Here is a 57671-nt window from a genome sequence, read left to right on the forward strand (position 1 = left end):
TTAAAACCCACTGCCCCAACTGGGCCGGCCCGTCGATTGGCCCGAGACCGCCCCCCCGCCGGGCTCCCGCCCTTTGTAGGACCGCGGCCCCCCCCGCCGTGACGAGCGGTGCGCGCGAGGGGTAGGGCTCCGGCGCGGCCGGGGCACGGGTCGCGCCGGAGCCAGGTGCCCGAGGACGACGGTGGGCGGCCGCGGGCGGTGCGGTTCTCGCCTCGTCGTCTTCGAACATGTGTTCGACCCTAGCGGTCCCTGCGCACCTCCACAAGGGGAAGCGCGCGACCACCGCGCCCCGTGTCCTGCGACGTCCACGAGCCCTCGACGAACCGGTCGACGGCGCCGCCCCGCGAGGCGGCCCACCCCCGGGGGCGCACCACGTTTCCCGTGCGCGGGGGATCCCGTTCCCCCGCCCGGGGGAGGCTCCGGACACCGCCCCGGCGGGAGCGTGGGAGCACACCCACCCACGACCGGAGGCAGCACGATGACCAGCCCGTCCACGTCCCCAGACCTCCCTCGGCCGGACGTCCCGCCCCGCGCCGAACCACCGCACACCCAGCCTCCGCACACCCACCCTCCGCGCACCGAGGCTCCGCCTGACCGCAGGCTCGCGGCCGCCGCGCTCACGGCGTCGGGCGCCACCGCGGCCATGCTCGGCTGGTTCGTCGCGCGGCCGGACCTCGACCCCCTGCTCCCGGACGGGCGCATGCTCGGCGCGGAGCTCGTCCCCGCGGCGTCGCTGGTCCTGGTGCTGCTCGCGTCGGCGCTGCTCGGCGTGGTGGTCGCCGCGGCCGCGCTCGCCGGCCCCACCGCCCGCGCGGCCGGTCGCCTCGTCGCGCCGGTCGGCGTCCTCGAGGTCGTCGTCTTCGGCCTCCTCGCGCAGGGGTCGGGCACGCTCCCCGCGGCCGGCTACCTCGTGTCGTTCGCCGTCCCCCTCCTCGCCCTGTGGGCGGGCGTCCAGGTGTTCCGCACCCGCCCGGCATGGCGGCTGCCGCTCGCCCTCGCCGCCGCGCTTGCCGTCGTCGGCGTCGTGGTCGGCCGCGACGCGTTCGCCACCTGGTGGGGCGAACTCTCGTCGGGGCTCGGTCGCGAGCCGTGGTCCGTGCCGTCCGTGCTGCTGCCCCTCGCGACCGCGGCGGCCTGGGCCGGGCTCGTCGCCGTGCGCGCCTGGCAGCGCGGCTCGCTGCGGACCGCCACCGCCTGGGTGACCCGGCACCGGACGCTGTTCACCGTCGTCGCGGCGCTCGGACCGCTCCCGTACGCCCTCGCGCGCCTCACCTGGCTGACCCCGTGGCCGCAGTTCGCGGGCCCCGCGGAGGACCTGACCCTCCCGGTCCGGATCCAGGGCCTGTCGCTCTCCTCCGGCGCCTGGCTCGGCATCGTCCTCACGCTCGGCCTGATCCTGCCGTGGGGCGAGCGGCTGCCGCGCTGGTTCGGCCGCCGCGCGGGACGTCCGGTGCCTCCCGCGGCCGCCATCGTGCCCGGCGGGATCGTCGCTGTCATGCTCTGCGGTGCGGCCGTCCCCATGATCGTGATGATGGGGTGGGCCGGGGCCCTGTACTTCCCCGCCTGGTTCTGGGGCCCCGCGCTCGCCCTCGCCGTCTGGGGGTACGCCGGACATCGGTACGGCGTCCTCGATCCCGACGTCGGGGTCAGCCCCGCAGCGCCTGCTCGGCCCGCTCCCGCATCTCGTCGCTGAGCCGCAGCTCGCCGTCGTCGTGGGCCACCAGGAGCGTCTTCGCAACGTCGGCGAGCTCGGCCGCGCCGTCCAGCCGGTTGTAGGCGCCGAACCAGTCGGCCACGGTGACGCCGTGCGCCGGCCGGCGCACGACCTCCACCTCGTCCCCGGCGCCCAGGTCGCCGTTCTCGACGACGCGGAGGTACGTGCCGGTCCGGTTCGCCTGCGTGAACCGGCGCACCCAGCGCGGCGGCGAGCCGAGGCGGCGGGCGAACGTCTGGCAGGGCGTGCGGGGCTGCGTCACCTCGAGGAGGGCCGAGCCCACCCGCCACCGCTCGCCGACGACGGCGCGGCTCACCTCGAGGCCGCGGGTACGCAGGTTCTCGCCGAACAGGCCGGGCGTGACGTCGTACCCCAGCTCGGCGGCCCACGCCTCGGCGTCCTCCTGGGAGTACGCGTACACCGCCTGGTCGAGTCCGCCGTGGTTGGCGCGGTCCGCCTGGACGTCGGCGTACAGCCCGTACGGGCGGGCCTTGACCCGCCCCTCGACGGGGCGCTTGTCGATGGCGGTGACGCCCACGGTCCCGGCGTCGGGCAGGAGGGCGTGGACGCGGCAGACGGCGAGGAGATCGGGCACGGGCCCATCGTCCCAGGCCGGACGGCGCACCTCACACCTCCGGTGGCGGGCTGGCGGGTCGTCGGTCACCTACCGTGGTCCTGTGAGCGAACGCACCGACCTTCCCCATGTCGTCGTCGTCGGCGGAGGGTTCGGTGGTCTCGCGGTGGTGAAGGCCCTCGCGAAGGCGCCCGTCCGGGTCACGCTGGTCGAGCGGCGCGTGTACAACACGTTCCAGCCGCTGCTGTACCAGGTCGCGACCGGCGGGCTGAACCCGGGCGACGTCACCTACTGGCTGCGCGGCCTGCGCCTCAAGCAGAAGAACCTGCGGGTGCTGCACGAGCACCTGGTGGGCGTCGACCACGACGCCCGCACCATCCGGCTCGCCAACGACGAGACGGTCTCCTTCGACTACCTCGTGCTCGCCAACGGCGTCACCGTGAACTTCTTCGACACGCCCGGCGCCAAGGAGAACGCGCTCGGCATGTACTCGCGGTCGCAGGCGCTGCGCATCCGCGACCAGCTCTTCATCCGGCTGGAGCGATCGGCGTTCACCCCCGACACCGACGACGGCCTGCGCGTCGTCGTGGTGGGCGGCGGCGCCACCGGGGTCGAGGTCGCGGGCGCGCTCGCCGAGCTGCGCACCGCCGGTCTCGCGCCGGCCTACCCCGAGATCCACGGCGACGCGTTCGAGATCACCGTCGTGCAGCGCGGCACCGAGCTGCTCAAGTCGTTCCACCCGAGCCTGCGCGAGTACGCCGCGAAGGAGCTGGGGCACCGCGGGGTGAAGCTGCACCTGGGGGCCGGCGTCGCGGAGGTGCGGCCGGACGCCGTCGTGCTCACCGACGGCACGCGCATCCGCGCCGACCTCACCGTGTGGTCCGCGGGCGTGGGTCCGCACCCCGAGGTGGACGACTGGGACCTGCCGCGCCGCAAGGGAGGCCGCATCGCCGTCGGCCCGGACCTGCAGGTCGAGGAGCGGCCGGGCGTCTTCGCGATCGGCGACATCGCCGAGACGCCGGACTGGCTGCCGCAGCTCGCCCAGCCCGCCATCCAGGGCGGCCAGCAGGTGGCCCGCAACATCCTCGCGCTGCTCGAGGACAGGGCCACCGAGCCGCTGAGCTACCACGACAAGGGCACGATGGCGGTCATCGGGCGCCGGGCGGCGATCGCCGAGCTCACCCTGCCCGTGACGTCGAGGATGCTGCGGCTCACGGGCGGGTTCGCGTGGCTGGTGTGGCTGTTCGTGCACATCATGTCGCTCGTCGGGCCCCGCAACCGCGTCACGACGCTCGCCGGCCTGGTGACCCGGTACGGCTTCCCGTTCCACCGCCGCCCGATCCCGATCGTCGGCGACGTGCCCACCATCCGGCCGTCGAAGCCGGACGCAGGCCCGACGGAGCCGTCGAAGCCGGACGCAGGCCCGACGGAGCCGTCGGGGCCTACGGAGCCGAGCGCGCCCGGCGCGTGACGGCGTAGACCGCGAGGATCACGACGACCAGCCCAGCCGTGGCGGCGAGCTGGGCGCGCGCGGCCGGGTCGGACAGCATGAGCCCGGCGAGGGCGACGAGCCCGGCCAGCGTGACCCACGTGAGGTACGGGAACGCCCACATCCGCAGCCGCAGGGGCTCGCCGGCGCGGGCGGCGTCGGCCTCGAGCCGCGGGCGCAGGCGCAGCTGCGAGACGGTGATGAGCAGCCACACGACGAACAGCGCGGAGCCGACGGCGTTGAGCAGGATCGTGAGGATCTGCGCGGGCAGCAGCCAGTTGAGCAGCACGGCGACGACGCCGAAGAACACCGACACGAGCACGGCCACCCACGGCACCTCCCGCCGGGACACGCTGGTCGTGGCGGCGGGCGCGTCGCGGCGCTGGCCGAGGGAGAAGAGCATCCGCGAGGTGCCGTAGACGTTCGCGTTGAACGCGCTGAGCAGCGCCAGCACCACCACGACCTCCATGAGCCGCGCGCCGCCCTCGAACCCGGCGAGCTGCAGCACGGAGACGAACGGTGAGGCGAGGGCCGCGGCGTCGTCCCAGGGGATCAGCGCGACGATGATCGCGACCGAGCCCACGTAGAACAGCAGGATGCGCCACACGATGGTGCGGGTGGCGCGGGCGACGGCGGTGCGCGGGTCGCGGGCCTCGGCCGCGGCGATCGCCACGATCTCGATGCCGCCGAACGCGAAGACGACGGTGAGCAGGCCCGCGGCGATCCCCGCCCAGCCGGCGGGGGCGAAGCCGCCGTGCTCGGCCCAGTGACCCAGCACGCTGCCCGTCACGGGGATGACGCCGACCACGACGAGCACGCCCACGACGAGGAACGCGAGGATCGCGGCCACCTTGATCGCCGCGAACCAGAACTCCGACTCGCCGAACTGCCGCACACCCACGAGGTTGATGCCGCCCAGCACCACCACGACCGCGGCCGCCACGGCCCACTGCGGCACGTCGGGCCACCAGCCGCTGACGATGCCCGCGACGCCCGTCACCTCGACGCCCAGCACCATGATCAGCGTGAACCAGTACAGCCAGCCGAGCAGGAACCCGGCCCAGCGCCCGAGCGCCGCCTCCGCGTAGACGGAGAACGAGCCCGACGCGGGCAGCGCGGAGGCCATCTCCGCGAGCATCCGCATCACGAGGACGACGAGCGCACCCGCGATGGCATAACTGACCAGGACGGCCGGGCCCGCCGTCGCGACGCCGACGCCCGAGCCCAGGAACAGGCCCGCCCCGATCGCGGAGCCGAGGCCCATCATCGTCAGGTGGCGGGTGCGCAGGCCGTGCGCGAGCTGGGTGCCCGAGGCCGTGCCGGGCTGCTCGTCCGCCGTCGTGCCGGGGTCCGTGGGGGTGCTCACGGCCGACCACGCTAACCCGCCGCCGCGAGTTGTCAGGACCGGGACCACGAATACCCGCACGTGGCCCTGACAACTCCCGGGCTTCAGACAGTCGTCAGGGCCAGGGCCACGAGAACGTGAACCTGGCCCTGACAGCTCGCGGAGCAGCGCTACTTGGTCGCGACGTCCCGGCGTCGGAAGCCGACGAACGCGAGCACCAGCAGCACGACGGCGACGGCGCACAGCCCGCCGACGTGGCCCCAGTCGACGTCGCCGGAGAGCGAGTCCGGCACCCACCAGAACGGCGAGATCTTCTGCGCCCACTCGGGGATGTGGAACAGGCCTGCGAACAGCGCGACGACGATCGACCACTCGAGCAGCACCCACGAGAGCGTGGCCGCCCGCGGGGCCCACGCGAACACCACCGCCGCGAACCCGACGAACACCGCGAGCGCCGGCAGGTACAGCAGGCCGGCGCCGAGGATGTCGGTGAAGGACGGCGAGTCCAGCCCGGTGAACACCGCCCCTGCCGCACCCGCGGCGACGCCCACGACGAGGACGACCACTGTGGCGGCCGAGCTGATGGCGAGCGTGGCGCCGAGCCATCGACCCCGCGTGACCGGCGTCGCGAGCACGTACTCGGCGCGGCCGGCGTCCTCCTCCGCCTTGGCACGCAGCATCGCGACGATGCCGTAGACGGCGGCGCCGAGGGCGGCGTAGAGCACGATGATGCGCAGGAACCCGGCGACGGGGTCGCCCGCACCGAGGACGGACGCGTAGACCGGGTTGTCCTGGAGGGTCTTGGTCAGCTCGGGCACCTGGGACGCGACGGTGCCCATCGCGAGCCACATGATCCCCAGCCCCAGGGCGGTCCACAGCAGCGCCATCCGCTGCTGCACCCAGGCGAGCGCGGTGGGCGAGCGCAGGCTGTCCAGGGCGTCGGCGCGTCCGGGGCGGTCGGGCACGAGCCCGGCCCCGAAGTCGCGCCGAGACGCGAGGGACGACGCCGCGAGCAGGAGCAGGACGATCACGACCACGCCGATGGCCGCCGGCCACCACCGCAGGTCGACGAACGCGCGCATCTGCTGCGCCCACCCGATGGGCGAGAGCCAGGACGCCCAAGAGCCGCCCTGCTCCTGCATGTTGCCGATGGTGCCCACGGTGAAGGTCGCGCCGAGCACGGCCATCGACAGGCCCGTGGACCCGCGCGAGTGCTCGGTGACCTGGGCGGCGACCAGCGCGACGGCGCCGTAGGTCAACGCCGCGACGGCGATGCCGACGGTCATGCCGAGCGCGTTCGTGACGTCGAGGTCGTTGGCGGCGAGCACGGCCGCGGACAGCACCGCGATGACGGCGTTGACGACCACCACGACGAACAGTGCCGCGACCACCGCGGCGTGCCGCCCGACCGCGGCGGCGCGCACCAGCTCGGACCGGCTGGACTCCTCCTCGGCGCGGGTGTGCCGCACCACCTGCAGGATGCTCATGACGGCGAGCGCGATCACCACCCAGAGGGTGAGCTCGTTCGCGAGCGCCGGACCGACCGTGTAGTGGTCCGTGCCGTAGCCGGGGCCCGTCATGGCGACCATCGCCGGCGACGACACCAGCGCGGCGCGGACGGCCTGCCCCTCGGCGTCGTCCAGCATGGTGGTGTACTCCGGCAGCGACCCGAGGTACAGCAGCGGGATGCCGAGGCTCCAGACCAGCAGGCGCACCCGGTCGCGACGCAGGATGAACCGCACCAGGCTCCACGTCCCGGTGAGCGTGGAGCCCCCGCGCACGGGTTCGGCCCGGCGCACCGGCGGGGCGGCGGTGACGGCGCTCATCGCGCACCCGCCTTGCTCCGGGCGCCGCTCTTGCTGGGGGCGCCGACCGGGACGCCGTCGGCCGCGAGCTCGTCGCCGTAGTGGCGCATGAAGAGCTCCTCCAGCGACGGCGGCTGCGCGGTGAACGAGTGCACGCCCAGCGCGCTGACGGCGGGCAGGACGCGCCCCATCTCGGCGTTGTCGACGTCGAAGGTGACGCGGGTGCCGACGCCGTTCTCGGTCGTGGCGAGGTCGTGCACGCCCGCCATCGTGGCGATCGCGGACGGGTCGCGGTCGACGACGGCGGTGACGGCCGAGCGCGTGAGGTGGCGCAGGTCGTCGAGCGTGCCGGACTCGACGTCGCGGCCGCCGCGGATGATCGTCACGGTGTCGCAGACCTTCTCGACCTCGGACAGGATGTGGCTGCTCAGCAGCACGGACGTGCCGGCTTCCTTGGCCTGCCGCACCTGCTCGGTGAACACAGCCTCCATGAGGGGGTCGAGGCCGGATGTCGGCTCGTCGAGCACCAGCAGGTCGACCTGCGAGACGAACGCCGCGACGAGCGCGACCTTCTGGCGGTTGCCCTTGGAGTAGGTGCGGGCCTTCTTGGTGGGGTCGAGCTCGAACCGCTCGAGCAGCTCGGCCTTGCGCTTCTTGTCGGGCTTGCCGCGCAGGCGGGCGAGGTAGTCGATGGCCTCGCCGCCGGTGAGGTTGGGCCACAGCGACACGTCGCCGGGGACGTACGCGAGACGCCGGTGGAGCGCGACGGCGTCCCGCCAGGGGTCGCCGCCGAGCATCCGGACGCTGCCCGAGTCGGAGCGCAGCAGGCCCAGCAGCACGCGGATCGTGGTGGACTTCCCGGCGCCGTTCGGGCCGAGGAAGCCGGCCACCTGGCCGTGCTCGACGGTCAGGTTCAGCCCGTCGAGGGCCTGGACGGAGCCGAAGGACTTGCGCAGGTCGTGGATCTCGACCGCGGGCGTGGCCGCGGTCCGGGCAGCCTGGGTGGCTGAAGCCGTGGTGGTCATGGTTCCTCTTCGTGGTCGTGGGGGGTTCCGTCGGCGGGGGGCTGCGCGCCCTCCGGCGGGTCCGGCACGTACAGGAGATAGTCGTCGAGCATGCGACGAGTGGTGAGGAAGCCCTCGGTGAAGAGCTCGAGCATCGGCAGGTACAGCTCGTTCATGAAGCGCCGCATCGCGGCGGTGACGTCCTCGGGGTCGTGCGGCGGGTCGAGCGTGACCGACAGGAGCATCGCGCCGAGGGCGGAGTAGACGAGGTAGCGCACCCGCGCGGCCTCGTCGCGGCTCGGCGTCACGACGCCGTCGCGCACCGCCTCGGCGGTGTACTCCTCGGCGTCGGCGATCATGTGCTCGGTGAACTCGCGGCCCACCGCGCCGCCGGCCTGCAACGAGCGCAGCACGTAGGCGACGAGCGGGGCGTACTGGTCCGCCGCGGAGAGCACCTGGAGCAGGTTGCCGCCGGCGGCCCGCCCGATGGAGTCGCGCTTGACGTCGCGGATCCAGGCGAGCACGTACTCGTCGCAGGCGAGGTGCAGCTTGTCCTTGGACCCGAAGTGGTGGATGACGAGCGCCGCGCTCACCCCCGCGTCCGCGGCGATCGCGCGCACGGACGCGCCGAACCCGGAGCGCGCGAAGCGGAGCATCGCGGCGTCGAGGATCCGGCCGCGCGTGGTGCCGTCGGGCACGGGCACGAGCGGCCCGCGGGCCTCTGCCGGGTCCGTCGTCGGCTCCTCGGGAGCGGCACGCCCTGAGGGGGCGGCATCTCCTGAGGAAACGGCATCCACTGAACGCATGTTCAACAGACTAAACACGTGTTCAACCAGTGCGCAAGATCCCTCGCGGGGGCCCGCACGGCAGGATCGACACGTGACCCAGCTCGCGCGCCGCCTCGGCACCGCCGACGCCGTCGTGATCGGCCTGTCCTCGATGATCGGGGCCGGCGTGTTCGCCGCGTTCTCCCCCGCCGCCGCGGCCGTGCTGCCCGCCGGGACGGGCGCCGCGCTGCTGCTCGCCCTCGCGGTCGCGGCGGTCGTCGCGTACGGGAACGCGACGTCGTCCGCGCAGCTCGCGGCCCAGTACCCGGCGTCCGGCGGCACCTACGTGTACGGCCGCGAGCGCCTGGGGCCGTGGTGGGGGTTCCTCGCCGGCTGGGGGTTCGTCATCGGGAAGACGGCGAGCTGCGCGGCGATGGCGCTGACGTTCGCCGCGTACGCCGCCCCGCCCGGGTGGGAGCGGCCCGTGGCGGCGCTCGCCGTCGTCGCGCTGGCGGCCGTGAACTACCGCGGAGTCACCCGCACCGCGCGGCTCGCCCGGTGGATCGTCGTCGTCGTGCTGCTCGCCCTGGCCGTGACGGTCGCCGTCGCGCTCGCCACCGGCTCCCCCGACGTCGCACGCCTCAGCGGCCGCGACGCCGGGACGGACGGCACGACGACCGCGGGCTGGTACGGGGTGCTGCAGGCTGCGGGCCTGCTGTTCTTCGCCTTCGCGGGGTACGCGCGCGTCGCGACGCTCGGCGAGGAGGTGCGCGACCCCGCCCGCAGCATCCCGCGCGCGATCGTCGGGGCGCTGGGCGGCGCCGTCGTGATCTACGCGGTCGTGGCGGTCATGCTGCTCACGGTGCTCGGCCTCGCGGGGACGGCGGCGGCCCCGGCGCCACTGGCCGCGGCGGTCGCCGGGACGCCGTGGGCGGGCGTCGTCGTGCAGGTCGGAGCGGCGGCCGCGTCGCTCGGCGCGCTGCTCGCCCTCGTCGCCGGCGTGGGCCGCACCGCGCTCGCGATGGCGCGCGAGGACGACCTGCCGCGGTCGCTCGCCGCCGTGCACCCCCAGTTCCGGGTGCCGCACCGGGCCGAGGTGGCCGTGGCCGTCGTCGTGGTCGCGCTGGTGCTCACGGTGGACCTGCGGGGCGCGATCGGGTTCTCGTCGTTCGGCGTGCTCGTGTACTACGCGGTGGCGAACCTCGCCGCGTGGACCCAGAGCGCGCCGCACCGCCGGTACCCGCGGGCCCTGCAGGTCGTCGGGCTGGCCGGGTGCGTGGTGCTGTGCGCGACGCTGCCCGTCGCCGCGGTGCTCACCGGCGCCGCCGTGCTCGCCGCCGGGCTCGCGCTGCGGTGGGCGCGGCTGCGGCGCGACGCGGCCTGACCCCGCGCGATCCACTCGGCGCCACGTGGCACGTGCCACGTGCCACGATGAGCCGGTGCGTCTGTGGTCCCTGGCCCCCGACTACCTCGACCGGCAGGGCCTGACGGCCTGCTGGCGCGAGGCGCTGCTCGCGCAGGCCGTGCTCGCGGGCCGCACGCGCGGCTACCGCAACCACAGCCAGCTGGTCCGCTTCCGCGCGACCCCGGACCCGCTCGCGGCCGTCGGCGCGTACCTCGCCGCCGTCGCCGACGAGGCCACCGACCGCGGGTACGCGTTCGACCGCGCCCGCATCCTCGAGGCGCCCCGAGCGGACCGGCCCGTCCCCACCCTGCCCGTGACCGAGGGGCAGCTCGCGTTCGAGCGCGCGCACCTGCTCGCCAAGCTGCGGGCGCGCACCCCGGAGCGGGCGGGAGCGCTGGCGGACGCCGACGCCGTCCGGACCCACCCGCTCTTCACGACCGTCCCCGGCGAGCGCGAGGAGTGGGAGCGCGGCTGAGCCGCACGACAACCTCAGAGCCAGCCCAGGGCGACGGCCATGAGCAGCTGCGTGACGAGGAACCCGGTGACGAGGTTGAGCCACAGGAATCGCCGCCATCCGGCGTGGGCCTCCTCGCAGCGGGGGTCGGGGAGGCTGCGGTAGGGCGCGATGCTCACGACGTACGGCGCGACCAGGACGGCGGCCCACGCGACGGGTGGGCCGCCCAGCAGGAGCACGACGCCGGCGGCGAGGTAGAGCGCCATCGCCCCGCGCACGGTGCGGGCGGCGCCCAGCCACGTGGCGACCGAGCCGATCCCGGCCGCCCGGTCCGCCTCGACGTCCTGCACGGCGCCGAACGCCTGCGACGCCATGCCCCAGAGGAAGAACCCGGCCAGGGCGGCGAGCACGGGCCCGGTGAGCGTGCCGCCCGCCAGCGCCAGCCCGAACACGGCGGGGCTCACGAAGTGCGTGCTCGACGTGGCCGAGTCGAGCACCGGCCGCTCCTTGAACCGCAGCCCCGGCGCGGAGTACGCGACGACGGCGAACACGCTCACCGCAAGGACCGCCGTGGACGCCACCGACCCGACCACGACCAGATAGACGAGGAACGGGACGTTGCTCAACACGGCGGCCCGCACGGTGAGGCGGTGCCAGCGGCGCGACAGCACGACGCCCTCGATGCCGCCCTTGCGGGGGTTGCGCAGGTCCGACTCGTAGTCCCACACGTCGTTCAGGCCGTACATCAGCAGGTTGTACGGGACGAGGAAGTAGAGGGTGCCGACCACGAGCTCCGACACCCCGACGCGCCCGGCGCCGCTGGCCATCAGGTACGCGGCCGCGAACGGGTAGGCCGTGTTCACCCAGCTCACGGGCCGCGACGAGCCCAGCACCTGGCGCCACGCCGCGGCCGCTCCGGACGCCGTCCCCGACGTCGCCCCGGTCTCCGTCCGCGTCATCACTCGCCCCTCTGTTCGGCGCGCGCCCCGGCACGCCCGCCGTCCCCGGCCAGCGCCCACAGCGCGGGCAGCAGCAGCGCCGCGACGACCGGCCAGGCGAGGTCCTCGACCGGCGTGAGCCACAGCCGCACGCCCAGCAGCGCCGTCTCGCCGTACCGGAACAGGTCGGCCGCGATCATCAGGCTGTCGAAGACGACCGTGAGCGCCACGAGCGCGGCCGCGGCGAGCGCCGTCGCCGCCCACCAGCGGGCGCCGAGGCCCCGCACCACGGTCGCGACGAGCGCGACGACGAGCGCCCCCACGACGGCGGCCACGGCGAGTCCGGCGTACGTCATCGCCCCACCCCCGGTCGGGCGAGGCCGCGCCGCACCAGCCCGTGCAACACGAGGGCGAGGTAGCAGAGGAACAGCACGAAGAAGAGCTCCTCGAGGGGCAGGTGCGGTGCGAGCTCGACGCCGACCGTCGTGCCCGCGCCGCCGCGGGAGTAGAAGCCGTGGGCGATGGCGACGGCGTCCCAGGCGAGGAAGAACACCGTCCCCGCGAGGAGCACCGCCGCGGCGCGCCCCGGGTGCGCGGACCAGAGCACGAGGCGCGCCCTGCGGTCGACGAGCGCAGTGCCCGCCAGGGCGCCGAGCAGCAGCCCGAGGTAGAGGAACGAGGTCCCAGTCAGGGCGATCACTCCCCGGGGTGGAGGGCCGGCCGGGTCACGGGGAGCGGGTCGGCACTCGTGTCCCCGCGGACCCGCTTGACGGCGAGCTCGGCGCTGATGAGGCACATGGGCAGCCCGACGCCCGGGATGGTGGAGCCGCCCGCGTGGAGCAGGCCCGCGACCTTCCGCGACCGGTTCCCCGCCCGGAACATCGCGCTCTGGCGCAGCGTGTGCGCGGGGCCGAGCATGCCGCCGGACCAGGACGAGAGGTCGGCGGCGAAGTCGCCCGGACCGACGGTGCGCCGCACCACGATCCGCTCGCGCAGGTCCGGCACCCCTGCCCAGGCCGCCACCCGGTCGATGGCGGCGTCCGCGACGGCCTCGACGGCGGCGTCGCCCGTGCCGTCCTCGCCGCCGCGCCCGAGCCCCGGGTCGGCGGGCACGGGGACGAGCAGGAACAGGTTCTCGTGCCCCGGCGGGGCCACGGAGGGGTCGGTGCGCGAAGGTGCGCAGACGTACACGGACGCCGGGTCGGGCACGCGCCCGGCGGCGATCGCGCCGAAGTTCTCCTCCCAGTCCGCGGCGAAGAACAGCGCGTGGTGCGGCAGCTGCGGCACCCGGCCGCGCACGCCGAGCATCACCAGGACGCCGCCGGGGCCGGGGTCGCGGCGCGACCACCAGCCCGGGGAGCGGTCTCGCAGGTCGGGCGGCAGCAGGTCGGACTCGACGTGGTGCAGGTCGGCGGCGGTGACGACGACGTCGGCCGGGGCATGTCTCGCCGTGCCGGCGGAGTCCTCCCACCGCACCCCCGTGACCGACGCCCGAGGACGGCGCGGGCCGGGGACGGGGAGTCCGGTCCGCACCACCCCCGGCGCGGCCCCGACGGCCGTGGTGGTGATCGCGGTCGCCCGGGCGCGGGTGCGCAGGGTGACCCCCGCGCCGACCGCGAGCGACGCGACCGCGTCGACCACGCGTGCGAACCCCCCCAGCGGGTAGCGCACGCCGCCGTCGAGATCGAGGGCGCTCATCAGGTGGTACATGCTCGGTGCCTTGCCGGGCGACGAGCCGAGGAAGACCGCGGGGTAGCCCAGCACCTGCCGCAGGCGCCGGTCCCGGAAGCTCGCCGACACCCGCCGCTCGAGCGACGTGCCGAGCAGGGGCACCAGCCGGTGCCACCGCGCCGCGACGTCGCGGTGCGCGAACGGCCGCCACGACGCGAACGTCGTGTACAGGAAGTGCCGCAGGGCCATGTCGTAGGTGTCGTGCGCGGAGTCGAGGTAGCGCTCCAGCCGCGCGCCCGCCCCGGGCTCGATCGCCTCGAACGCCGCCACGTTGGCCGCGCGGTCCGGCGAGACGTCGAGGGACCGGTCGTGCCCCTCGAAGAAGACGCGGTACGCCGGGTCGAGGCCGACGAGGTCGAGCTCGTCGTCCGCGGTGGTCCCCATGAGCCGGAACCAGTGGTCGAAGACCTCCGGCATGAGGTACCACGACGGCCCCGTGTCGAACCGGAAGCCGTCCCGCTCCCACGACCCTGCGCGGCCGCCCACGACGGCGTGCCGCTCCAGGACCTCCACCTCGTGACCGTCGCGCGCGAGCAGGCCCGCCGTCGCCAGCCCGGCGATCCCCGCCCCGACCACCACGACCCTCACCGCAGCACGTCCTTCACGAGGACCCCGGCCACCACCCTCGCCTTGACCGGGCCGGGGACCCGTACGCGCTCCCGCCGGATCGTGGCGGCCGGCATGGCCCCGAGCCGGCGGGACAGCTCCGCGAACAGGTCGTGCGCGACGCGCACGGCTCGGCGCGAGGTCCGAGGGAGCCTGTCGATCGCGACGGACGCGGCCGCGAGGTCGGCATCGACGTCGGCGAGCAGCCGGTCCCGCGCGGCGTCGTCGAAGGCGTCGACGTCGAGGCCCGGGAAGTAGGAGCGGCCCCGCTCGTCCACATCCTCCGCCAGGTCGCGCAGGAAGTTGACCTTCTGGAACGCCGCCCCGAGCCGGGCCGCGCCCGGGGCCAACCGGTCGTAGGCCGCGTCGTCCCCCGCGACGAACACCCGCAGGCACATCAGGCCCACCACCTCGGCCGAGCCGTGCACGTAGGCGGCGAAGCTCGCCTCGTCGTGGGCGGTGACGGTGAGGTCTGCCCGCATCGACGCGAAGAACGGCGCCACCAGGTCGTCGCCGATGCCGTACCGCCGCGCCGTCCGCGCGAACGCGTGCACCACGAGGTTGCTGCTGCGCCCGCACGCCGTCGCACGGGCGACCTCGCGCTCGAGGTCGTCGAGCAGCGCGGCGCGCGCCTCGGCGCCGAGGCCTGGGCGGACGTCGTCGACGATCTCGTCGGCGACGCGGACCAGCGCGTACACCGACCGCACCGGGTCGCGCACGGCGTCGCCCAGCAGGCGGCAGGCCCAGCCGAAGGACGAGGAGTACGCCCGGATGACGACGGCGGCGCTGCGCACCGCGACGGCGTCGTACAGGGCGTCGGCGGCGGGGACGGCAGGAACGGCCGGACCCGCGGCAGTGCCGGCGAGGACGGGGTCGCAGCCGGTCGCGGCGGGCCGGGGGGCGGCCGGGACGGCGCTCATGCCGCGCTCGGGGAGTCGTCGGGGACGGGTCCGGCCACGCGGGCGGCGAGCGCACCGAGGCCGAGGTCCTCGCCGAGGCCGACGGCGTCGCGCTCGAGGGCTCTCGCCAGCGCCTCGACGGCCGCGCGGGCGCCGCAGGCCTCGAGCAACGCCCGCGCGCGGTCCAGCTCGGGCTCCGTCGCGTCGGGGTGGCCCAGCACCGTGCTCAACTCCTCCCACGCCCACGTCCCGCGCGCGAGCGCCACGAGCGGGGTGCACTTGCCCTCGCGCAGGTCGGACGCGTTGCTCTTGCCGGTCTCCGCCGGATCGCCGAACACGCCGTCGAGGTCGTCCCGGAGCTGGAACGCGACGCCCAGGTCGCGCCCGAGGCGCCGGACGCCGTCGTCGAGGTCCTCGCGGCCCGCGAGGATCGCGGCCGCGCGCAGCGGGAGCTGGAAGCTGTACACGGCCGTCTTGCGCTCGGCCGTGATCAGCACCTCGTCGAGGTCGGCGCAGGAGGAGCCCAGGCTGAGGCGGACGTCCGCGAGCTCGCCGTCCGCCGTGAGGTGCATGGCCTCGTCCAGGACGTCGAGGAGGAGCTCGGTGGTCGCCGGCGCCGCCCCGCACAGCGCGACCGCCCGGACGGCGGCGGCGAGCGCCAGGTCGCCGGCGAGGATGCCGGCCGCCGCGCCGTAGTCGCGGGCATGCCCGGGGTCCACCCCGGACTCGAGGGCCTGAGCGGCGTGCGTGCCGGCCACGTTCGGGCGGCCCCGGCGGGTGTCGGCGCCGTCGATGACGTCGTCGTGCACGAGGAACGCGTGGTGGAGCAGCTCGACGGCGGCGCCGACACGCACCGCGACCTCCCGCGGCTCGGGCGGCGCCGCACCGGCGAGGGCGTCGTAGGCCTCCAGGAGGATCCGCGGCCGCAGCCGCTTGCCCCCGCGGCTCGTCCCCCGCAGCGCGCCCCACAGGAGGGTGCCGCCGCGGCGGTCGCCCGCGGCGAGCAGGCTCTCGACGGCTCCCTCGACGGTGCCATCCACGCCATCCACGCGATCGACGGCGTCGGGGGTCGGGTGCGGCACGGTCCACCTCCTGATCGGCAATATATCTAGCCTAGCAAGATACTAGCCATAGGAGGTAGTCGTATGATGGGCGCGTGACCGAGGCACCCGGGGACGGCTCGTCGTACTGGTACGGGACGCAGGACGCGGAGCCGCGCCGCCTGCTCGAAGCCCTGCGCGCCTTCCGGCGCTCCGACGAGTCGATGCGGCGCCGTGCCGGCCGCGACATGGGCATGAACCTCACCGACCTCCGCGCCCTCCAGCACGTCATCGCGTGCCAGCAGCGGGGCGACCCGGCCACGCCGCGCGGGATCGCGGAGTACCTCGCGATCTCCACCGCCTCCACGACCAAGCTGCTCGATCGGCTGGTCGCGTCGGGCCACCTCGAGCGGCACCCGCACCCGTCCGACCGCCGGTCGGTGGTCGTCGTCGCCTCCGCCGCGGCGCACGCCGAGGTGCGCGAGCGCCTCACCCATGTGCACGACCGCATGCTCGAGATCGCGCGGGCCGTCCCCGCGCACTGCCGCCCCGCCGTCCGGGGGTTCCTGCTCGCCATGGCGGCGGAGGCCGAGGCGGAGGCCGACGACGCGGCCGGCACCGTCGTCGGTGAGACGTCCGACTGAGCGACGTCCGACTGAGCGACGTCCGACTGAGCGACGTCCGACTGAGCGACGTCCGACTGAGCGGCGCCTCTCCTCAGTCGCGCGGGGCCCCGGCCGGGCGCACCCGCAGCACGACCGCCGCGCCGAGCACGACGCCGCCGCCGGGCTCGCGCCTGCGCCCCACGATGCGATCGCCCGCCGAATGTTGCTAGCCTGGCTAGCAACTTGTCGAAGGCCGGGTCCGCGCGTCCGGCCCGACACGCACGAGAGGCAGGTGGGCACATGCCGTCCGGACCGCCGTCCGACGCCCTCGTCCTGGTCACGGGGGCGACCGGCTACATCGGCGGGCGCCTCGTGCCCGAGCTCCTCGCCGCCGGGTACCGCGTCCGTGTGCTCGCCCGGCACCCCGATCGGCTCACCGCCCGCGAGTGGGCCGACGCCGTCGACGTCGTGACCGGCGACGCCGGCTCCCGCGACGACCTGCGCCGCGCCCTGGACGGCGTGGAGGTGGCGTACTACCTCATCCACGCCCTCGGAGCCGGGCCCGGGTTCGCCGACACCGACCGCCGCACCGCCGCCGGCTTCGCGTCCGCCGCCGCCGAGGCCGGGCTGCGCCGCGTCGTCTACCTGGGCGGGCTGTACCCCGACACCGACGACCTGTCGCCCCACCTGCGCTCCCGCCGGGAGGTCGAGGAGATCCTGCTCGCCGGCGAGGTGCCCACCGTCGTGCTGCGGGCCGCCGTGATCCTGGGCTCCGGGAGCGCGTCGTTCGAGATGATGCGCTACCTCACCGAGCGGCTGCCGGTGATGGTCGCGCCGCGGTGGATCGACAACCGCATCCAGCCCGTCGCCGTCCGCGACGTGCTGCGCTACCTGGTCGGGGCCGCGTCGATCCCCGCCGAGGTCAGCCGCGGGTTCGACATCGGCGGCCCCGACGTCCTCACCTACCGCCGCATGATGCAGCGCTACGCCGCCGTCGCCGGGCTGCGGCCGCGCGTGATCGGCGCCGTCCCCGTGCTGACGCCGCGGCTCGCGAGCCTGTGGGTCGGGCTCGTCACCCCGGTGCCGCCGGCGATCGCCCGCCCCCTCGTCGGGTCGCTGGTGCACGAGGTCGTGGCGCGCGACCACGACATCGTCGCGTACGTCCCCGACCCCCCGGGCGGGCTGATCGGCTTCGACGACGCGGTCGCCCTCGCGCTGGCCAGGATCCGCGACCTGGACGTGCGCACCAGCTGGAGCTCCGCGTCGACGCGGGGGGCGCCGTCCGACCCGCTCCCCGACGATCCGGACTGGGCCGGGGGCAGCCTGCTCGTCGACGACCGGGCGCGCGAGGTCGACACCACGCCCGAGTCGCTGTGGTCCGTGATCGAGGGGATCGGCGGGGCGCACGGCTGGTACTCGTGGCGCCTCGGCTGGGTGGCGCGGGGCCTGCTGGACCGGCTGTTCGGCGGGCCCGGCCTGCGGCGCGGGCGCCGACACCCGCACCGGCTCGAGCCCGGGGACGCGCTCGACTGGTGGCGCGTGGAGAAGGTGGTGCCCGGACGGCTGCTGCGCCTGCGGGCCGAGATGCGGCTGCCCGGCCTCGCCTGGCTGGAGCTCTCCGTCGAGGACGGTCCCGACGACCGGCCCGTGTTCCGCCAGCGCGCGATCTTCTCGCCCCGCGGCCTGCCCGGTCAGCTCTACTGGTGGGGCATCAGCCCGTTCCACGGCGTCGTGTTCGGCGGGATGCAGCGCAACATCGCCCGCGCCGCGCACGAGCACGCCGTGTCCGCCTGACGGCGCCCCGGGGCGGTCAGTGCCGGGCGCGACGCGCGCCGAGCGGGCCGCCGAAGACCATCGAGATGCCGATGACGTAGCCGACGTCGTACCAGTTGCCGTTGTTGTGCACCTCGTACACCGACACCGAGTCGGTGAACAGCGACACGACGAACGTGACCGGCAGGATCATGCCCTGCCACAGGCCCCACCAGAACCCGTACGGGCCCTGCCCACCGATCGTCGACGTGTCGACGCCCGGGTTCGGTCCCGCGGCGCACGCGCCGAGGAGCAGGAGCGCCACGCCCGCGACGACCACCGTCGTCACGACGCGCGCCCGCCGGTCGGTGGGCTGCTGCCGGTCCATGCGACCCACGATCGCACCGGCCCGACGGCGTCGCGCGGCGAGCGTCGGTGGGTCGCGGGAGGGTGGACGGCATGAGCGACGAGACGACGCCGACGAAGGTGGCGACCCTGGACGCCGTGGTGTTCGACACCCCGGACACGCGGGCGGCGGCCGAGTTCTGGCGCGAGCTGACCGGCGGCAAGGTGGCCGAGGGGTACGGCGGGGACTGGATCGACGTGCACACCCCCGACGGGTGGAAGCTCGCGTTCCAGCCCGCGCCCGACCTGGTGGCGCCTCAGTGGCCCGGGCAGGAGCACCCGCAGCAGCTGCACCTCGACCTGCGCGTGCCCGACGTCGCCGCCGCCGTGGAGCGCGCCGTCGGGCTCGGCGCCACGGTGCTGCGGGAGAACCCCGAGTGGACCACCCTCGCCGACCCGGCGGGGCACCCCTTCGACCTGTGCCACGCCGCCGACAACGACGGGCTCACCGTCATGGGCGTGACCTTCGACGTCCCCGACGCCTCCGCGGCCGCGGCGTTCTGGTCCGGCGTCCTCGGCGACCCGGTGGTGTACGACGCCGAGGGCATGGCGATGCTCGGCGGCACCAAGGCTCTGCTGTTCCAGCAGGTGGAGGGCTACCGGCCCCCGCACTGGCCCGACCCGGCGCACCCGCAGCAGCTGCACCTCGACCTCGTCGTGGGGCCCCGGACGCTGGACGACGCGGAGGCGGCGGCGCTCGCGGTCGGCGCCGAGCGCCTGCCCGGGGGCGAGGACACGTTCCGGGTGTTCGCCGACCCCGCCGGGCACCCGTTCTGCCTCTGCCGGTCCTGAGGCACCAGTCCTGACACACCGGTCCGCGGCACCGGCCCCGACCCGAGGCGCCGACCCGCCGGGCAGGCGCTTTCCACGAGGTGCCGGCGTCCCTAAGGTGATCGGCCATGCGACCCGACCGGCTGACCCGGCACGCCCGCGACCTCACGACACGCTCCCTGGACTGGATGGACGGCCGGTGGGACCCGGCCGTCGGCCTGCTCCGCGCGCCCGAGCCGGTGGGCGGCGAGCACGCGCCCGCCGGCCACCTGGTGCGCGAGACCACCTGGTACGCCCTCGGCCTCCTCGTGCGCGACGCCCCCGCACGGGACGGCGCCGAGGCGGACCTCGACCGCGCCCGGCACGCCCTCGGGCGGGTGCTGGACCACCAGCTCGACGCGCCGGGCTCCCCCTTCCACGGCACGTGGCGGCGCAGCCCGCACGAGCCGGAGCCCGGCCCCGGCTCGGTCGCGTGGCGCGACTACGACCCGAACTGGCGCGAGTTCGTCGGGACGACGCTCGTGGTCCTCGCGACCGAGTTCCCCGACGCCCTCGACGGCGGACTCCGACGGCGGCTCGACGAGGCGCTGCGGCGCGCCGTCGAGGGCACGCTCGCGCGCGGCGTCGACGCGCGCTACACGAACATCGCGCTCATGACGGCGTTCCTGCTGCAGGACGCCGCGGCCCGGCTTGACGAGCCGGCGTGGGAGGCGCCCGCGGTCGGGCTCGCGGGCCAGGTGCTGGACCGGTTCCGCGTCGACGGGGCGTTCGACGAGTACAACTCCCCCACGTACTACGGCATCGACCTGGTCGCGCTCGCGCTGTGGCGGCGGTACGCACGGCTGCCGCTGCTGCGCGCCGGGGGCGCCGAGCTGGAGGCCGCCCTCTGGCGGGACACCGCCGCGCACTACCACGCGGGCCTGCGCAACCTCGCCGGCCCCTACGACCGCAGCTACGGCATGGACCTGCGGCACTACGCCTCGGGGATCGGCCTGTGGGTGTGGGCCGCCGCGGGCCGCGACGCCGCGCCGTTCCCCGCCACCGACCGGCCGTTCCGGCACGCCTGGGACCTCGCCCTCGGGCCGCTCGTCGCGGTGCTCGGCGCCGAGGTCCCGGACGACGCCCAGGCGCACCTCGAGGGCTTCCGCGGCGAGCGCCAGGTCGAGCAGGTGGTCGCGCGCGACCCGCGTCGCGTCGCCACGTCGTGGGTGGGCGACCGGCTCCTCGTCGGCGGCCAGGACGTGGGCGGCGAGCGCGGGCACCTGGGCGACCAGTTCCACCCCGCCACGCTCCACTGGCGTGTCGGCGCGGAGGGGGGCGGGGAAGGGGCGGGGCACGACATCGGCTGGGCGCGGCTGGTGAGCGATCTCGCCGTGGACGCGCGCGCCGACGGGCCCACCCTGCACCTGTCCTGCGCGCGGCACGACGGCGGGGACCTCGACCTCGCGTTCCAGGTCCGGGCGCCCGGCGCGACGGCCGCCGCGTTCGCCGCGGACCGCTGGCGCGTGCCCGGGCTGGACGTCGTCGTGACCGCCGGCGAGCCCGCCGTCGTCGAGCTCGCCGCCGTCGAGCCCGACCGGTCCGCGGACGACTCGCCCGCAGCCGACCCGGCCGCGGACGACACCTGGTGGCTGCGGTACGTCGTGCGCGACGTCGCCCCCGGGCGCGCCGTCCGGCTCCGTCTGGACCTCGCGACGCCGGACGCCACGACCACCGCGACGACCACCGGGACAGCCACCGCGACGACCGCCAGAACGGGCACCGCGCTCGGCACCGCCGTCGTCCCCGACTGGGCGGCGGTGCGGCGACGAGCGGAAGAGGCGCCGTGGGCCCGGGCCGTCCTGGACGCCGTCCGGGAGGACCACGACCACTGGCGCGACCGCCTCGCGGTGCCGCCGCCCGGCGCCGACTCGGCGTGGACGCACCACTACTTCTGCGGCGACGACGGCGCGCCGCTGCAGTTCGACCCCGCGAGCCCGGGACGGCACCGGTGCACGTCGTGCGGCCGGGAGTACGCCGGCGAGCCGTGGGACGGCGCGTGGCGCACCCGCATGCACGGCATGGCGGCCGCACAGGCGCAGCGGGCCGCGCTGCTCGCGCGCCTGTCAGACGACCCGGCCGAGGCGCGGTCCGCCGCCCGCGGACTCGACCGTCTCCTGGTCGGCTACGCCCGCGATTACGGGTCGTATGCGCCGCACGGCGTGAACGTCGGGACCGGTCGCGTGCAGCCGCAGAACCTCGACGAGGCGATCTGGGCGATCGGGCTGCTGCGCGCCGCCCGCTGGGCCGGCGACGCCCTGAGCCCGGAGGCCGACGCGGCCGCCACCCGGCTCGCGGGCGAGGTCGCGGCGCTGCTGCGCCCGCAGCTCGGCATGATCCACAACATCCACTGCTGGCTGCTGGCGGCGCTCGCCGAGTGCGCCGCCCGCACCGGGGACGCCGCGCTGCTCGCCGAGTGCCGTGACGGCGAGTTCGGGGCGGAGGCGCAGGTCCGCGAGGGCTTCGGCCCCGAGGGGCTGTGGTTCGAGATCAACCCGCACTACCACTACTACACGGTCGCGGCGCTGCTCTCGTACCTGGAGGCGGCCGGTCCCGCGGGCCTGTCCGACGAGGCCGCCGCACGCCTGGCCCGGGCCGTGTCCGCCCCGGTGCAGCTCGCGTACGACGACGGCCGCATCCCCGCCTACGCCGACGGCTGGCCCGACTGCTTCGTCGGCACCTTCGCCGAGCAGGCCGAGGCCGCGGCCGCTCTGCTGCCCGGGCACCCCGTCGCCCTCGCGCCGTTCTACGCCCACCCCCGCACCGCCCCCGTGCAGCTCTGGTTCGCGAACCAGCACACCCACGGCCCGTCGGCGCCCCTGACCGGCCGGGGCTCCGTGGCCGCCCTCGTCCACGGGCCCGACGACGTCGCCGCGGTGCCCGCCGCCCCTCCCGGGTCGTTCGTGTGGCCGCACGCCGGCATCGGCGTGCTGCGCTCGGCCGACGTGCGGCTCGCGCTGCGGTTCGGGCCGCCGTCCGGCTGGCACGACCACCACGACAAGCTCGCCGTGGACGTCAGGACCGCGGGCGGCTGGTCGAGCCTCGACCTCGGCACCAGCGGGTACGGCGCCGAGATCACCGACTGGATGCGCTCCCCGGTGGCGCACGACCTCGTCATCCTCGACGGGCTGCGCCAGCCCGACCTGGAGGGAAAGCTCGTCGAGGCCGACGACCGCCGGCTCGTCGCCGAGGCGTCCTGGGGGCCCGGCACCGTGCGGCGCGCGCTCGCTCTGGAGCCCGGCGGCTGGTCCGACGTCACCACCGTGACCGCGGCCGCCGGCACCGTCGTCGAGTGGGTCTTCCACGGCGACGGGGCGGTGCTCGCGGACGGCGCCCGCCCCGCCGAGCTCGTCGCCGTGCCCGCCGGCGTCCCTGCCGACGCCCCTGCCGACGACCCTGCCGAGGACCAGGCCGCGGACCTCGGCCACCGCTGGTTGCGGGACGTGCGCCGCGTCCCTCCCGCGCCCCGCGGCGGCGGCGTGGTCGGCGGCGGCGTGGCCGGCGACGGCGTGGCCGGTGACGGCGTAGTCGGTGACGGCGTGGTCGGTGACGGCGTGGTCCGGCTGCGCTGGGACGCAGCCGGGTCGCCGGAGCTCGCGCTGCCCGTGCCGGTCGGCGGCACCGTCGAGACGGCGGTCGCGGACGCGAACCCCACCGGCCTCCCGCTCGGCGTCGTCCGCCTGCGCGCCGTCGTGCCGGCCGGCGGGGTGCTCGAGGTCGCGGCGTCGTTCACGCTCGACGCCCGGCCACGCACCTGATCAGCATGAGTGCGGCGAGGGTCGGCGAGGGTCGGCGCGGTCAGCCCGGCAGCACGAGCGCCGGGCGGTCGGGGTGGTCGACCCGGACGACGACGTCGGCCCGCCGCTCGGGCTGTGCTTCGCGGCGGTAACGCCCGTACGCCGCGAGCGTCCACGCGTCGTCGAGCGCGGTGTTCCGCGTCTCGGTCGCGGGCCGCAGCGCGAGGTGCACGACGAGGTCCACGTCCAGCCCGCGGCCCATCGCGAGCGAGCCGTCGAGCACGACGACGGTGCCGGGCGCCGCGTCGACGTACGCGGCGCGCGTCGCGCGGTCGCTGACCGGGTCGCGCAGGCTCGGGAGCCAGCGTCCGCGTCGCACGACCGACCCCAGGACCTCGCGGTTGAGCCCGCCGACGTCGATCCACTCCTCGAGCAGGGCGTCGGGGTCGCGGCGCCCGCGCTCGAGGCGCAGCGACGCGGGACGCAGGAAGTCGCGCACCCGCACGCGCGCCACGGGCCGGCCCGCCGCGCGCAGCGGCTCGGCGAGCGCGTCGGCCAGCGCCTCCGGCCGTGTGGACGGGTGCCCGTCCACGAGCACCCGCAGGGGTCGGTCGCCGTCGGCCGCACGCTCCAGGACGCGCGCCACGACGTGCTCCACCACACCCTCCGGGGTCACCGGTTCCACGCGCACGCCGCCATGCTGCCAGGCAGTCCGTCACCGCGGCAGTTCGCGATCAGATCGGCAGTCCGAACTGCCGCCGTGATCTCAAAGTGCCGCGTCGAACGACGGATCCGCAGTCAGCGGGCGTGGTCGACGCAGCGGGTCGCGGCGGGCCGGGCCTCCAGCCGCGCGGCCGGGATGGGGCGCCCGCACACCTCGCACACGCCGTACGTGCCGGCGGCGACCCGGTCGAGCGCCGCCAGCAGCTCACGCCGCTCCGCCTCCGCGCCCGTCGCGATCGCGGCCGCCTGCTGCCGCTCCCAGGCGAGGGTCGCGCCCTCGGGATCGTGCTCGTCGTCCACGTTCGCGTCCCGGGCCGACTCGACGATCCCCGCCACCGTGCGACGCTGCGCGGCGAGCCGGGCGTCCACCTCGGCCAGACGCGCCCGCAGCCGCGCCTCGACGTCGCCGGTCGCGCGGTCGCCCTCCGTCATCCCGGCAGTCTCGCACCTGACCGAGCCATCCTTCGAGCAAGCGATCTGCCGCGTCATCCGGCCGTGTGACGCGGCAGATCGCTTGCTCGACAGGTGTCCCCGGGGTGCGTGTCGTCAGAGCGCGTGATGTGTCCAGCGGCCGGCGACGAGGGTGGCGGCAACGACGGTGGCGCGCAGCGCGGCGGCCAGGGCGGGGGCGTCGTCGTCGGGGCCGACGTCGAGGGCGAGCGGGTCGCCGTCGAGGATCGCGAGGTCCGCGGGGGTGCCGGCGGCCAGGTCGAGCGGCCGCCCGTCGACGGACGCCTCCAGAGCCGCCCGCGCGTCGATCCGCTGCTCGGGGTGCCACGGCTCGCGGCCGTCGCGGGACCGCGTGACCGCGGCGGCGAGCGCCGTCCACGGGTCGAGCGGTGCGACGGGCGCGTCGGAGCCGAGGGCGAGCCGCACCCCCGCCGCCCGCAGCTCGGCGAGCGGGAACGCGCGGGCGGTGCGGCCGGGCCACAGCTCCTCGGCGACGTCGCGGTCGTCCATGGCGTGCTCGGGCTGCACGCTCGCGGTGACGCCGAGCGCGGCGAACCGAGCGACGTCGGCGGGGCGCAGCAGCTGGGCGTGCTCCACCGAGCCGCGCGCACCGGACGCCTCGAACGCGTCCAGTGCCAGGGAGTTCGCGTGGTCGCCGATGGCGTGGATCGCGCAGCGCAGGCCGGCCGCGTGCGCGCGGGCCATGAGGGGCGCGAGCTGGTCGGTCGCGATGTTGAGGATGCCGTGGGCGTCCGGGCCGCCGACGCCCGCGTACGCGTCGAAGCAGAACGCGGTGAGCGTGTTGAGGGACCCGTCGCTGATGACCTTGAGCGGCCCCTGCGTCACGAGGTCGGAGCCCTCCGGCTCGCCGAGGACGTCGCCGGCCCGCAGCCCGGCGTCGAGCACCGCGTCCAGGTGCTGCTCCCACACGCCCGCGCGCACGCGCAGCCCGTCCCAGCCGCCCGCCACGCGGCGGCGCCAGGCGGTGAGGTTGTCCGCCACCTCGAAGTCGACGACGCCGACGACGCCGCGCTCGGCGGCGGCCCGCGCGGCCTCCGCCACCAGGGCGTCGGACACCGCGTCGTCGACGGTGACGATGCGCGGGCTGGCCGGCATCCACTCCTCCTCGCGCAGCAGCCCCGTGGGGTGGTACGCGATGCCGAGGAAGCGCAGGCCCGCCGTCGACGCCCACGCGCTGTGCAGGTCGCCGGACAGCAGCACCACCGGAACCTCGCCGGCGACGTCGTCGAGCACCGCGGCGGTCGGCTCGTCCGGCCAGGTCGCCCACCGGAAGCCGTAGCCCACCAGCGGCAGGCCGTCCGGCGGCGGCGCGGCGCGGTCGAGCCGGTCGCGCACGAGGGCGGCGGCGTGGCCCGCGCCGGTCGCCGCGGACACGTCGAGGCGCTGGCGCACCATCGCCCACTGCGTGAGGTGGGTGTGCGCGTCCCACAGCCCCGGCACGACGGTGCGGCCGTCGACGTCCACCCGCTCCGGGAGCGCCGAGACACCGACCGGCGCGGGCGTGCCCGCCGGGGTCACGGCGGCGACGCGGCCGCCGTCGAGCAGGACGTCGACGGGCCGGTCGGGGCGGCCCGCGAGGCGGGCGTTCGTCAGGAGCAGCGCGGACACGGGGCCACCGTAGCGTCGCCCGTCGGCGGGCCGAGACGCCGGCTACCGTGAGACCGTCGTACGCCGCCGCAGGTGGATGCGGTCCCGGTCGTCCTCGGCGTGGTGGGCCCGGTCGAGCCGACGAGGCAGGCCGTGCGCCGCGGTCCAGGCTAGCCACCGCGCACGCGTCGGGGGGACGTCGGGGTGGTCCAGGACGTCGAGCAGCCAGGCCGCCCTCACCCGTGTCCCCTCGTCCGCGGCACCCAGGCACGACGCCAGGCCGGCCCGCAGGCACACGCGGTCCAGCCGCAGGGCGAGCCGCGAGTAGTAGTGGTCCAACCTCTCCTGACGGCGGCGGACCACCCCGAGGAGGAGCTCCACGAGCTCGTCCTGGTACGGGTCGAGGGAGGAGGCACGGCACAGACCGCGCAGCAGGCTCTCCTTGAGGTTCCACACGTCGTAGGACGGCCCCTCCGGCAGCAGGTACACCGCGGCCGGGTGCTCGTTCTCCCAGCGCAGCCACGTGATCTGCTCTTCCGAGACGACCGGGCTGACCCCCTGGCCCCAGAGCGCGTCCACCACACGGAGCACCTCGGCCTCGCTCGGGGCGCGTCCTGCAACCCGACGCTCCCCAGCGGGGTTCTTCACCGCGCCCCCGCTCAGGCGCCGCCGGCGGCGAGCACGCGCAACGCCTCCACGACCAGCGCGTGGTCGTCGGCCTGCGCCAGGCCCGAGACGGTGACGACGCCGACGATCCCCACGCCGTCCACCCGCACGGGGAACGCGCCGCCGTGCGCGGCGTACTCCTGCAGCGGCAGCGCGTGCTTGGCGTTGAAGTCGTCGCCCTTCGCCCGGGCGCGCAGGCCCGTGAGGAACGACGACGCCCCGAACCGCTCCACCACCCGCACCTTGCGCTGCACCCACGTGTCGTTGTCCGGCGTGGTGCCCTCGCGCGCGGCGTGGAACACCTGCTGCGGGCCCTTGCGCACGTCGACCGTCACCGGCAGGCCGCGCTCCGTGGCGAGCTCGACGATCAGGCAGCCGAGCTGCCACGCGTCGTCGTGCGTGAAGCGCGTCAGCACCAGCTCGCGCTCCTGCTGCTCGACCTCGGCGACCAGGGCCGCGACGTCCTCGTTGTTCCCCGTGTTCGCCATGCGCCCAGCGTCGCACGACGCGGTGCAGGTCGCGGCGTGCCGCCCCACCGCGGACGTGTCGGTCGGTACCGTCGCTGCGTGACCCGACTGGTGCTCGTCCACGGCCGTGACCTCGCCGGACACGACCCCGACACGCTCGAGGCCCAGTGGCTGGGGGCGATGCGCGCGGGGCTCGACGCCGCGGGGTCGTCGTTCCGGCCCACCGACGCCGCGTCGTCGTTCGTGTACTACGGCGACACGCTCGCGGCGCTGGTCGGCGGCGCGGCGTCTCCTCCCGTCACGGTCCATGCGCTGCGCGCGGGCGTCCCCGGCCTACCTGGGCTGTCAGAGGGCGAACTGCGGTTCGTGCTCGACGTCGCGCGCGAGGTGCTCGCCGCAGGCGGCGCGCCCGAGGACGCGCCGGCGCCGGTCCTGGCCGAGGGGGTGGTCGGCGACGCGCTGGCGGAGGCCGTGGTCGCGACGCTGGGGCTGGTGGACCGGTTCGTGCCCGGCGTCAGCGCCGCCGTCCTGCTCACCCTGACCCGCGACGTGTACGCCTACCTGCACGACGACCACGTGCGCCGGGTGATCGACGACGGGCTCGCCGCCGCGCTGGCCGGCGACGAGCCCGCCGTCGTCGTCGCGCACTCGCTGGGCAGCGTGGTCGCGTACTCGGTGCTCGCCGCCCGGACGGACGGGCCGGACGTGCCGCTGCTGCTCACGCCGGGCTCGCCGCTCGGCATCCGCGCGATCCGCGAGGCCATGCAGGCCCGCGCGCCGTTGACGTTCCCGGCCCGCGTGGGCCGGTGGGTCAGCGCCCGCGACTCGCGCGACCTCCTCGCGCTGCGCGACCTCACGCCCGCCGCCTTCCCGCTGCCCGCGGGGTCACCCATGATCGACGTCCGGCGGGTGGACAACCGCGCGCCCGGCTACCACTCCGCGGCGGTGCGGCTCGAGGACGGCGAGTGGGCGGGATACCTCGCACTGCCGGAGGTCGCGGGGCCCGTGGGCGAGGCGATGACCCGGACCCGGTGACGTAGCGACTGGTCGTCGTCCTGGCGCAGGACGGCGACCAGTCGCTACGTCGACGTGCCCCGCCAGCCGGGGAGCAGCCGTTCGAGCGCGTCGACGAGGTCGATGGAGCTGCCGTCCTTGCCGCCCGCGCCGAGCACCAGCGGCGGCCGCTCCGGCTCGATCCGCGCGCCCCGCACCCGGTCGACCAGCGTCAGCGGGGCGGTGAGCACGTAGAAGGTGCCGTCGGTCGTGACGCCGGCGGTGCGGTCCTGGCGCAGGTACCAGCCGCGCAGCGACGTGCGCGCCGTCCCGCGGCCGCCGTAGCCCTTGACCTGCAGGTTCTCGGGTTCCAGCCCGCTGTCGGCCGCCGCGCGGACGAACTCCTGCAGCAGCGCCTCGGCCTGCCCGTGCTCGGCGTCCTGCCGCGCGCGCAGGCGCTCCGCCTGCACGCGCGCCGCCTCCGTGCGCTGCGCCGCCCAGTCGTCGCTCACCGGGGCATCCTCCCACCCGCAAAGTTGTCAGGACCACGCGCACGTATACCCGCTCGTGGCCCTGACAACTCGCAGGGTGGGTCAGAGCTCGCGGTCCGCGTAGGCGACGAGGGCGTCGCGCACGAACGTCGCGCCCTCGGTGCCGCCGTAGTTCTTCGCGAACCTGGGGTCGGCCACGTACATCTCGGCCAGCCCGACGACGTACTCCTTCGTCGGGCGCCCCCGCTCGGCGCCGGGCGTGCCCGGGATGCCGCCGAGCCAGGCGGCGTGCCGGGCGGCGAGCGCCTGCGCCTCCTCGGACGTCGGGTCGACGCCGCGGCTCGCCGCCTCGGTCCACGCCGCGGAGAGCTCCTTCGTGCGCGCCTGCCACTCCTTCTGCTTCTCGGCGCCGAGCCCGCGCCACCACGCGTCGCTCGTCGCGTACGCGTCGGCACCCCAGCGCTCGGTCACCTCCTCCTCGTGCTGCGTGTGGTCGAAGCCGTCGAGCATGTCCTCGGCCATGAGCTGTTCTCCCTTCTCGATCGCGGTCACGGTCCGCTCCACGGACGCGATCTGCCTCGACAGGCGGTCCTGCTCGGCGCGCAGCTGGCCGAGGTGGCGACGCAGGGCGCGGGCCTCGTCCGCCTGCTCGTCGAGCACCCGGCCGATGTCGGTCAGGGGCAGGCCGAGATCGCGCAGCAGCAGGATGCGCTGCAGCCGCACGACGGCGGCCGCGTCGTAGTGGCGCAGCCCGCCGGCCCCGGTCCCCGACGGCGGCAGCAGGCCGATCTGGTCGTAGTGCCGCAGGGTGCGGCTGCTGACGCCCGCGAGGCGGGCCACGTCCTGGATGGAGCGGTTCATGCCTCGACCGTAGAGATTGACGTCGCGTCAACCGCAAGAGGTGTGCCGGTGGGCGGAGATCACCCCCGGCGGGCGTTGACCGGCACCCCGCCCGGTGGGTCACTGGAAGCATGGCCCGCTCGGTCGAGACCGACTACCTGGTCGTCGGCGCCGGGGCGGCCGGGATGGCGTTCGTCGACGCGCTGGTCGACCACGACCCGACCGCGCGCACGACGCTCGTCGACCGTCGTACGGCCCCGGGCGGGCACTGGGTCGACGCCTACCCGTTCGTGCGGCTCCACCAGGCGTCGCAGCTGTACGGCGTCGCGTCCACGCTCCTCGGCACCGGCCGCGTGCAGGAGTCCGGGCCGGAGCGCGGGCTGCACGAGCGCGCCACCGGCGCGGAGATCTGCGCCTACTACGCCACGGTGCTCGCGGAGCGGTTGCTGCCGACCGGGCGCGTGGAGCTGCTCGGCGGCCACGAGTACCGCGACGGGCAGGTCCTCGACCTCGCCACCGGCCGGGAGGTCGAGGTCCGGGTGCGCCGCCGAGTCGTGGACGCGCGCTACCTCTCGCCGACGATCCCCGCCCTCACCCCGCCCCCCTTCGCCGTCGACGACGGCGTGCACGTCGTGCCCGCCGGCAGCGTGCCGGACGTCGCCGACGACGCCGCCGCGTTCGTCGTCGTCGGATCGGGCAAGACGGCGACGGACACCGTCGTCTGGCTGCTCGGTCACGGCGTGGACCCGGGCGCGATCCACTGGGTGCGCCCGCGCGAGCCGTGGATGTTCGACCGCGCCGTGATCCAGCCGGACCCGGTGGTCTTCCTCGGCATGGCGGCCACCCTCATGGCCGTGGCCGCCGACGCCACCTCGGCCGACGACCTCTTCCTGCGCCTCGAGGACGCGGGGATCATGACGCGGATCGACCCGACGGTGGTGCCGAGCATGGCGCGCACCCCGACGCTGGGTCGCTGGGAGCTCGACCTGCTGCGGTCGGTGGAGCACGTCGTGCGACAGGGCCACCTGCGCCGGGCCACGCCCGGTCGGCTGGTGCTCGACGACGGCGAGGTCACCGTGCCCCGGGACGCGGTCGTGGTGCACTGCGCGGCGCACGGCCTGCGGCAGCGCCCCGCCGTGCCGATCTGGGGCGAGCACCTCACGCTGCAGCCCGTGCGCGCGGGCTTCCCGCCGTTCTGCGGGGCCCTCGTCGGCTATGTCGAGGCCACCCGCCGCGACCGGCCGGACGCGGAGAAGAACCGGTTGTGCCTGCCGACCCCGTTCTGGAACACCCCGGACGACTGGGCCGCGTTCCAGGGCCGCGGAGCCCGGTCGGCCGCGACGTTCATGGCCGACCCGGACGTCGCCGCGTGGGCCCACTCCGTCCCGCTCAACCCTGCCCGGGTGCCGCCGGAGGCCGCGGGGCGGCCCGAGGTGCGCGCCGCAGTGGCCCGGTACCTCGAGCACGCCCCCGCGGGCATCGCGGGGCTGGAACGGATCGGCCGGGACGCCGGCGTCCGGGTCTGACCGGCGCTCAGCCCGCCAGCACCTCGCGCAGGCGGGCCGCGAACGCCGCCGGGTCGTTGTTCGGCGACCACTCGTTCACGGTGAAGCCGCCGTGGTCGCCGGGGAAGACGACGACGTCCAGGCCGAGCTCCGCGGCCAGTGCCTCGCCGCCTCGACGCGGCATCGTGCCGGGACCCGCCTCGCCGACCGCCGGGACGAGCCGCACGGTGGTGGCGCGCAGCGCGTCGAGGTCCGGCGAGAACCAGGGCAACGACTTCATGTTGCCGTTCAGCAGGAGGTCGTCGCGCGACCCGTCGTCCTCGGTCGGCATGCCGAACATGGCCGGGTCGGGAGCGGGCTGGGAGAAGTAGTCGTCGGTCAGCGGCGCGTCCTGCATGGAGAGCTGGATGAACTTCGCCATCGCCGGCCCGAACCCGTCGCGCTGGTACGTCTCGACGATGTCCTGCGTGGCCCGGCGCTGCAGGTCGCGATCCTCGAGCAGGTCCCAGAGCGGGGGCTCGTGCGCGACGACCGTGGCGAGCTCGTCGGGGTGCCGGGCGATCCACGACAGCACGTTGACGGCGCCGCCGCTGGACGCGAACACGTCGACCGGTCCGTCGCCGACCAGCGCGCGCGCCGCCTGCAGCACCCGGTGGAAGTCGTCGGCGTGGATCTCCACGGAGACCTCGCCGTCGGCGGCGAGCGTGCTGCGCTCGGTGCCGCGCGGGTCGTACGTGATGACGGCGCGGTCGTCGAGCAGATCGGCGAGCTGCTCGAAGCCGGACGCCGCCATCGGCGAGCCGAGCACGAAGACCGGGCGGTTCCCGCCGGGCTGCGCCGGCAGCCGGACGTCGTAGGTGAGGACGGCGCCGGGCACGTCCAGGGTGTGGGTGGTGAGCTCGCTCATGGTGGGGCCTCCGTGGCCGGCTGGTGTGGGTCCATCCTGTGCTGTGGGTCAGACACTGCACCAGCCCGAAAATCATCGACCGTGACCAGGCACGACGCCGCCGCACCGTTCCGGGGCCACGAGGCTGCCCCCAGGCTCGGTCCGTCCACAGATCGCCGTCGTCACCCCTCACGGCCGGCGGCCCGGCGCCAGGCTCGACGTCGGACGCCCGGCCGGGCGGCCCACCCGACCGAAGGAGCCCGCCGTGCCCGTGACGACGCTGCCCCCCACCCCACCCACGCCGGGCCCGACCCCCGGGCCGCACGCCGGGCCGCCCGAATGGGCCGCGTGGCCCGCGGCGCGGTTCACGCCGCCCGACCTCGTCGACCTGAGCACCGCGTGGACCCGCGAGCGGGACCAGGCCACCCGGCCGGGCGCACCGCACGACGACGGCCCGGGCGTCGGCTGCTCCGGCAGGCACGGCCGGCTGCTGGACGACGGCCTCGACGTGCTGCTCCAGCCCGTCCTCGCGCCGAACGCGGCGCCGGGGTACTACCCGTTCGCGGAGCTCGACGCCCGCACCGCGGCCGGCCTCCTCGACCGCCTGGACGAGGAGGAGCTCGCCACGGAACGGCAGAACCTCGGCCCCACGTTGGGCGCGGTGCTCCGAGCGGTCGTGCGGCACCCGGACCGCGTGCGCGCGCAGGGGTACGTCGTGGGCCCGCTGCGCTGCGACGAGCGGATCACCGTGACCGCGGTGCTGCTGCGCGCCGACCGTGCCCTGCGGATCGACCGCCGGCACGAGGACGGGTGCGAGTGCACCGACGTCATGGCGACGCTGGTCGCCCTCGGCGTGGACGACATGCACGCGCCGCCCGACGAGATCACCCCGTGGTGGGGGCCCGGACGTCCCGATCCCTGGTCCGCGGTGGCGGAGGAGGCCGACGGCGACCCCTGGTACCGCGCCTGGTGGGACTGACCGGTGCGCCCGGAGGAACGACCCGTGAGCCCGGACGGACCCGGGAGGATGGCCGCGTCACCGTGCGCGCGGGGCTCAGGCCGACTCGCGCACCACGAGCGAGGTGGGCAGCGTGATCGCAGCGGGCTCCTGGCCGTCGACCACCTCGAGCAGCAGTCGCACCATCTCGGCGCTGATGCGCTCGTACGGCTGGCGCATCGTGGTCAGCGGCGGGTGCAGCTGGGCGGCGACGCCGGAGTCGTCGAATCCGCCGACGGCGACCTCGTCGGGTACGGAACGCCCGGCGGCCTGCAGCGCGACGAGCGCCCCGGCGGCCATGAGGTCGGAGTGCACGAACACGGCGTCGACGTCGGGCCGGCGCTCGAGGAGCTCCGCCATCGCGAGGCGGCCGCTCTCCCGGGAGTAGTCGCCGTGCGCGACGAGCTCGGGGTCGTAGGCGTCACCGAGCACGTCGCGGTAGCCCTCCAGCCGCAGCACGCCGCCCGGGGTGTCCAAGGGGCCGGTGATGGTGGCGATGCGCCGCCGGCCCGAGTCCCACAGGTGCTGCGTCATGGTGCGGCCGCCGGAGCGGTCGTCGGCGGCGACGTAGCCGACCTTCCCCTCGTAGCCGAGCGGGACGCCGCACGCCACGGTGGGGATCTCGTGCCGCAGCAGCTCCCCCATCATCGGGTTGCCCCGGTGGGAGCTGATCAGCAGCACCCCGTCCACGTGGCCGGCCTCCAGGTACTGGGCCACGCGGCGCCGCTCCTCCGGCGTGCCGGCGACGAGCAGCACCATGGGCATCTCCCGCTCGGCGGCGGCGTGGGTGGCGCCGCGCAGCAGCAGGGAGAAGTTGGGGTCCTCGAACAGCAGGTGCTGCTCCTCGGTGAGGAGGAACGCGACCGAGTTGGCCCGCCCCGTCACCAGGGAGCGCGCGTGCGGGTTGGCGCGGTAACCGGTGGTGCGGATCGCCTCCTCCACCGCGGTGCGCGCGTCGGGGGACACCCAGTGCCCGCCGTTGATGACCCGCGAGACGGTGCCGCGCGAGACCCCCGCCACGGCCGCGACGTCGCGGATCGTGGGGCGCTTCGCCCTGCCGTCGTCGGCCCCGTGCCCACCCGTTCCCTCCACGTCGGTGAGTGTATTGACCTGTGTCGACCTCGCCCGCGTCGAACCTGCCCGCATCGAGTCTGGCCGAGCCGAATCTGGCCGAGCCGAGCTCGGCCGAGCCGCGCCGGCCCGCGCCGGCCGAGGACGATCGGTCACGACTTCACCGCGCCGGCGGCGAGGTCCACCTGCCAGAACCGCTGCAGGGCGAAGAACAGCGCCACGAGCGGGAGGATCGACAGCAGCGCGCCCGTGATCACCAGGGTGTACATGGCGGGCTGGCTGGCGCCCTGGTTGAGCAGGCCGGACAGGCCGACGGTGATCGGGAAGAGCTTGTCGTCGCCGAGCATGATGTACGGCAGCATGAAGTTGTTCCAGATCGCGACGAACTGGAACAGGAACACCGTCACCAGGCCGGGCACGAGCATGGGCACCGCCACCTGGAAGAAGGTGCGCGACTCGCTCGCGCCGTCGGTGCGGGCGGCCTCGACCACCTCGTCGGGCACGGCGGCGGCCGCGTAGATCCGGGCCAGGTAGATGCCGTACGGGCTGATGATGCTGGGCAGCAGCACCGACCAGTAGGTGTTGGTGAGGTGGAGCTCGGCCAGCAGCAGGTACTGCGGGATGGCGAGCACGATGGCGGGCACCAGCACCCCGGCCAGCAGCACGTTGAAGACGGCGTTCTTGCCGGCGAAGGAGTATTTCGCGAGGCCGTACCCGGCCATGGCCGACACCAGGGTGGACAGCACGGCCCCCACCCCCGCGTACAGGGCGGTGTTGAGCATCCAGCGCCAGAAGAGGCCGTCGCGGTAGGCGGCGAGGTCGGCGACGTTCTCGGCGAGGTGGGAGGAGGGCGCGAACGTGAAGGTGGAGAACAGCTCGGACCCTGACTTCGTCGAGGCCACCACCACCCACACGACGGGCAGCAGGCAGTACAGGGCGCCCAGCAGCAGCACGGCCGTGGCCACCGGCGAGGGGCGCGCGCCGGCGCCGCGCCAGGTGCGGCGCGTGCTGCCGGAGCGGCGTCGCGCGTCGGGCGCCGCGGGCGTGCCGGCGGACAGCGGGCTGGTCAGCGTCGTCATGTCACTTCTCCTGGCCGAAGGCGCGGGCCTGCACGAGCCGCAGGAAGCCGAACGAGAGCACGAAGGTCGCGGCGGCGATGATCACCGACGTCGCGGCGGCCGAGTACAGGTCGCCGCGCGTGAACGCGTCGCGGTAGACCTTCATCAGCGGGGTCCAGGTGGTCGAGATCGAGTTGCTCAGCGGCCGCAGCGTGGTGGGCTCGGCGAACACCTGGAGCGTCGCGATCATCGAGAAGACGGCGGTCATGATGATCGACGGCGTGACGATCGGGATCTTGATCCGCCACGCCACCGCCACCTGCGACGCGCCGTCGAGCTCGGCGGCCTCGTACAGCTCCGACGGCACCGCCTTGAGCGCCGTGTAGATGACGATCATGTTGAAGCCGGTGCCGCCCCAGACCGCGATGTTCGCGACGGCGAACATCACCAGGTCGCCCTCGAACAGCGAAGGCACGTCCCAGCCGAGCGCGTCGAACAGGTCGTAGAACGGACTGACGCCGGGCAGGTAGAGGAAGCCCCACAGCAGCGACGAGATCACCGCGGGCACCGCGTACGGCAGGAAGATCGACGTCCGCGAGAACGTGCGCGCCCGCGCCCGGCGGGAGTCGAGCAGCAGCGCGAACAGCAGCGCCAGGCCGAGCATCGTGGGCACGACGAGCACGCCGTACAGCGCGACGCGGCCGACGGACGCGAGGAACTCCGGGTCGCCCAGCGCGGACGCGTAGTTGGACAGCCCCGCCCACACCTCGGTGCGCGAGCCGGATCCCAGCCCCAGCCCGCTCACCTTCTCCGTGCGGAACGACAGGTACACGGCGTACCCGATCGGCAGCGCGAGGAAGAGGACGAACAGCACGATCGCCGGCGCGAGGAAACCCCACGGCGCGAGCCGGCGGCGGCCGGACGTGCTCGGGCCGGTGGTGCGGACCGGCGGCGGTGCGGTGCGGCCGCCCGGCGGCGCGACGGTGGACGTGGTCATCTCTGCTTTCCCTCGTGGGTGCGGGACCGGGTGGGTGCGGGACCGGGTGGGTGCGGGACCGGGTGGATGCGGGACCGGGTGGGTACGGGACGGAGCGAACGCGTGGGCCGCCCGGGGTGCTGAGACCGGCCCGGGCGGCCCGCGGCGTCACTCGTCGACGGTGAAGCCCTGGTTCTTCAGGTCGTCGAGCGTGACCTTCTGCATCGCGCCGACGGCGTCGACGAACGCGCCGGCCTTCTTGGCCTTGGTCGCCTTCGCGAACTCGTCGTTGTACGCGGAGTAGGCGACGTTGATGTTCGGCCCGTACGTGAACGGCTGCACGGTCTGCGCCGTCTGCGCCGCGATCCCGTAGAAGTCCGGCTGGTTCGAGAAGAACTCCGGCGGGTCGGTGAGCACGGTGCTGCTCGCGGGGACGTCGGCCGGATAGATCCCGGTCTCGTCGACGAGCGCCTGCACGGCCTCCGGGTCGGTGTTGAGCCACGTGATGAACTCGGCGGCCTGCTCCGGGTGCGTCGACTGCGACGTCACGGCGGTCGCCGAGCCGCCCCAGGCGCCGGTCGCGGGCGAGGCCGCGTCCCACTGGGGCATGGGCGCCATCTTCCACTTCCCGGCCGTGTCGGCGGCGTTGCCCTCGAGGACCCCCGGGGCCCAGATCGCGGACAGCCAGCCCACCTGGGTGCCGTCGTTGAGGCCGGCGTTCCACTCGGGGGTGTACATCGGCTTGTTGTCGATGGCGCCCTCCTCGACCAGGCCGCCCCAGTACTCGGCGACCTTGGTCGTGGCGTCGGAGTCGATGTCCACGGACCAGGCGTCGCCGTCGATCCCGTACCAGGACGCGCCCGCCTGCTGGGTGAGCCCGGCGAACCAGCCGGCGTCGTTCGCGGAGAACGTGCCGAGGTAGGCCTTCGGGTCGGCCTCGTGCACCTTCCGTGCGGCGTCCGCGTACTCGTCCCAGGTGGTGGGGACGTCGATGCCGAGCTTCTCGAAGATGTCGGCCCGGTAGTAGAACTGCATGGGCCCGGAGTCCTGCGGCACCGCGTAGACGGCGTCCGACCCGAGCGTGACGGCGTTCCAGACGCCGTCGGCGAAGTGGTCGGCGACGTCCTCGCCGAGAGAGCCGGAGAGGTCCGCGAGCGCGTCCGAGGACACGAGCTGCGGGATCTTCTGGTACTCGGCCTGCATGATGTCGGGCGCGCCCGAGCCGGCCTTGATCGCGGTGAGCAGCTTGGTGACCGCCGGGTCCCCGCCGTCCTGCTTGTTCACCGTGACGGTGATGTCGGGGTGGTCGGCGTTCCAGAGGTCGACGACCTTCTCCATGTTGGGGGTCCACGTCCAGAACGTGAGCTCGACGGGACCCGTGGCCGACGCGCCGTCCGAGCCGGCGTCGTCACCGCCGCCGGAGCAGGCGGACGCGACCAGCGCGGTGGCAGCGGCGAGGGCCGCGATCCGGGTGCCTGTGGACAGGCGCATGACTCCTCCTCGTCAAGGACCATCGCACCGCCGCGTCGGGCAGGAGACCGGGCGACTCACGACAGTGTGGCTGTGCACGGTCACAGTAGCCGGACGCCGTGAGCGATTGTCAACTTCGGGTTTCGTGGTGTTACCTAGTCGTTGCGCGGCCACGACGCCTGTGACCGCGCACAGCATCGACGCGAGGAGCGCCACCCATGCCCGACGCCACGCCCCACGGCGCCCCGTCCTTCGAGGCCACGGTCTCCGACGCGGCCACCGGGGCCCGGCCCGCCCCCTTCCGCCCCGGCCCCGACTTCGAGGGCTGGCTGCCCGGGGTCGACGAGATCTGCTACGGCGGCGACTACAACCCCGAGCAGTGGCCGGAGGAGACGTGGGCGCAGGACGTCGACCTCATGCGGCAGGCGGGCGTCAACCTGGTGAGCGTCGGCATCTGGAGCTGGGCCCTGCTCGAGCCGCGGGAGGGCGAGCTCGACCTCGGCTGGCTCGACCGGCTGCTCGACCTGCTGCACGCGAACGGCATCCGCGTCGACCTCGGCACGCCCACCGCGTCGCCGCCCTCGTGGTTCTTCCGCACCTACCCGGACTCGCGCGTCGTGACGCGCGAGGGCACCGTGCTGGAGTTCGGCTCCCGCGGCGCCGCCGCGCCGTCCTCCCCCGCGTACCGCCGCGCCGCCACCCGCATCGCGGGCGCGCTCGCCGAGCGCTACGGGCGGCACCCCGCCGTCGTGCTGTGGCACGTGCACAACGAGTACGGCGCACCGGTCTCCGACGACTACTCCGACCACGCCCAGCGCGCCTGGCGCCTGTGGCTGCGGGCCCGGTACGGCACCCTCGACGCGCTCAACGCGGCCTGGGGCACCCGGTTCTGGGGCCAGGTCTACGGCGAGTGGGAGCACGTCGTCGCGCCGTCGGCCACGCCCACCGTGGCCAACCCGGCCATGCGCCTCGACTACGCCCGCTTCACCGACGCGATGCTGCGCGAGTGCTTCGTGGCCGAGCGCGACGCGATCCGCTCCCACTCCGACGTGCCGATCACCACCAACTTCATGGCGACGGCCTGCCCGTCGACCGACCTGTGGGCGTGGGCGCGCGAGGTCGACGTCGTCTCCGACGACCACTACCTCACCGCCGCCGACCCCCGCGGCCACGTGGGCCTGGCGATGGCCGCCGACCTCACGCGGTCGGTCGCCGGCGGCAAGCCGTGGCTCCTGCTGGAGCACTCCAGCTCGGCCGTGAACTGGCAGCCCCGCAACGTGGCCAAGCGCCCCGGCGAGGAGCGCCGCAACGCCCTGTCGCACCTGGGCCGCGGCGCGGACGGGATCCTGTTCTTCCAGTGGCGAGCCTCGCGCAGCGGCGCGGAGAAGTTCCACTCGGCGATGCTCCCCCACGCCGGCACGGGCAGCCGCGTGTTCCGCGAGGTGTGCGAGCTCGGGGCCGAGCTCGGCCGCCTCGGCGAGGTGCAGGGCTCGCGCGTGCGGGCCGACGTCGCGCTGCTGTGGGACTACGAGTCCCACTGGGCGCAGGACCTCGAATGGCGGCCCAGCGTGGACGCGTCGCACCGCGAGCGCACCGAGGCGTTCTACGACCGGCTGTGGCGCGACGGCCTCACGGTCGACATGGCGCACCCGGAGCAGGACCTGTCCGGCTACCGCCTCGTCGTCGCGCCGGCGTCGTACCTGCTCACGGCGGCCGCGGCCGACAACCTCACGCGGTACGTCGAGGGCGGCGGCACCCTGCTGGTCAGCTACTTCAGCGCCGTCGTCGACGAGCACGACCGCGTGCACGAGGGCGGGTACGGCGCGCCGCTGCGCCGCGCGCTGGGGCTCACGGTCGAGGAGTTCCTGCCGCTGCGCGAGGGCGAGTCGCTGGGCGTCGTCGGGCTGTCCGACGGCACGCTGACGGGCGATGTGTGGGCCGACGACCTCTCGCTCGACGGCGCGCAGGTCGTCGCCACGTACGACGGCGGCCCGCGGCCCGGCGCCGCGGCGGTCACCCGGAACGCCCTCGGCGCGGGCACCGGCTGGTACGTCTCGACGCGGCTGGACGTCGACGGGCTGGCGCCCCTCATGGCGCGCGTGTACGACGACGCCGGGATCGCGCCGGCCGGCCTGCCGGCCGAGCTCGAGGTCGTGCGACGGCACGGGGCGGACGCCGTCTTCACGGTCGCGATCAACCACGCCGACGCCGACGCCAAGCTGCCCGACGTCGCGACCGGTAGCCACGACCTGCTCACGGGCGAGGACGTCGCCGGCACCGTCGTCGTGCCCGCCGGCGGGGCCCGCGTGCTGCGCACCCCGCTCTGACCCGCGAGTTGTCAGGGCCACACGCACTTTCTTGTGCCCCTGGTCCTGACAACTCACCACCGCAAGGAGTTGTCAGGGCCAGGAGCACGAATACGTGGCCGTGGTCCTGACAGCTCGCCCGACGCGAAAGGACGATGATGTCGCACCGCACCCGCACGATCACCACGAGCCTGCTGGCCGCCGCCCTGGCGGCCGCCCTCGCCGCACCCGCGGGAGCCGCGCCCGGCGGCCGGTCCGCCGTCGAGCCGGAGAACGCGGGGGTTCGACGCCGGCCTGGACGGCTGGTCCGTCACCGGCGACGCCGCCGCCGCGAAGGCGGAGGCCGGGGGCCGCACCGGCGACCGGCTGACGCACTGGTCGGACGCGCCGTACGAGGTCACGACGTCGCAGCGCCTCGGCCGCGTCGACAACGGCTGGTGGACGGCGAGCGCCTGGGTGAAGTCCGGCGGGCTGGACACCTCGACGCTGTCCCTGACCTGCACGGACGGCACGTCCGGCACCACCACGCTGCCGCAGACGCTCCAGGACGACGCGTGGGTGCGCGTCGCCGTCTCCGCGAAGAGCCGCGGCGGCGACTGCACGCTCGCGGTCGCGACGTCGGACGGCGCGGGCGGCGCGTGGGCGAGCGTCGACGACGTCACCGTCGAGCGCGGCCGGGTGACCCACGACGTGCGCGGCGGCGACCTCTCCGGCCTGGCGAAGAACGAGGACCACGGCGCCACGTACGCCGACGTCGACGGCACGCCCGGCGACGCGGTGGAGATCCTCGCCGACCACGGCATGAACCTCGGCCGCCTCAAGGTGTGGGTGGACCCGGCCGACGGCTACAACGAGGTGATGCACGTCGTCGCCACCGCGAAGCGCGTCCAGGCCGCGGGCATGGACGTCATGATCGACTTCCACTACTCCGACCGGTGGACCGATCCCGGCCAGCAGGGCGTGCCGGCCGCGTGGGCGGGGTCGAGCATCACCGACATGACCGACCGGCTCGCCGCGCACACCCGCGACGTGATGACTGCCCTCGTCGACGCGGGCGTCGACGTCGCGTACGCGCAGGTGGGCAACGAGATCAACCCCGGCATGCTGTGGCCGTACGGCCAGACGTGGGACGTCGACCCCGACGACGGCGTCGCCGGGGCGCAGTGGGACGCCCTCGCCGGGTTCCTCACCGCCGGGCACGACGCGGTGAAGGCCGTCTCGCCGTCGACGCGGACGATCCTGCACCTGACCAACATCAACAACGGCATCGGCGGGCTCACCTGGTGGTTCGACGAGGCCGTCGCCCGTGACGTCCCGTTCGACGTCGTCGGGCTGAGCTACTACGGCTACTGGCACGGCTCGCTCGCCGACCTGCAGGGCGCCGTCAGCACCCTGTCCGCCCGCTACGACCGCGACGTCATGGTGGTCGAGACCGCGTACCCGTTCACGCTCGACGACGACGCTCCGGCCTGGCAGAACGTCATCTCCTCTCCCGACCAGCTCGTGGCCGGGTACCCCGCGACGCCGCAGGGCCAGGCGGCGGCGTTCCGCGCCGTGCAGGACACGGTCTCCGCCGCCCCCGGCGGCCGCGGCCTCGGCGCCGTCTACTGGGAGCCGGCCTGGACGTCCGTCGAGGGCAACGGCTGGGACCCCGCCGACCCGGCCTCCGGCAACGCGTGGGAGAACCAGGCGATGTTCGACCACGACGGGCGGCTGCTCGCGCCCGTCGCGGCCACCCTCGCCGCCGACTGACCGGAGATCACGCGAGCTGTCAGGGTGAGCGCGCGGCATGCCCCGCGCTCACCCTGACAGGTCAGAGATCGTGCAGGCGGGCGGCGGCCTCGTCGCGGCGGCGGGTGGCGTCGGCGAGGGTGCGCTCGGCGCGCTGGCGGGCGACGACGGCGCCGCGCAGCTCTGCGTCGACGGCGGCGGCCTCCTCCTCCAGCTCGGCGAGACGACGGCGGACGGCGTCGCGCTCGGCGTCGGTGCGGTGGGCCACGGCCTCGATGCGCCCCACCTCCGCGGCGGCGGTGCTGCCGGCGTCGCGGGCGGCGGCGACGTCGTCCTCGGCGTCGGCGAGCTCCTGCTGGGCCTGTTCGCGCGCCTCGCGGCGGGCGGCGTCGTCGGCCGCGTCCGCCGTCGTGCGGCCGCGCTTCCTCGCGGCTCCGGGCAGGTCGGGCACGACGTGCAGGTGCCGCGCCGGGGCGTCGTCGTCGACGGGCGCGATGCCGAGCGCGTCGGGGACGGCGACGGCGGAGGCGACGTCGGCGCGCCCGATGCCGGTGGCCTGGAGGGGGCCCACCAACAGGCCGCTGCGCACCGCGCGTCCGGCGTCCGGGTCGATCATCGCGGCGGTGAGCGTGGACTCGACCTGGGCGAGGACCGCGCCGGACACCGCCGTGCCAGCCTCGACGGCGAGCGCGCGCGCCCGGGCGGCGACGGCCGCGACGAGCTGCCGCCGCTGCCGGGTGAGCTCGCGCAGGCGGGGGCCGTCGAGGTCGTCCTGCGCTGCGCGGAACGCCGCGCCGAGCTCGACGACCTGCTCCACCTGCTCGGCGTCCGCGCGCGCCAGGAGGTTCACCACCCACGCCGCCGTCGACGGCTTGCGCAGCCGCTTCACCCGGTCCGCCGCCTCGTCCTCGCCGTCGGCGCGCAGGGCGGCCGCGCGCGCGTCGCGCGCGGGGACGAAGTCGCCCGGCTCGAGCGCGTAGAGCGCCCCGGCGGCGTCCGTCAGCACCTCGGGAAGCGTGGGCACCCTCCGAGAATCGGGAACCCCACGACCTGCCGCAACCCCACCGGCGTGAGCTGTCAGGGCGAGGAGCACGTTCCGATGCACCTGGCCCTGACAACTCGCGCCTAGGATCGTTTCGATCCCCATGACAGAGAACCTTCCCCCCGCGCAGGCGTCCGCCATCACGCCTCCCGTCGACGAGCGTCGCGCCACGATCATCCTGGTCGCGATGGCGCTGTCGACGTTCCTGTTCGTCACCGTCGAGTCGCTGCCGTCCGGCCTGCTCACGCTCATGGCCCCCGACCTGGGCCGCTCGACCTCCGAGATCGGCCTCCTCGTCACCGGGTACGCCCTGGTGGTGCTGATCACGACCGTGCCGCTGGCGCACTGGGCGCGGCGGGTCCCGCGCCGCTGGGTGCTGTCCGCGTGCGCGGGCGTCGCGTCCGTCGCGACGCTGTGGGCGGCGCTCGCCCCCAGCTACGAGCAGCTCCTGGTGGCGCGGCTCGTGACGGCGACGGCGCAGGCGCTGTTCTGGGTGGCGGTGGTGCCGGCGACGACGGGACTGTTCCGGCCGGTCGTGCGCGGCAAGGTGATGGCCCGCCTGGCGCTGGGCAACTCGCTGGCGCCGGTGCTCGGCGTGCCCGCGGGCACCTGGCTCGGCGAGAACACGTCGTGGCGGTGGACGTTCGCGGCCGTCGCGGCGCTGTCGCTGGTCGTGACGTTCGTCGTCCTCGCGCTGTTCCCCACGCTCGCCCCGGCCGAGGGCGGCGCCAGCCGTTCGCCGCACCCGAGCGCGCGCCGGTTCGGGTTCCAGATGGTTACGACGGGGCTGGTGCTGACCGGCGCGTTCGGCGTCATCACGTTCGTCACGCAGTACTTCATCGACGTCACCGGCTTCGTGCAGGCCGACATGCCGCGCCTGCTCCTGCTGCAGGGCGCGGCCGGCGTGGTGGGCGCGATCATCGTCGGGCGGTTCATCGACGCGCGGCCCGTGGCGGTGCTGCTCGTGGCGCTCGCCGTGCTGACGGTCGCGCTGGTGTCGCTGTGGGCGTTCGGCGAGCAGCCCGTGGCCGCGGTCGCGTCGCTGGCGCTGTTCGGCCTGTCGTTCTCGTGCGTGCCGCCCGCGCTGTCGCACCGCGTGATGCTGGTGTCCCCCGGCTCCACCAACATGGGGGTGGCGATCTCGTCGTCCATGTTCAACGTGGGCATCGCGGCCGGCTCCGGCCTGGGCGCGGCGCTCGTCGCGGCCGTGGACGTGCGCGTCGTGCCGCTCGCGAGCGCCGTCGTCGTCGCGCTCGCCCTGCTCGTCGCGCTCGCCGAGGAACGCTTCAACCCGCGCCTGCCCGGCGCGCACTGAGGAGGTCCCGTGCACGACGACGACCGCTGCCCCTGCGGCTCCGGCGACACCTACGGCGCGTGCTGCGGCCCGCTGCACCGCGGCGAGCGCCCCGCCCCCACCGCGGAGGCGCTGATGCGCTCGCGGTACAGCGCGTTCGCCGTCGGCGACGCCGCGTACCTGCGCGCCACGTGGCACCCGCGCACCCGGCCGTCGTCGCTGGAGCTCGACGACGACCAGGAGTGGCGGCGCCTGGTGGTGCTCGCCACCCACGCGGGCGGGCCGTTCGACGACGGCGGCGAGGTCGAGTTCGTCGCCCAGTACCGGTCCGCCGCCACCGGCGCGCGCGGCCGCCTGCACGAGGTGAGCCGCTTCGTCCGCGAGGGCGGGCGCTGGTCCTACGTCGACGGCGACGTCGGGGCCTGACCCGCCCGCCCGGTCACGACGTCCGCGCCACGAGCCGGTCCTGCACGTCCGGCACGGCGTCCAGGACGACAGCGGTCAGGTCGCTGCCAGGACCACCACGTCGTCGGGCGCGAGCGGCAGGGTGGCCCCGGCGCCGGGCGTGTCGGCGGGGCCGGCCACGAGCTCGTGCCGGGCGCCGGTGAGCAGGTCGACGAGGGTGGTCGCGTCGCGCACGTGCTCCGGGCCGGCGGCGAGCGCCGCGGCGAGGTCGAGCTCCGCGGAGCGGGCCGCGCGGTTGATCGCGACCAGGGTGCCGCCCCGCCACACCGTCTCGACGTCGGGCTCCTGGCCCCCGTACGGGACGCCGGCGGCGTCGAGCGCCGCCCGCAGCACGGTGTCGAGGCCGCCGTGCTCGCCGGTGAGGTCCGCCCCGACGTACCAGGCCCCGCCCGCGCCGTGGGCGTGCTGCGCGACGGCGACGCTCCCGGCCAGCGGACCGTCGTCGTAGGTGGCGAGCACGGCGGCGCCGTCGGAGCGGGTGCGCTCGCCGAGCACCGCGGCGGTGCCGCGCAGGCCGCCGAAGCGCTCCTCGGACCACGCGACGGCGCTGCCGCCGTCGGGCAGCGGCACCCACTCCTCAGCCGAGACGCCGAGCACGTGCCGCAGCGGCGCGGGCGTCCGCCCGGCGTGCAGGTGGCCGAGACCGTCCGCGATCCCGCCGAAAGGCCCCCACACGAGGTGGCCGCCCGCTGTGACGTAGGCGTCGAGCCGGTCCGCGGCGTCCTGCTCCAGCACCGCGAGCGCCGGCGCGAGCACCACGTCGTAGTCCTCCAGCGGGTCGCCGGGCGCGACGACGTCCGCGACCACCCCGAGCCGCCACAGCGCGCGGTGCCACGCCTGCAGGGTGGCGAGCGGGTCGAGCCGCGCGGTCGGCAGTGCGACCTGCGTGGCCGCCCACCACGACGGCCAGTCCCACAGGAGCGCGACCCGGCGGTGGACGGGCTGCCCGGCGAGGCTGCGCAGCGCGCGCAGCTCGGCGCCGAGGCGCCGCACGCCGTCGTGCACCGCGGTGTCCGGCCCGGCGAGGGGCAGCATCGCCGAGTGGAAGCGCTCGGGGCCGGAGCGCGCCTGGCGCCACTGGAAGAACAGGGCGCCGTCGCAGCCGTGCGCGGCCGCCTGCAGCACCTCGGCCCGGAGCCGGGCGGGCGACTTCGTGAGGTTGTGCTCGCGCCAGCTCACGGCACTCGCCGCCTGCTCCATGCGCAGCCACGGTGCCCCGCCCGCGAGGCCGCGGGCCAGGTGGTTGACGAGCGCCGCGTCGGCCGGGGCGTCGGGCGACGCCGGGTCGGGGTACGCGTCGTCGGCGATCACGTCGAGGTCGCCGCGCCAGGCGTGCGGGTCGACGCCGCCGAAGAAGCCCATGAGGTTGGTCGTCACGGGGCGGTCCGGGTCGTGCCGCCGCACCGCCGCCTTCTGCTCGCGGTAGAGGTCGAGCAGCAGGTCGGAGGAGAAGCGGCGGAAGTCGAGCTCCTGCGACGGGTTGCGGTGGTACGGCGCGACCCGCGGCGGCAGGACCTCGGCCCAGTCGCCGTACTCCTGCGACCAGACGGTGGTGGCCCAGGCCGCGTTGAGCGCGTCGAGCGTGCCGTACCGGGCGCGCAGCCAGTCGCGGAACCGGTCGGCGCAGCGGTCGCAGAAGCAGACCTGGCCGTACTCGTTGCCCGCGTGCCACATCCGGACGGCGGGGTGCCCGGCGTAGCGGGCGGCCACCTGCTCGGCGATCGCGGTCGCCGCGGACCGGTAGGCGTCGGACGACGGGCAGAACTGGTTGCGCGACCCGTAGCTCAGCACGGTGCCGTCGGCCGTCGTCGGGAGCGACTCCGGGTGCCGGAGGCCCAGCCACGGCGGCGGCGACGCGACCGGGGTGGCGAGGTCGACGGCGATGCCGGCGTCGCGCAGGAGGTCGAGCACCTCGTCCAGCCAGCCGAAGCGGTACTCCCCCGGCCGCGGCTCGAGGTGCGACCAGCTGAAGACCCCGACGGTGACGAGGTTGACCCCCGCCTGCCGCATCAGCGCGACGTCCTCCCGCCACACCGCGGGGTCCCACTGCTCCGGGTTGTAGTCGCCTCCGTACAGCAGCCCCAGCTCGTCCGTGAGCCGTGCGAGGCCTGTCGTCATACCTGTTCCCCCGAAGTGTCGAAGCGCTTCGATCCAGCCTATCCGTCGCGTCAGCCGGGCGCGGTCGCCGGGAGGCCCGCCCGCGGGTAGGCGCGGGTCCGCTCGGAGGTGCCCATCCCCCACCGCACCGCACGGGTGGCGAGCGAGCCCGCCGGCCCGCCGAGGGCGCGCCGGAACCAGGAGTCGACGCCGAGCTCGTCGCGCACCCAGCCGGGCAGGGTCGAGACCGCGCCCGCCGCCAGCAGCGCATACGGCGGCCGCGCGGCGCGCGGCAGGGGCGGCTCGCTCAGCAGGAACCGCACCGTGTCCACCGCGGCGGGCGACGCCTCCAGCTCCGGTCGGTACGCCTCGATGGTCGCGCGCAGGTCGGCCACCGTCTCCGGCACGACGACGGCGCCCAGCGCCCGCGCGACCCGCGCCGCCTGCGCCACGTACTCGTCGGCTTCACTGCCGGTGAGCGGCCGCTCCCCGAAGCGCTGGTGCGCGGTGAGGAACGAGTCCGCCTCCGCGGCGTGCACCCAGGTCAGCAGGTGCGGGTCGCCCGCGCGGTACGGGCGGCCGTCGGGCGCCTTGCCCCGCACCCGGTCGTGCACCGACCGGATCCTGTCGATCGTCGACTGCGCGTCGTCGGCCGTGCCGAACGTCGTGGTCGCGATGAACGTGGCCGTCCGCTCCAGCCGTCCCCACGGGTCGCCGCGGTAGCCCGAGTGGCCCGCCACGCCCGCCATCGCCAGCGGGTGCAGCGACTGCAGCAGCAGCGCCCGTAGCCCGCCCACGAACATCGACGCGTCCGCGTGCACCCTCCCGATCGGGCTGTCCGGCGCGAACCACCGCGGCCCCGGCGTCAGGTGGATCCGGTCGCGCGACGCATGCGCGTCGTCGCCCGCGACCTTCTGGAACAGAGCCTCACCCAGCCGCAGCCGTAGCCGCTCCACCGGGTTCGCCGTCGTCGCCATCACGTCAGTATCGCGCCGCCCGTGTCGGGCCACGCCGGCAGGGTCGCCGCACGACGACGTCGAGCCGTGGCATCTCCGCCCCGGCCGGCATATCACTGATAACTTGTGGACATGACGAACCTCCGCGCCGAACGAGAGCGGGCCGGGCTCACGCAGGCACGCCTGGCGGAGCTCGCCGGCATCGCGCCGTCCAACCTGTCTGCGTACGAGTCCGGCAAACGGCCGGTGTCCCCGGCGATGATCGAGCGCATTCGCGGCGCGATGGTCCGACCGTCCGACCGGCTTCGCGAGAAGCGAGACGAGGTGCTGACGATCATCAGCCGCAACGGCGGCGTGAACCCGCGGGTGTTCGGCTCGGTGGCGCGCGGCGACGACACCCCCGCGAGCGACATCGACCTCCTCGTCGACGTCGACCCTCGGAACGCCTGGCGCTTCGTGTCCACCCCGCGGGAGTTGTCCGAGCTGCTCGGCGTCCACGTCGACGTCGTCACCGAGCGCGGCCTGCGCGCCAAGCACCAGGACGTCCTCGCCGAGGCCGTCCCCCTGTGAACGCCCGCACACGACGGTGGCTGGGCGACCTCGTCGACCATGCCGCCACGGTGGAGCGCCTGGTCGACCGCGGCAAGGACGCCTACGACGCCGACGAGATGCTGCGCTACGCCGCCGAGGACCTCCTCATCCGGCTCGGCGAGTGCGTGAGCCGCATCGACCGCGACGACCGCGCGTTCGTCGACGCCCACCCCGACCTCGAGCTGCGCCGGATCAAGGACGCGCGCAACGTCATCGCGCACGGGTACGACGTCGTCGACACCGAGCTGCTGTGGGCGATCCTGTCCGTCAACATCCCGGAGGTCGCGCGACGCGTGGCCGACCTCCTCGCCCAAGAGCCCAGCCGCTGACCCACGCCCCGTGGCGCGGCGGGGACGGTCACACCGCGACGACCCGCCCGCCGCGCTCGGCGAGCACGCCCTCGCGGACGGCGGCGGCGAGAACCCCCTCCAGCCGGTCGCGCACCTGCGCACCGAGGCGGACGACGCCGAACGTGCGCGCGGTCTCGCGCAACGCGTCGGCGGCGGACACGCCGTGCGCGGCCCGCACCACCGCGACCATCGCGTTCCGCAGCTCCGGGTAGGGGACGTCGGCGATGTCGCGCTTCGCGCCCTGCTCCGGCGCGCGGACCATGTCATAGGCGGCCGGATCCACGCCGTCGGGCCAGACCACGACGTCCCCGTTGGCGGCCTCGCGCGCCAGCCCGCGCGGCACCAGCCCGACGAGCTGCACGCGCCGCGACTCCCGCAGCCGGGTCAGCCCGAACCGCGCCGCGACGACCCGCGCGAGCCGGTCCGCCAGGACCGGCCCCTCGACCCGCACGACGTCGGCGATCTCCGCCCGGACCCGGGCGCGGGCTCGGGCGCCGTCGTCGTCCAGCAGCAGGGCGTCGTGCCGCGCCTTCGCGTCTGCGGGGCGGAACGTGGCCGACGGTGTCGCTGACGGCCCCTCGGACGGCGCAGCGACCGGCCTCGCGACCGGCGTGGCGACCGGCGCCGTGGGCACCGACCGCACGGGCACCGGCTCTCTCGCACTCCCCGCAGGAGCGACGAGCGCAGGATCGGCAGACGCGGGATCGACGAGCGCGGGGGGAACGGCCGCGGTGGCGGCGGGCGGCGAGGCCCCGGCCGGCGGTCCGACAGGCGGCGCGAGATGCGCGCCGTGGGCGTGCACGCCACTGGCCCCGGGGCGCGTCGGTTCCTGCCCGGCGGGCGGCGCCCCGGCGGCCGCGGCGACGACGGCGGCGACCACCGGTTCGCGGTCGCGCGCCCACGTGGGCAGCCAGATCCGCTCCACGCGCGACCAGCCCATGCGGCCGGTGAGCACGGCGGTCGGCAGGCCCTCCCGGTCCCCGACGCTGCTCCGGGCCGCCCACACGGGCCCGTCGAGCATGACCGCCACCCAGGCCAGCCCCGGCTCGGCGCGCACCGCGAGGTCGACGGTGAAGTCGGACAGCCCGACGCCGGTGCGCACCTCGAGCCCGGCGGCGCGGAGCGTGGCGGCGACGTCGTCGAGGTGGCGGTCCCGGGCGCCGGCGCGCCGCAGGCCGGCCGACTCGACGCCGTCGCGCGCGGCGAGGAGGTAGTCCTTGAGGTCCGCGAGGCCGGTGGAGGTCGACGCCGTGAGGTCGAGCTGGTGCGGCTCGAACGAGCAGAACACGACGACCTTCTCCTTGGCGCGCGTGACCGCGACGTTGAGCCGCCGCTCGCCGCCGGCCCGGCTGAGCGGCCCCCAGTTGAGCGGCACCTGGCCGCGCGCGTCGGCGGCGAACGCGAGGGTGAACAGCACGACGTCCCGCTCGTCGCCCTGCACGTTCTCGAGGTTCTTGACGAACAGCGGCTCCTCCTCGCGGGTGAGGGCGGCCTCGACCAGCGGGTCGGTGGTGCGCACGTCCTCGAGCAGGTTGAGGATCAGCTCGCGCTGCTGCGTGTTGAACGTGACGACCCCGAGGCTGCGGTCGTGGTCGGCGGCGAGGAGGTCGTGCACCTCGGCGACGACGGCGGACGCCTCGGCCCGGTTGACCCGGGCCGCCCCACGACCGCCGCCCTCCCACACACCGTCGACGCGGCGCAGCGCGAGGGCGGGGACACGGTCCGGACGGGGCGGCGGCGCCGGGAAGCTGGAGAGCCGGCCCTCGTAGTAGTGGCTGTTGGAGAACGCGATTAGCGCCTCGTCCCGGGAGCGGTAGTGCCAGCTGAGCAGCAGGCGCGGCAGTCGCGACTCCACTCCCTCGGACAGGATCGACTCGAGGTCGGTCGGCACGGGCAGTCCGTCGTCCGACGGGAGGTCGTCGTCATCGTCCGGGGCGGCGGGGCCGAACATCGACGTGGGCGGCATCTGCTTGGAGTCGCCGACGATGACGACGGACCGTCCGCGGCCCATCGCCCCGATCGCCTCCGGGACGCGGATCTGGGACGCCTCGTCGAAGACGACGACGTCGAAGTCGATCGCGTCGGCGGGCAGGAACCGGGCCACCGAGGTGGGGCTCATGAGGAAGCAGGGCGTGATCTCGGTGATCAGGGAGCCGTACCGGTGCATCAACTGGCGCACCGTGAGCCCGCCACGGCGCCGACCGAGCTGTTGCCGCAGCTCGGCGACCGAGCCGACCCGCGCGTTCGGGTCGAACGTGCGGGCGCGCACGATCCGGGCCGACAGCTCGGCCGCCATCCGCTCCCGGACGTCGTCGCCCGTCGCCAGGAAGCGGTCCACGAGCCGGTCGCGTTCGGCGTCGTCGAACCCTGACAGTCCGGTGGAGTCGAACCGTTCGTCGAGGACGGCGTGCGCCACGCCGAGGCGCACCTGGTTCTCGACGTCGGGCCCGCGCAGCGCCCCGCCGCGCACGTGGTCGGTGAGGCTCACGCCGAGGCCCTCGAGCCGAGCGAGCGCGGAACGCACCCGGACCCAGCGCTGCAGCGCGATGAACGCGCCGCCCGCGGCGTCGGCGGTCCAGCGCGGCAGGTCCTGCGCCATCGCCTCGCCGCGCGGGCGGCCCGCGAACCAGCGGGCGAGGTCGTCGGGGGCGGCACCGAGGACGCCGACGAACGTCGCCCACGCCGCGCCCAGCCGGCGCACGGCCGCCCCGTCGGGGACTCCCCCGGCCGCGGCGTCGCGCAGCAGCTCGCCCGTGGCGGCGTCGGCGGCGTCGCGCGCGGCGGTGGGGTCCCCACCCGCCGCGCCGAGCATGGCGCGCAGGTGCGCCGCGACCTCCAGCCCGTACAGCACCCGGAGCAGGGCCGCGGCCTGCGCGTCGTCGAGCGGGTTCCACGCGGGCGGGACGCCCGTGCCGGGCACCGCCGCGGCGCGCTGCGCGATGTCCCGGACCTCGGAGCGCAGCGCCGCCAGGTCCTGCAGGATGGCGGTGAGCTCCTTGACCGGGAACGGCGGCGCGGACCGCACATCGACTCCCGGCGGGAGCACCGCCGTGAGCCCCCCGAGGACGGCGAGGCGCCGCTTCTTGCGGCCGAACAGACGCCCGTCGGCCTCCCGCGCGAGGGCGAGCGCGCCGTCCAGGTCGGCGGCCAGGACTCCGGGCAGGAACCCCCGCAGCCGGGGCGTCTGCGCGGCGCGGAACGCCTCGACGTCGGCCCGCAGCCGTGCCGCCTGCTCCCGCCACGCCGGCGTCACGAGCCGCGCGGCCTCCGCAGTGGCGCGGCCCGTGCCCTGCCGGGCAGTGTCGAGCCACGCGGCGACGGCGTCGATCTCGGGTGCGGTCGCGGCGTGCATCGTGATGGCGCGGACCCGAGGGTCCGCGACGGCGTCGTCGGCCGCCGTGAGCTCGGCGAGCGCGCGCCCGACGGCGGCTCGGTCGAGCGCACCGGGCCCGGGCGGACCGGCGAGCCGCCAGGGCGCGCGGTCGGGGACCACACCCAGGTCGAGGAGGGCCGTGCCGAGGTCGCGCGCGCCGTCGTACACGTCCGCGAGCGCCACCTGCCCCATGACGACGGACTGCGGCACGTCGACCTCGCGTGCGGCGGTGCCGGCGGTGGCCTCCTCGTGCTCGAGGAGGATCTGGCGGGCCTGCCACGCCGACATGTCGACGGGACCCACCTCGTGCAGCTGGCCCGGGTAGCGGGCGAGGGACTCCGTGAGGGTGCGGTAGCTCGCGCGCAGCGCATCCCAGGTGGGCGACCCGGCGGACTGCAGGTCGAGGGCCGCGCCGATCCGCTGGCGCACCGCCGTGACGGTCTGGTTCCTCCCGTGCAGGTCGAGGCTGAGCTCGCCGAGCCCGACGCCGTCGAGCCGCTTCTTCACCACTTCGAGCGCCGCCTGCTTCTCGGCGACGAAGAGCACCTTCTTGCCCTCGGCCAGGCAGTGGGCGATCAGGTTGGTGATGGTCTGCGACTTCCCGGTGCCGGGAGGGCCCTCGAGGATGAACGACTTGCCCGCGGCGGCCCAGCGCACGGCCTCGATCTGGGACCCGTCGGCGGGGATCGGCAGGTAGGTGCTGGCCTCGGTGGACGGCTCGGCCTCGGGCGGCTCGATGCCGTCGACGTACGGCCGGCCGGGGGTGTGCACCAGGTGCTCGACGGCGGGGCGCGTGACGAAGCGGGACCAGTTCTGCCGCAGGTCGCGCCACATCTCCAGGGTGGAGAACTGCAGCAGCGCGAGCCGCGCCGTCTCCTCGACGTGGAAGGTGGTCGCCTTCGCGCGCAGCAGGGTGGTGCGCACGGACGCGAGCGCGCCGGCGACGTCGATGCCGGACTCGTCCTCGCCCGGGTCGGTCAGCTCGGGGAGCTCGAGCCCCCACGCGACGCGCAGCTTCTCCACGAGGCAGTAGTTGGGCTCCATCGTGCGGGTGTCGTCGCGCTCGAGGGAGAAGGACGTGCCACCCCGGCCGCCGACGAGGCGGACGGGCAGCAGGAACAGGGGCGCGCGGCCCTCCTTGCCGTTCGGCTCCTGCCACTCCAGGGTGCCGAGGGTGAGGTAGAGGGTGTCGGTGCCGGTCTCCTCGAGGCTCGCGCGCGCCTTGCGCTGGAGCGTGCGCAGCCGGTTCGTGTACTGCTTCTGCCCGATCGCGACGAACAGCGTGCGTTCCTCGTCGAGGATGCGCAGCAGCGCCCTGGGGTCGACGTCGGCGGCGGTGCGGGCGCCCTGGGCGCGGTGGATCTCGGCGAGCTCGTCGTGCGGAGCGAGGGTGAGGTCCTGGTCGGCAGACACGGTGTCCTCGAGCCGGGCCAGCCCGCCAGCGGGCACGTGCACGGGCAGGCTGGAGGCATCCTTGAGCTTGAGGAGCGGGTTCACGTACGTCATGTCGAGCAGCGACCGCTGCCAGCGCTCCACGCGCGGCGGCACGGGCGTGCCGGTGGCGTGGTCCGGGTGCGCCGCCGTCGCGGGGACGCGGCGCAGCGGCGCGGCCACCGTCTCCCTGACCACCTCGACGATCCGCACGCCGCCCTCAGTGCGGATCGCGGGCAGCGGCCGCACATACCGGTGCGCGGCGTGCACGTCGAACAGGTGGGACACCTGGTCGAGGTCCGCCCGCCACCAGTGCCGTACGGCGCCGCGCGCCTCGTCGAAGCCGCGGGGCGCCTCGGAGGCGCACACCGCCGTCGTCTCGACGGCGTCGAACAGGTCGGAGTCCGCCACCGTGACGATCGCGGCCGGCTCCGTCACCGTGACCGACGGCAGCTCGCTCTCCTCCGTGAGGTAGCCGGTGAACGCGTGGCCGTCGACGACGACGAGCACCGGGTGCAACCCCGCCTGCTCCAGCGCGGCCGCGTACGTGCAGGCCAGGTCGAGGCAGGTGCCGCGCCGCTCCTCGAGGACGGCGGCGTGCGTGCGGATGCGCTGCCCGGTGCCCTCGAACGACGACGGCGCCTCCACGTACGTGATGCGGCGAGCGGCGAGCGCGTCGTAGACGGCCTCGGCGATCTGGTGCACCCGGTCGGCGCCCGACTGGTAGCCCTCGAGCGAAGGCGACCCCGTGCGCGCCGCGAGCAACTCGCTCGCCTCGCCGAGCAGCGTGACGACGGCGGGGTCGTTGGGGCGCACGAACGCCGCCAGGCTCTCCGGGATGCTGACGGCCCACCATTCGTCGGCGGTGAGCAGGCGCACGTCGGCGGAGTCGCGGACCGGCACGGTGCCCGGGGTCGCGACCGTGAGGTGCAGGCCAACCGTCACCGCCTCGTCGAGCGCGACGAACGGCTCGGGGCTCAGCCGCCACGCCCGCTGCTGGGCGGGGACGTCGACCCGCGCGCCGGGCGCCACCGCGCCGACGTCGATGACCAGCGGGGCCGCCACCGCGAGGTCGCCGAGCGGGGCCACCGGGTCGATCGTCAGCGTGAGGACGACGCCGGGCACCGCCGTCGTGCCCCGGTGCGTCACGGTGACGCCCGCGACCACCGACACGCGGTTGTGCACCAGGGCGTAGTTGACCGCCTCGCGGAACTGCACCACGACGTCGAGGTCTCCCACCCGCGCGGTCAGCACGCGGATGCCCCGCGGCGGCGGCGTCTCGAGCGGCACCCGGACCGCGGGTGCCGGGGACGGGACCGCGGCGTCGGCCGCGGGGACGACGTCGTCCGCGGGGGCGGCCGCGGGCGGCGCGGCGGCGGCGTCCGGGGAGTTGACGGGCGGAGCGACGGGCGAGGTGTCGGGCGCGGCGCCGAGCGCGGCGAGCGCGGTGACCTGCTCGACGACGTCGTCCAGGCCGAGCGACTCCGCGAGGAGCGCCGTCGTGTCGAGGGCGCGATCCACCTGCGCGCCGGTCACGGTGGTGGAGTGGGCGGCCCGGTTGGACGCCTGGATGAGCTCGTCGATCCAGGCGCGCTGCGACGCGTCGACCTCGGTGAAGACGCCGCGCTCGTACCGCAGCACGCGCAGCAGCAGCCGCGGGTCGCCCGCGTCCGCGCGGTACGGGCGGCCCAGGCGCGCCGACTCCTTCGCCTCGTACAGCTCCACCCACGGGCGGCCGTGCGCCGCCGCCGACATCCGCTCGTCGACCACCGGTCGCAGCGCCCGCCCCAGGGCGTCCAGCCCGCGGACCTGCCGCTCCTTGTCGGTGGGTCCGTCCTTGCTTGCGTCCGTACGCGCGCCCGTCGCCGTGTCGACCTGTCCCATGCTGCGTTCTCCTCGTGCCGTCGGCACCGGTCCGGGTGCCACGCCCACCCCATCACCCGTGCTCCGGCGAAGCATCCCAGAGGGCAGTGACAGCACGGGGCGTGACACCGGGTGAATCTGAGGAATGTCGACGCTCCGACGTTCACATCCGACATGCTCGTGTCGGCGCCTCGTGGTGAACTGCCCGCAGGTCGACGCGGACACGGAGGATGCATTGCTGAGCTACCGCTCCTACTTCACGGTCGACGGGCAGGATGTCCTGGACGCGACGCGGTCCCAGCTCTTCGCATGGCTGAAGAGCAAGAAGTACGACGCCGATCAGGTCCTGCCCGGGACGGTGTCGACCATCGGTGCGGGCGTCGAGGCCGTGCTCACCGAGATCACTGAGCAAGACGGCTCACAGTCCACTCTCTTCCAACTTCGTGAGAAGAACGGGAGTGGAGGCACCTGGCTCACCCAGGTGATCGCGCACCAACCCGGGTCGCGCAAGCACGCCGCCTGGCTCTGGGTCGACATCGACAGCCCTGACGGCAGGAACGCCAAGGTTCCACGCCTGGCGCGCGATCTGCTGGGGGTGCTGGAAGCACGCGACGGCGGTGCGCGGCTCTCGCCCCGCGCCCACACGATCGGAGCCGATGACGTCCCGGCTCTCGTCGCGGCGATCGAGGACGACGACCGCCGCGGACCGGTGTTCGTGGCCGGCAGTGACGAGAGCCTGCCCCTGCAACCGTGGCATCGACTGGCGAGCGATCTACTCAAGGAAACCACGGGCATCGCGGCCGGCTACCTTCTCGATCCAGAGGCGACCGCTGAGTTCTCTCGTCGGGTCGGTGAGACCCACGCCGTACACCCGGGCACCCTTCGGACCTTCGCCAGGGGAGTGGACTTCGGCGATGAGATCGATGCCCGCCGGCACAGGACGCTGACGACCTCTCGCATCGTCAACGACGCGGGCCCTCGCGTCGTGCGCATCCTCGGGCAGCGCGCGCGGGACGTCACCTTGGCGCAACCACTTCCCACGCAGGCGCTGCGGGTCGAGGAGCGTCTCCTGCACCAGGCCGAGGACGACTTCCTGGAGCAGGCCAGGGTCCGTCGTGAGCGCCCGAAGCGGGCCGTGGCACCCGCCGGACCGGCCGTCGACGAAGTACCCACGCGGACACCCTCTGCAGACATGCTCCGGGCGGAGCTCCCGGTAGACGTTGAGCCGTCCACCGCGCCGGCGGCCCCGTCCGAGGTCCAGGACGCCGGGGTCGCCGCCGCGCTTTCCGTCGTGCTCGAGGAAGTCTTCGGGTCCACGTCGATCACGGTGGACGCGGTGCTCGACCTCGGAAGGGCCGCCCAGGAGGTCGCCTCACTGCGTGAGCTTCGGCAGCGGATGCGGGCCGAGAGCGACGCCCTCCAAGCGCGGATCTCCGAGCTGCGAGATGAGGTTCGCGAGTCCGGGCGACGGCTCGAGGACGAGCAGGCAGAGCATGCGGCCACCACGGAGGCGCTCGACGAGTCGCTGGCGCTCGTGCAGGCGCTACGTGTGCGGATGCAGGCACACGACCAGGCGAAGGAGGCATGGGAGCCACTTCGGGTCGAGGAGAAGCCGGAGACGGCGCCCGATTCGTTCGTCGACCTGCTGGACATGATCGACGGCCTCAGCCATGTCTGCTGGACCGGTGATGGCGACACCGCGGCGGGCCTGGACACCCAGGACCCCCTGGGCCGGTGGGCGAAGCAGGCGTGGAAGGCCCTGCAGGCCCTCGACGGCTACGTAGCCTGGCGGCTTGATGGGAACGGTGGCTCGGTCGACCACTACCTGCGGAACACCCCACAGGGAGCACCCGGATTCCCTGCCGGGCGTCATGCGCCGGACGAAACCGACAGCGTGCGGTCGACCGCCAAGTACTCGGAACCCCGAACGTTGCCAGTTCCCGCGACGATCAGCCCGGGGCGCAAGGTGTTCATGGGCGCCCACTTCCGCATCGCCCAATCGGGGATGACGTCGCCGCGACTGCATTACCACGACGCGATCGCTGTGGACGAGAAGATCTACGTCGGGTACCTCGGCCCGCATCTCCCCAGCCGGCGGACGAACTGACGACCGGCGCGCGGGTGATTTCTGGGCGAGTGCCCCGACGAACTCTTGCGGCCCCGTCTCGCCGGTGGTGAGCTCCTCCGGTGGAGTCTGCGGTGGAGGCGGCGCTGCGCAAGCAGATCATGGCGTGGGTCGGCGAGCGGGCGGAGGCCAACGGCGGCTTCCTGCGCCGCGAGGAGCTGCTGCGCGACTTCCATGTCGACGGCGAGAGGCTGCCCGTCATCGACTACTCGCGGGGCATCCGCAACCCGGCGTCGTTCGCCTCGACGCTCTCGATCGTGAGCGCCGCGAACGGGCCCTACGACGACACGGAGTCGGACGACGGCCTGCTGCACTACGCCTACCGCAAGGGCGACCCGTGGTCCGGCGACAACTCCAAGCTGCGCCATGCCATGGAGACGGGGATGCCGCTGATCCTCTTCCGCAAGGAGATGCCGAACATCTACACGCCGGTCTTCCCGGTGTACGTGGTGGACGACGAACCACAGAACCGGCAGTTCCTCATCGCGCTCGACGAGTCGTTCACCTTCCTGCGCGACCCGCGCCACCTCACCCAGCCGCAGCGCGAGTACGCCCTCCGCCTCGCGAAGCAGCGCCTGCACCAGCCGGCGTTCCGCACCCGCGTGCTCGTCGCGTACGACACCCGTTGCGCGATCTGCGAGCTCAAGCACGGCGCACTGCTCGACGCCGCGCACATCGTCCCGGACGGGCACGAGCTCGGCGCACCGACGGTGACCAACGGCCTCGCGCTCTGCAAGATCCACCACGCCGCGTACGACCAGAACAT

The 57671-nt window shown here is 75.0% G+C and carries 47 protein-coding genes (1 of these 47 cut by a window edge); 19 read left to right on the plus strand and 28 right to left on the minus strand.

The features are described 5' to 3' along the window. Positions 1-478 precede the first annotated feature (478 nt). Entirely contained in the window at positions 479-1693 is a 1215-nt protein-coding gene (locus ACFWDO_RS03325; RefSeq protein ID WP_380319185.1) for a hypothetical protein, read from the plus strand. On the opposite strand, the gene ACFWDO_RS03330 is transcribed toward ACFWDO_RS03325, so the two are convergent. Beyond that, complete coding sequence (locus ACFWDO_RS03330) at positions 1647-2309, minus strand: MOSC domain-containing protein (protein ID WP_380319188.1); 663 nt, start codon at positions 2307-2309, stop codon at positions 1647-1649. The genes ACFWDO_RS03325 and ACFWDO_RS03330 overlap by 47 nt on opposite strands. 82 nt (positions 2310-2391) lie before the next feature. On the opposite strand from ACFWDO_RS03330, the gene ACFWDO_RS03335 reads away from it, so the two are divergent. Further along, on the plus strand, positions 2392-3759 hold the full coding sequence (locus ACFWDO_RS03335; RefSeq protein ID WP_380319191.1) for an NAD(P)/FAD-dependent oxidoreductase: 1368 nt from the start codon (positions 2392-2394) through the stop codon (positions 3757-3759). Here the strand turns inward: ACFWDO_RS03335 and ACFWDO_RS03340 are convergent. The 4 genes from ACFWDO_RS03340 to ACFWDO_RS03355 all read right to left on the minus strand — a co-directional run bounded on the left by ACFWDO_RS03340 (position 3731) and on the right by ACFWDO_RS03355 (position 8629). Beyond that, a complete protein-coding gene (locus ACFWDO_RS03340) occupies positions 3731-5143 on the minus strand; it encodes an amino acid permease (RefSeq protein ID WP_380319194.1) in 1413 nt (470 codons plus the stop codon). The genes ACFWDO_RS03335 and ACFWDO_RS03340 overlap by 29 nt on opposite strands. 149 nt (positions 5144-5292) lie before the next feature. After that, complete coding sequence (locus ACFWDO_RS03345; RefSeq protein WP_380319197.1) at positions 5293-6948, minus strand: ABC transporter permease; 1656 nt, start codon at positions 6946-6948, stop codon at positions 5293-5295. Continuing rightward, positions 6945-7952: an ATP-binding cassette domain-containing protein gene (locus ACFWDO_RS03350; protein ID WP_380319200.1), complete on the minus strand. Its 1008-nt coding sequence runs from the start codon at positions 7950-7952 to the stop codon at positions 6945-6947. The genes ACFWDO_RS03345 and ACFWDO_RS03350 overlap by 4 nt, the downstream gene beginning before the upstream one ends. Beyond that, positions 7949-8629, minus strand: a complete 681-nt coding sequence (locus ACFWDO_RS03355) for a TetR family transcriptional regulator (protein ID WP_380319203.1) — start codon at positions 8627-8629, stop codon at positions 7949-7951. Before ACFWDO_RS03355 ends, ACFWDO_RS03350 begins: the two co-directional genes overlap by 4 nt. A gap of 181 nt (positions 8630-8810) precedes the next feature. Between ACFWDO_RS03355 and ACFWDO_RS03360 the strand changes: the two genes are divergently transcribed. Continuing rightward, entirely contained in the window at positions 8811-10082 is a 1272-nt protein-coding gene (locus ACFWDO_RS03360; protein ID WP_380319206.1) for an APC family permease, read from the plus strand. Positions 10083-10137: 55 nt separating this feature from the next. After that, positions 10138-10578 carry a pyrimidine dimer DNA glycosylase/endonuclease V gene (locus tag ACFWDO_RS03365; protein WP_380319209.1) on the plus strand — a complete coding sequence of 147 codons (441 nt, stop codon included), beginning with the start codon at positions 10138-10140 and terminating at the stop codon, positions 10576-10578. A 14-nt stretch (positions 10579-10592) separates the two neighbouring features. Here the strand turns inward: ACFWDO_RS03365 and ACFWDO_RS03370 are convergent, their stop codons facing one another. From ACFWDO_RS03370 to ACFWDO_RS03395, 6 genes are read right to left on the minus strand one after another with little or no spacing between them, the layout of a single operon-like run. Then, positions 10593-11516, minus strand: a complete 924-nt coding sequence (locus tag ACFWDO_RS03370; protein WP_380319212.1) for a prenyltransferase — start codon at positions 11514-11516, stop codon at positions 10593-10595. Further along, entirely contained in the window at positions 11516-11851 is a 336-nt protein-coding gene (locus ACFWDO_RS03375) for a lycopene cyclase domain-containing protein (RefSeq protein ID WP_380319215.1), read from the minus strand. Before ACFWDO_RS03375 ends, ACFWDO_RS03370 begins: the two co-directional genes overlap by 1 nt. Next, complete coding sequence (locus tag ACFWDO_RS03380; protein WP_380319218.1) at positions 11848-12195, minus strand: lycopene cyclase domain-containing protein; 348 nt, start codon at positions 12193-12195, stop codon at positions 11848-11850. Before ACFWDO_RS03380 ends, ACFWDO_RS03375 begins: the two co-directional genes overlap by 4 nt. Next, the gene (gene crtI / locus ACFWDO_RS03385) at positions 12192-13805 is read right to left on the minus strand and encodes a phytoene desaturase family protein (protein ID WP_380319260.1); all 1614 of its coding nucleotides are present in this window, start codon (positions 13803-13805) and stop codon (positions 12192-12194) included. The genes ACFWDO_RS03380 and crtI overlap by 4 nt, the downstream gene beginning before the upstream one ends. 5 nt (positions 13806-13810) lie before the next feature. Continuing rightward, complete coding sequence (locus ACFWDO_RS03390; protein ID WP_380319221.1) at positions 13811-14752, minus strand: phytoene/squalene synthase family protein; 942 nt, start codon at positions 14750-14752, stop codon at positions 13811-13813. Continuing rightward, positions 14749-15771 (minus strand): polyprenyl synthetase family protein, encoded by a 1023-nt coding sequence (locus ACFWDO_RS03395; protein WP_380319224.1) that lies wholly within the window; start codon positions 15769-15771, stop codon positions 14749-14751. The genes ACFWDO_RS03390 and ACFWDO_RS03395 overlap by 4 nt, the downstream gene beginning before the upstream one ends. A gap of 116 nt (positions 15772-15887) precedes the next feature. Between ACFWDO_RS03395 and ACFWDO_RS03400 the strand changes: the two genes are divergently transcribed. Both ACFWDO_RS03400 and ACFWDO_RS03405 read left to right on the plus strand, forming a co-directional pair. Further along, on the plus strand, positions 15888-16415 hold the full coding sequence (locus ACFWDO_RS03400; RefSeq protein WP_380319227.1) for a MarR family winged helix-turn-helix transcriptional regulator: 528 nt from the start codon (positions 15888-15890) through the stop codon (positions 16413-16415). A 261-nt stretch (positions 16416-16676) separates the two neighbouring features. Beyond that, positions 16677-18170, plus strand: a complete 1494-nt coding sequence (locus ACFWDO_RS03405) for an SDR family oxidoreductase (protein WP_380319230.1) — start codon at positions 16677-16679, stop codon at positions 18168-18170. Positions 18171-18186: 16 nt separating this feature from the next. Here ACFWDO_RS03405 and ACFWDO_RS03410 read toward each other — a convergent pair whose 3' ends face one another. Next, positions 18187-18516 (minus strand): hypothetical protein, encoded by a 330-nt coding sequence (locus tag ACFWDO_RS03410; protein WP_380319233.1) that lies wholly within the window; start codon positions 18514-18516, stop codon positions 18187-18189. Positions 18517-18587: 71 nt separating this feature from the next. Here ACFWDO_RS03410 and ACFWDO_RS03415 point away from each other — a divergent pair, with 71 nt between their 5' ends. Beyond that, entirely contained in the window at positions 18588-19325 is a 738-nt protein-coding gene (locus tag ACFWDO_RS03415; protein WP_380319236.1) for a VOC family protein, read from the plus strand. Positions 19326-19432: 107 nt separating this feature from the next. Then, positions 19433-23101, plus strand: a complete 3669-nt coding sequence (locus ACFWDO_RS03420; RefSeq protein ID WP_380319239.1) for a hypothetical protein — start codon at positions 19433-19435, stop codon at positions 23099-23101. A gap of 40 nt (positions 23102-23141) precedes the next feature. On the opposite strand, the gene ACFWDO_RS03425 is transcribed toward ACFWDO_RS03420, so the two are convergent. The 5 genes from ACFWDO_RS03425 to ACFWDO_RS03445 all read right to left on the minus strand — a co-directional run bounded on the left by ACFWDO_RS03425 (position 23142) and on the right by ACFWDO_RS03445 (position 27015). Next, positions 23142-23771, minus strand: a complete 630-nt coding sequence (locus ACFWDO_RS03425) for a uridine kinase (RefSeq protein WP_380319242.1) — start codon at positions 23769-23771, stop codon at positions 23142-23144. Between the two features lie 107 nt (positions 23772-23878). Then, positions 23879-24235: a TraR/DksA family transcriptional regulator gene (locus ACFWDO_RS03430; RefSeq protein WP_380319245.1), complete on the minus strand. Its 357-nt coding sequence runs from the start codon at positions 24233-24235 to the stop codon at positions 23879-23881. Positions 24236-24349: 114 nt separating this feature from the next. Beyond that, on the minus strand, positions 24350-25882 hold the full coding sequence (locus ACFWDO_RS03435; RefSeq protein WP_380319248.1) for an amidohydrolase: 1533 nt from the start codon (positions 25880-25882) through the stop codon (positions 24350-24352). Between the two features lie 42 nt (positions 25883-25924). Then, a complete protein-coding gene (locus tag ACFWDO_RS03440) occupies positions 25925-26443 on the minus strand; it encodes a hypothetical protein (RefSeq protein WP_380319251.1) in 519 nt (172 codons plus the stop codon). 77 nt (positions 26444-26520) lie between these two features. Continuing rightward, positions 26521-27015, minus strand: a complete 495-nt coding sequence (locus ACFWDO_RS03445) for a heme-degrading domain-containing protein (protein ID WP_380319254.1) — start codon at positions 27013-27015, stop codon at positions 26521-26523. A 78-nt stretch (positions 27016-27093) separates the two neighbouring features. On the opposite strand from ACFWDO_RS03445, the gene ACFWDO_RS03450 reads away from it, so the two are divergent. Then, complete coding sequence (locus ACFWDO_RS03450) at positions 27094-28029, plus strand: hypothetical protein (protein ID WP_380346792.1); 936 nt, start codon at positions 27094-27096, stop codon at positions 28027-28029. A 44-nt stretch (positions 28030-28073) separates the two neighbouring features. On the opposite strand, the gene ACFWDO_RS03455 is transcribed toward ACFWDO_RS03450, so the two are convergent. Next, positions 28074-28499 (minus strand): hypothetical protein, encoded by a 426-nt coding sequence (locus ACFWDO_RS03455; protein ID WP_380317804.1) that lies wholly within the window; start codon positions 28497-28499, stop codon positions 28074-28076. 81 nt (positions 28500-28580) lie between these two features. After that, the gene (locus ACFWDO_RS03460; RefSeq protein WP_380317801.1) at positions 28581-29339 is read right to left on the minus strand and encodes a MerR family transcriptional regulator; all 759 of its coding nucleotides are present in this window, start codon (positions 29337-29339) and stop codon (positions 28581-28583) included. 110 nt (positions 29340-29449) lie between these two features. On the opposite strand from ACFWDO_RS03460, the gene ACFWDO_RS03465 reads away from it, so the two are divergent. After that, positions 29450-30844 carry a pyridine nucleotide-disulfide oxidoreductase gene (locus ACFWDO_RS03465; RefSeq protein WP_380317798.1) on the plus strand — a complete coding sequence of 465 codons (1395 nt, stop codon included), beginning with the start codon at positions 29450-29452 and terminating at the stop codon, positions 30842-30844. Between the two features lie 7 nt (positions 30845-30851). On the opposite strand, the gene ACFWDO_RS03470 is transcribed toward ACFWDO_RS03465, so the two are convergent. Next, positions 30852-31730 carry an alpha/beta fold hydrolase gene (locus ACFWDO_RS03470; protein ID WP_380317795.1) on the minus strand — a complete coding sequence of 293 codons (879 nt, stop codon included), beginning with the start codon at positions 31728-31730 and terminating at the stop codon, positions 30852-30854. A 244-nt stretch (positions 31731-31974) separates the two neighbouring features. Here ACFWDO_RS03470 and ACFWDO_RS03475 point away from each other — a divergent pair, with 244 nt between their 5' ends. After that, positions 31975-32688, plus strand: a complete 714-nt coding sequence (locus ACFWDO_RS03475) for a hypothetical protein (RefSeq protein WP_380317792.1) — start codon at positions 31975-31977, stop codon at positions 32686-32688. A 75-nt stretch (positions 32689-32763) separates the two neighbouring features. On the opposite strand, the gene ACFWDO_RS03480 is transcribed toward ACFWDO_RS03475, so the two are convergent. The 4 genes from ACFWDO_RS03480 to ACFWDO_RS03495 all read right to left on the minus strand — a co-directional run bounded on the left by ACFWDO_RS03480 (position 32764) and on the right by ACFWDO_RS03495 (position 37302). Next, positions 32764-33798: a LacI family DNA-binding transcriptional regulator gene (locus ACFWDO_RS03480; RefSeq protein WP_380317790.1), complete on the minus strand. Its 1035-nt coding sequence runs from the start codon at positions 33796-33798 to the stop codon at positions 32764-32766. Between the two features lie 131 nt (positions 33799-33929). Beyond that, entirely contained in the window at positions 33930-34856 is a 927-nt protein-coding gene (locus ACFWDO_RS03485; RefSeq protein ID WP_380317787.1) for a carbohydrate ABC transporter permease, read from the minus strand. Position 34857: 1 nt separating this feature from the next. After that, positions 34858-35832, minus strand: a complete 975-nt coding sequence (locus ACFWDO_RS03490; RefSeq protein WP_380317784.1) for a carbohydrate ABC transporter permease — start codon at positions 35830-35832, stop codon at positions 34858-34860. 147 nt (positions 35833-35979) lie between these two features. Further along, positions 35980-37302, minus strand: coding sequence for an ABC transporter substrate-binding protein (locus tag ACFWDO_RS03495; RefSeq protein ID WP_380317781.1), 1323 nt, complete (start codon positions 37300-37302; stop codon positions 35980-35982). A 197-nt stretch (positions 37303-37499) separates the two neighbouring features. Between ACFWDO_RS03495 and ACFWDO_RS03500 the strand changes: the two genes are divergently transcribed. Both ACFWDO_RS03500 and ACFWDO_RS03505 read left to right on the plus strand, forming a co-directional pair. Then, entirely contained in the window at positions 37500-39608 is a 2109-nt protein-coding gene (locus ACFWDO_RS03500; protein WP_380317778.1) for a beta-galactosidase, read from the plus strand. 435 nt (positions 39609-40043) lie between these two features. Continuing rightward, positions 40044-41339 (plus strand): arabinogalactan endo-beta-1,4-galactanase, encoded by a 1296-nt coding sequence (locus ACFWDO_RS03505; protein ID WP_380317775.1) that lies wholly within the window; start codon positions 40044-40046, stop codon positions 41337-41339. 61 nt (positions 41340-41400) lie between these two features. Here the strand turns inward: ACFWDO_RS03505 and ACFWDO_RS03510 are convergent, their stop codons facing one another. Then, complete coding sequence (locus tag ACFWDO_RS03510) at positions 41401-42342, minus strand: hypothetical protein (protein ID WP_380317772.1); 942 nt, start codon at positions 42340-42342, stop codon at positions 41401-41403. A gap of 121 nt (positions 42343-42463) precedes the next feature. On the opposite strand from ACFWDO_RS03510, the gene ACFWDO_RS03515 reads away from it, so the two are divergent. Both ACFWDO_RS03515 and ACFWDO_RS03520 read left to right on the plus strand, forming a co-directional pair. Then, complete coding sequence (locus ACFWDO_RS03515) at positions 42464-43675, plus strand: MFS transporter (RefSeq protein WP_380317769.1); 1212 nt, start codon at positions 42464-42466, stop codon at positions 43673-43675. 9 nt (positions 43676-43684) lie between these two features. Next, positions 43685-44080, plus strand: a complete 396-nt coding sequence (locus tag ACFWDO_RS03520) for a YchJ family protein (protein WP_380317766.1) — start codon at positions 43685-43687, stop codon at positions 44078-44080. 75 nt (positions 44081-44155) lie between these two features. On the opposite strand, the gene ACFWDO_RS03525 is transcribed toward ACFWDO_RS03520, so the two are convergent. Further along, positions 44156-46237 carry a beta-galactosidase gene (locus tag ACFWDO_RS03525; protein ID WP_380317764.1) on the minus strand — a complete coding sequence of 694 codons (2082 nt, stop codon included), beginning with the start codon at positions 46235-46237 and terminating at the stop codon, positions 44156-44158. Positions 46238-46287: 50 nt separating this feature from the next. Beyond that, complete coding sequence (locus tag ACFWDO_RS03530; protein WP_380317761.1) at positions 46288-47193, minus strand: oxygenase MpaB family protein; 906 nt, start codon at positions 47191-47193, stop codon at positions 46288-46290. 111 nt (positions 47194-47304) lie between these two features. Between ACFWDO_RS03530 and ACFWDO_RS03535 the strand changes: the two genes are divergently transcribed. Further along, a complete protein-coding gene (locus ACFWDO_RS03535; protein ID WP_380317758.1) occupies positions 47305-47742 on the plus strand; it encodes a helix-turn-helix domain-containing protein in 438 nt (145 codons plus the stop codon). Further along, on the plus strand, positions 47739-48092 hold the full coding sequence (locus ACFWDO_RS03540; protein ID WP_380317755.1) for a DUF86 domain-containing protein: 354 nt from the start codon (positions 47739-47741) through the stop codon (positions 48090-48092). The genes ACFWDO_RS03535 and ACFWDO_RS03540 overlap by 4 nt, the downstream gene beginning before the upstream one ends. A gap of 28 nt (positions 48093-48120) precedes the next feature. Here ACFWDO_RS03540 and ACFWDO_RS03545 read toward each other — a convergent pair whose 3' ends face one another. After that, positions 48121-54801 carry a DUF3320 domain-containing protein gene (locus tag ACFWDO_RS03545; RefSeq protein ID WP_380317752.1) on the minus strand — a complete coding sequence of 2227 codons (6681 nt, stop codon included), beginning with the start codon at positions 54799-54801 and terminating at the stop codon, positions 48121-48123. 214 nt (positions 54802-55015) lie between these two features. Here ACFWDO_RS03545 and ACFWDO_RS03550 point away from each other — a divergent pair, with 214 nt between their 5' ends. Both ACFWDO_RS03550 and ACFWDO_RS03555 read left to right on the plus strand, forming a co-directional pair. After that, positions 55016-56887: a hypothetical protein gene (locus ACFWDO_RS03550; protein ID WP_380317749.1), complete on the plus strand. Its 1872-nt coding sequence runs from the start codon at positions 55016-55018 to the stop codon at positions 56885-56887. Between the two features lie 80 nt (positions 56888-56967). Then, on the plus strand, positions 56968-57671 hold the 5' portion of the coding sequence (locus ACFWDO_RS03555; RefSeq protein WP_380317746.1) for an HNH endonuclease. 208 nt of this gene lie beyond the right edge of the window; 704 of the gene's 912 nt are visible here — the first part of the coding sequence; it begins with the start codon at positions 56968-56970; its stop codon lies beyond the right edge, outside the window.

It is taken from the genome of Isoptericola sp. NPDC060185 (assembly GCF_042728595.1).
In the GTDB taxonomy this organism is placed as follows: Bacteria; Actinomycetota; Actinomycetes; order Actinomycetales; family Cellulomonadaceae; genus Isoptericola.

Coding starts and splice junctions, on each gene's coding strand:
- ACFWDO_RS03410 (WP_380319233.1), bottom strand. CDS start 18,516: ATGGACCGGCAGCAGCCCACCGACCGGCGGGCGCGCGTCGTGACGACG.
- ACFWDO_RS03370 (WP_380319212.1), bottom strand. CDS start 11,516: ATGACGCGGACGGAGACCGGGGCGACGTCGGGGACGGCGTCCGGAGCG.
- ACFWDO_RS03430 (WP_380319245.1), bottom strand. CDS start 24,235: ATGACGGAGGGCGACCGCGCGACCGGCGACGTCGAGGCGCGGCTGCGG.
- ACFWDO_RS03495 (WP_380317781.1), bottom strand. CDS start 37,302: ATGCGCCTGTCCACAGGCACCCGGATCGCGGCCCTCGCCGCTGCCACC.
- ACFWDO_RS03420 (WP_380319239.1), top strand. CDS start 19,433: ATGCGACCCGACCGGCTGACCCGGCACGCCCGCGACCTCACGACACGC.
- ACFWDO_RS03460 (WP_380317801.1), bottom strand. CDS start 29,339: ATGAACCGCTCCATCCAGGACGTGGCCCGCCTCGCGGGCGTCAGCAGC.
- ACFWDO_RS03500 (WP_380317778.1), top strand. CDS start 37,500: ATGCCCGACGCCACGCCCCACGGCGCCCCGTCCTTCGAGGCCACGGTC.
- ACFWDO_RS03490 (WP_380317784.1), bottom strand. CDS start 35,832: ATGACCACGTCCACCGTCGCGCCGCCGGGCGGCCGCACCGCACCGCCG.
- ACFWDO_RS03445 (WP_380319254.1), bottom strand. CDS start 27,015: ATGGCGAACACGGGGAACAACGAGGACGTCGCGGCCCTGGTCGCCGAG.
- ACFWDO_RS03485 (WP_380317787.1), bottom strand. CDS start 34,856: ATGACGACGCTGACCAGCCCGCTGTCCGCCGGCACGCCCGCGGCGCCC.
- ACFWDO_RS03545 (WP_380317752.1), bottom strand. CDS start 54,801: ATGGGACAGGTCGACACGGCGACGGGCGCGCGTACGGACGCAAGCAAG.
- ACFWDO_RS03415 (WP_380319236.1), top strand. CDS start 18,588: ATGAGCGACGAGACGACGCCGACGAAGGTGGCGACCCTGGACGCCGTG.
- ACFWDO_RS03345 (WP_380319197.1), bottom strand. CDS start 6,948: ATGAGCGCCGTCACCGCCGCCCCGCCGGTGCGCCGGGCCGAACCCGTG.
- ACFWDO_RS03470 (WP_380317795.1), bottom strand. CDS start 31,730: ATGAGCGAGCTCACCACCCACACCCTGGACGTGCCCGGCGCCGTCCTC.
- ACFWDO_RS03465 (WP_380317798.1), top strand. CDS start 29,450: ATGGCCCGCTCGGTCGAGACCGACTACCTGGTCGTCGGCGCCGGGGCG.
- ACFWDO_RS03515 (WP_380317769.1), top strand. CDS start 42,464: ATGACAGAGAACCTTCCCCCCGCGCAGGCGTCCGCCATCACGCCTCCC.
- ACFWDO_RS03530 (WP_380317761.1), bottom strand. CDS start 47,193: ATGGCGACGACGGCGAACCCGGTGGAGCGGCTACGGCTGCGGCTGGGT.
- ACFWDO_RS03535 (WP_380317758.1), top strand. CDS start 47,305: ATGACGAACCTCCGCGCCGAACGAGAGCGGGCCGGGCTCACGCAGGCA.
- ACFWDO_RS03350 (WP_380319200.1), bottom strand. CDS start 7,952: ATGACCACCACGGCTTCAGCCACCCAGGCTGCCCGGACCGCGGCCACG.
- ACFWDO_RS03375 (WP_380319215.1), bottom strand. CDS start 11,851: ATGACGTACGCCGGACTCGCCGTGGCCGCCGTCGTGGGGGCGCTCGTC.
- ACFWDO_RS03325 (WP_380319185.1), top strand. CDS start 479: ATGACCAGCCCGTCCACGTCCCCAGACCTCCCTCGGCCGGACGTCCCG.
- ACFWDO_RS03390 (WP_380319221.1), bottom strand. CDS start 14,752: ATGAGCGCCGTCCCGGCCGCCCCCCGGCCCGCCGCGACCGGCTGCGAC.
- ACFWDO_RS03405 (WP_380319230.1), top strand. CDS start 16,677: ATGCCGTCCGGACCGCCGTCCGACGCCCTCGTCCTGGTCACGGGGGCG.
- ACFWDO_RS03525 (WP_380317764.1), bottom strand. CDS start 46,237: ATGACGACAGGCCTCGCACGGCTCACGGACGAGCTGGGGCTGCTGTAC.